Genomic DNA, 57,671 nt, shown 5'->3' on the forward strand with positions numbered 1-57,671 from the left:
CCTCCCCTCAAGGGGGAGGGGAGGCAGTGCCAACCCTTTGATCCTGCTACCGAGCCAGAAACTTATCTCTGCACCTTCGCACCGCCCTCACCCGCCACGAGACCGCCAGGTCGCGACGAACGGTCTGTGGCAGAGCAGGCGGGAGGGGCTGGAGTCGGAGCGGAAGCAACCCACGTGTCGTTATTTGCACCGCGTTAGGGTTAAGCGACGTGGTTAAGGCTCGTTTAAGAACTTTGTCCGATATTGTGCGCGATTCAACTGCCATTTCGGCAATAACGAGGATCGTGACATGCGCAAGCTCATCGCCGCGATCGGGGTGGCAGGAGCCGCTTCGATCGCCGCACAGGCCCTGGCGGCTGATATTCCGGTGTACCCGCCGGTCGTTCCGGAACTTCCTCCGGTTGACTACGGTCTGGGTGGAAACTTCTACCTGCGCGGCAGTGGCGCGTGGAATGTGCTCTGGGCCAAGGACGTCGACAGCTGGGCCTGTCCTCCGGGCTGCGGCACCGACTTTGTGCCCGTCACCTTCGATACCGATGATGTCGGCTACGGCTACAGCGTCGGCGCGGGCTTCGGCTACGAAACCGGCACGGGCCTGCGGTTCGACGCCACGGTCGATTACCTCTCCAACGAGGGCGCCTCGATCGTGCGCAGCGGCGAGAGCGCGGCGGTGGATGGCGAATATTCGCTCAAGCTCCGCTCGACGGTGCTGCTCGCCAACGTCTACTACGATTTCAGCTTCTCGGACGCCTATGGCTACGGCCCCTCGGGCTACTCGGCCGCCGGCGGTCCCTTCGCCTATGTGGGCGCGGGCGCGGGTGTCGCCTTCAACGAGGTGCATGTCGACTCGCCGGCCACCAACCCGGTCAACAGCGGCGACAACACCAGCTTTGCGGCGGCCGGCATGGTCGGCGTCGGCTACGATTTCGGCGCCTTCACCGCCGATCTCGGCTACCGCGCCCTCTACATCGCCGAAGTCGCCAACGAGCAGCCGGTGCCGCACGACTTCTCGGTGTCCGACGCCTGGATCCACGAAGTGCGCGGCACGCTGCGCTATCGCTTCTGACGTCCCCGAACGTCGCGATCGAATTGCAACGGCGCCTGCGGGCGCCGTTCTCTTTTGGAGAAAGCCAGGTAAACTTGAGACAAAGCAGACGCGACGGCAGGCAGGCAGGGAGAGAAGGTTCATGAAGATTTTGGTGATCGGCGCGGCCGGCATGATCGGCAGGAAGCTCGTCAAGCGCATCCTGGCCGATGAGGCGGTCGGCGGCCGGCAGGTCACGGCTATGACGCTCGCCGATGTGGTCACGCCCTCGGCGCCGGCGAGCGCGATTCCCATCGATACGGTCGCCGCTGATCTCTCGCATGCGGGCGTCGCCGAAAGCCTCGTCGCCGGCCGGCCGGACCTGATCTTCCATCTCGCCGCCATCGTCTCGGGCGAGGCGGAAGCGGATTTCGACAAGGGCTACGCCATCAATCTCGACGGCACGCGCTATCTCTTCGAGGCGGTCCGCCAGGCGCACCTCGTCGACGGTTATACGCCGCGCCTCGTCTTCACCTCGTCCATCGCCGTGTTCGGCGCGCCGTTCCCCGCCGAGATCGGCGACGAGTTCCACCTGACACCCTTGACCAGCTACGGCACGCAGAAGGCCATCGGCGAGCTGCTGCTGGCCGACTATTCGCGGCGCGGTTTCCTCGATGGCGTCGGCATCCGCCTGCCGACCATCGCCATCCGGCCGGGCAAGCCCAACAAGGCGGCGTCCGGATTCTTCTCGGGGATCGTGCGCGAGCCGCTCGTCGGCGTCGAGGCGATGCTGCCCGTCGCCGATACGGTCCGGCACTGGTTCGCCAGTCCCCGCGCCGCCGTCGGGTTCCTGCTGCATGCGGCAACGATCGATACCGCGCCGCTGGGCGCGCGCCGCAGCCTTACTATGCCGGGGGTCGCCGCGACCGTTGCCGAGGAGATCGAGGCGCTGCGCCGCGCCGCCGGCGACCGGGCCGTCGCGCTCATCCGGCGCGAGCCCGACGAGACCATCGCACGCATCGTCGCCGGCTGGCCGCAGGCCTTCGCCGCCGACCGGGCCGTGGCTTTGGGCTTCACGGCGGACAAGGATTTCGACGAGATCGTCTCGATCCACATCGCCGACGAGCTGGGATAGCTGGGTTCACTCCGCCGGGACGGGATTGCACCATTTCCCCCACCCACGGGGTCATCCCCGCGAAAGCGGGGACCTCTGTTCAGGACCGGCAAGGCAAACGGAGGTTCCCGCTTTCGCGGGAATGACCCGGTCGAGGAGACGGCACTGTGCCAACCGGCTCATGGAGCTTTCCACCTTTCCCGCGTTATTCGGGCTTGTGCTCGAACTGGCGGCCCGAGATGTGGGAGAGCACCGTGTAGCTCAGGACCCCCAGGCCATAGTAGGACGAGGCCGAGGCCTCCTCGCGCGGCATGACGATCATCTGGTTGCTCGTGCAGGCAAAGAGGAACTCGCAGAAGTTCGGCATCACCGCCTCGAGATGGGCGAAGGCGTCGGCCGGGGTCTCGCCGGTGTCGGTGCGGTAGGTGACGAAGAGGAAGTCGGCATCGAGCTCGGGCAGGGTTTCCGGGCTCATGCGTTCGAACTGGCCTTCGGGAATGGCCTCGACGCGTTCGGGGAAGGTGAAGCCGGCGTCGCGCAGGAGCTTGCCGAGCGCGCCATAGGTGTGCCAGCTCAACACCTGCCCGTCGACGCCCTGGATGACGTTGACGGAGATGTCGACGGTATCGATGAGGCGCCTGATCTGCTCGACCTGGCCGGCATACCGGTCCTTCAGGACCGCCAGCCGGTCCTGCGTCCCGGTAATCTCGGCCAGCACGTCGTAGATCTCGAAATCGCCGCGCGCCTCGTCGTCGAGGACGATGACCGGGGCGATGGCCTCGAGCTGCTCGACGGGAGCCGTCTGCCAGGGCGTGGTGATGATGAGGTCGGGCTCGGCGGCGGCGACCGCCTCGATATCGACCGGCAGATTGCCGAGGAACTCGATGTCGGAATTGTCGAAGTCGACGCCGGTCAGCACCTTGCTGCCCCGGATGAAACCCTCGCCCTCGGGCGTGGTGCGCCCGTGGCTGGCGATGGGCATCACGCCGAGCTCGATGAGGGGCACCGTGATGGCAAGGTCCTGCAGCGAGGCGATCCGCTGCGCCTCGAGCGGGATCTCGACCGTGCGGCCGAGGTCGTCGGTGAAGGAGCGCGTCTCCTGCGCGGCGGCGGGCAGGGCGAAGAGGGCGGCGATGGCGAGCGCGTATGCGGTCTTCATGGGTGAAGTCCTTTCCGGAATATGGCCTATTGACCGGCCGGTGGTGTCGTCAGGGCGAGGAGCGTGTAGGTGAGCATTCCGAGCGCGCCATAGGAGGAGACGAACGTTTCGTCGCGCGGGATGGCGATGAGGCGCCCGTTCTGGCAGGCGGTGAGGAAGGCGCAATAGCCGGGAACGGTCGCCTCGAGCAGGTCGTAGGCGTCCTGCGGGGTTTCGCCCATCTCGGCGCGGTAGGTGACGAAGACGAGGTCGGCATCCATCGTCGGCAGCATTTCGGGGCTGTGGTCGGACATCTGCCCGTAAGCGACCTGTTCGACCGCCTCGGGCATGGCAAAGCCGGCATCGTCGAGCACGCGACCGAGGGCGGCGAAGTGCCGGTAGGAGCGGATCTGGCCTTCGACGGCGGCGATGACGTTGACGGAGGTCGAGCCGGTATCGACCAGGGTGCGCAGCTGACCGATCTGCTGCTCGTAGCGCGCCTCGAGCAGGGCCAGCCGGTCCTGCGTGCCGGTGATCTCGGCCAGGCGCTCGTAGAGCTCGAACTTGTCGCTCCTGTCGAAGTCGAGAAGGATCGTCGGGGCGATATGGGCGAAGAGCTCCGGATCCTGGTTGGTCGAGAGGATGATGAGGTCCGGCTCGATGGCGGCGACGGTTTCGGGATCGATCTCGGTGCCGGTGCCGAGGAAGGCGATGTCGGCGGTGTCGAAATCGACGCCGGTCATCATCTTGGACGAGCGCATGAAGGACGAGCCGTCCTCTGCCGCCCGCCCGTGGCTGCCGGCCGGCAGCACGCCGAGCTCGATCAGCGGCACGGAAAAGAAGAGGTCGTGCAGCGAGGCGATGCGCTGGGGTTCAGCAGGAATCTCGACGGTGCGGCCGTCGTCGTCGGTGAAGCTGCGCGTCTCCTGGGCGGCAACGGGCATCGTGGCGAGCGCCAGGGCGAAAAGAGCGGCGGTGGCGAACTTCATCATGGCGTCCTCCGAGGGGGTCACTCGTTCCGGGTCTCGATCTCCTGCGCGCTCATCAGCGCGAGAGGGTGGCGGTCACGGCCGAAAGGCTGAAGGCTTTCGTATCGGTTCAGGAATGGGCGTGGATCGAGGCCAGGCGCCAGCGCGGCGTCATTTCCGGGGCCTTCTCGGCAAGGCCTTCGCATTTGCCGTGGACGGGGATGGTTTCGGCAACGAGGTGCAATTCGAGTGGCGTGTCGCCGGCGGTCGCCGAGACCGTCAGCACGTCGCCGCCCGCCTCGCTCTGCGGCCACGCCGTCTCGCCAAGGCGCACGGCGGTCTGATCGAGACCGTGATCCTGCGCCCATTGCATGGCGGCGTGCTCGGCCACTTGCGCGGGCTGGGGCAGTCCGGTGCGGCCGCGATAGGCGGCGAGGTAAATGTCGCCGCGCGCGATGGTGGCGAGGAACTCTGCCGCTTGCTCGGGCGCGACCCGCCCATAACGCTGGCGCTGCGGCAGCACCACCAGCGAGGCGGCGAAGCGGCAGCCGCCGACGTGGGTCGCCTGCAGCACGTTGAACTTTTCCGGGTCCGCGGCGGCCATTAGCGCCTTGAAGGTCGCAAAGCCGTAGCGCGCGCAGCAGGCATCGCGGCGGCTGTCGGTGCAGCAGAGGATGACGGTGCGCTCGTCGCGCCGGCCCTCGAACATTTCGCCGGCGGTGAAACGCACGACGGCATCAGCCAGCGCGTCCTGGTCGGCAAAGTCGGCGGCAACGCCGTCGGCGAGGAGGCTCGGCAGCGTCTGCGTCTCGCCCACCCGGTCGACGAGGGCGACGTGGATGCCGGCCTTCATCGCCAGCCGCACGGCTTCGGCGAGGGCGGGTTCCATGCCGACGGACTCGAAGCGCGGCACGCGCCACTTGCCGCGCGGCCAGGCGAGGATCAGCACCCGCTCGGCGATGTTGCCGGTGCCCGGCAGCGGTTCGCCGCGCTCGAGGCAGAGATCGCGGCAGAAGACGTGGTGGGTCATGGGCGAACCTTGCGTGATGTCATTGCGGCCGCACCTGCGCCCGCGCCAGCAGCACGATGAAGATCGGCACGCCGATGAGCGCGGTGAGGAGTCCCGCAGGGATCTGGATGAGGGCGAAGGCCGCACGCCCGATGAGGTCGGCCGCGCCGACCAGCAGCGCGCCGATGAGGGCGGTGAGGACGAGGTGGAAGCCCATGCCGGCGTGGGCGAGGCGCCTTGCGGCATGCGGGGCGATGAGGCCGACAAAGCCTAAGGGTCCGACGACGCTCGTGGCGATGGCGGCAAGGCCGACCGCGACCGTGACGAGCGCCGGGCGCACGAGCTGCACCGGCGCGCCGAGCCCGATGGCGGCCGCTTCGCCCATGCGCATCGCCGCCATGGCGCGGCTCATGACGAGCAAGGCCGGCAGCAGCACCGCCGACCAGCCGGCGAGGGTCAGGACGTCGCCCCAGGTCGCCGCGTTGATCGAGCCGGCGAGCCAGGCGAGCGCCGAGAGCGCCCGGTCGATCTCGCCATAGGTCATCAGCGCCGAGGTGATCGAGGAGATGAACGCGGAAACGCCGAGCCCCATGAGGATGAAGCGGATGGCGTTGCTGCCCTCACGGGTGTGCGAGAGCCACTGGATGAGGACGGCAACGAGGATCGATCCGCCAAAGGCGAGCCACGGCCGGTAGATGGGGCCGAGCTGCGGAAAGAGCACCATCACCGCCACCACGGCGAGCGCTGCGCCCTGGCTGACGCCGACGAGCGAGGGGTCGGCCAGACCGTTGCGCGTCACCGTCTGCAGCGCCGCGCCCGAGAGCGCCATCATCGCGCCGACGAGCGCGGCGGCGAGGGTGCGCGGGAAGCGGAACTCCCAGACGACGTTGTCGATCGCCCGGCTGATGGTGATGCCGCGCAGGGTCTCGACGAGCTCGTTGAGCGAGACGCCGTAGCTGCCGGTCGCAAGGCTCACCGCCGAGAGGGCGAGGAGCGCGAGGACGAGGAGGCCGATGACGACGAGCGCCCGCACCGGCAGGCGCAGCGCAATGCGCTCGCGCGGCGAGCGCAGGATAACGTGGCGGGCGGGCGCAAGGCTCGTCATCGCGACCTGCGCCGTACCAGGTGGACGAAGAGCGGGGCGCCGACCATGGCGGTGATGATGCCGGTCGAGATCTCCTGTGGCGGGATGGCGATGCGCGCCACGATATCGACGGCGAGGAGGTACGCGGCGCCGGCAAGCGCGGAATAGGGCACGATCCAGCGATAATCGGCCCCGACGTAGAGCCGCACCACGTGCGGGATGACGAGGCCGATGAAGCCCAACGGTCCGGCGAGCGCCACCGACCCGGCGGTGAGGACGACGACGGCGACGAGGATCTGGAGCTTGAGCGAGGTGGTCCTGACGCCCAGGCCCTGCGCCACCTCGTCGCCCATGGCGAGGACCGTCACCTGCCGGGCGAGTGCCAGCGAGAGCAGCATGGCGATGGCGAGCCACGGGCCGGTATAGACGAGCACGGTGATGTCGCGGCCGGCGAGCGAGCCGGTGAGCCACACGCGCAGGTTCATGAACGTGTCTTCGCTGAGGAGATGCGCGATCGAGATGCAGGCGGCTAGGAACGCGCTGATGGCGGCGCCGGCGAGCGTCAGGCTCAGGGGCGTCGCGCCGCCCGGCACCCAGCGGGCGATGAAGTAGACGACGAGCGCGGCGGCGAGCGCCCCGGCCGCCGCGATCCACGGGATCAGCGCCATACTGGTCAATCCGAAGAGGGCGGTGGCCATGACGACGGCGAAGGATGCACCGGCGGTGAGGCCAAGCAGGCCCGGATCGGCGAGCGGGTTGCGCGTCACGCCCTGCATCAGCGCACCGGCGACCGAGAGGCACGCGCCGACGACGACGGCGATCACCGCGCGCGGCAGGCGCAGGTTCATGACGATGACGTGGTCGAACTCTGCTGGATCGAAAGCGGTCAGCGCATCGACGACGGTGCCGATCGGCAGGCTCTTGGCGCCGACGGCGATGTGGAGGAGGAAGAGGGCGCCGAGGACGGCGATGAGCAGCGGCACGCCGCTCCAGGCGCGCAGCGGCGGCGCACTCGGGGCCGGGCTCGCGGCGATGTCGTTCATGCCGGCAGCGCCGCGCGGGCGCGGGCGCCGAACGGCACGCAGACGAGCCGGCCCGTCACCGGATCGTCGAGCACATGCGCCTCGAGGTCGAACACCTCGCGCAGCCTTTCGGCGGTGAACACGGTTTTCGGCGCGCCGGCGCAGACGATCTGCCCATCGCGCATCATCACCAGATGGTCGGCGTAAGCGGCGGCAAGGCTCAGCTCATGCAGAACGACGACGAGGGTGCGGCCGGTCTTGTGGGCAAGGCTTGCCAATAGCTCCATCAGGTCGACCTGCACCTTGAGGTCGAGGAAGGTCGTCGGCTCGTCGAGCAGCAGCAGGTCCGTCTCCTGGGCCAAGACCATCGCGATCCAGCAGCGCTGGCGCTGTCCGCCCGAGAGCGTGTCGACCGGCCGCTCGGCGAGGTCGGCAACGCCTGCGACCTTCATGGCGTGGTTGACTGCCGCCTCGTCGGCGCGCGACCACTGGCGCAGCAGCGACTGGTGCGGATAGCGGCCCTGCGCGACGAGCTCGCGCACCGTTAGCCCCTCGGGCGCGACGGGCCCCTGCGGCAGCAGGCCGAGTTTCTCGGCAACGGCCCGCGTGTTGGTCTGATGGATATCCTTGCCGTCGAGCAGCACCGCGCCGGCCGTCGGCGCAAGGATGCGGGCGAGCGTCTTGAGGAAAGTGGACTTGCCGCTGCCGTTGGGGCCGACGAGGATGGTGACCTTGCCGGTCGGCACGGCAAGATCGACGCCCTTGAGGATGCCGACGCCCGCATAGCCGGCATCGACAGAAAGGGCCTCCAGCCGCGATGGCGCCGCTGCGACACTGTCTTTTCTGCCAACGCCCGCGTGCACGGTACGACCTCATATCTGACTGAGTTCGTCAGGTTTGGCGGTGGACTAGCAAAGCTGATAGGTCAGATCAAGATAAATGAAGGCGGGCCCTCGGTTCGGCAACGGGGCGCCGATGTGCTTTGCACGGTGCTTCCCATCCCCAGGATGTCACCCCGGCGAAGGCCGGGGCCCATCTTGAGCTGCTCCAACAGCCGCCAAGTGTGTGAGAGAGCGAAAAGGGGTGGTTGCTGATCTCTCCGCGCCCGTCGGCGCGATCAGGGCTGGATCCCGGCCTTCGCCGGGATGACACCCGGTGGGTGTTGGTGCATCGTGCCCACCGCCCACCGGGACGGTCCGCGCCGGTGGAACGATCGTCCCAACGGCTCAGCGCGTCGACGGCACCCCATAGATGCGCTCGACGTCGTCGAGTAGCAGGTTGGCCGCGATATAGCCGCCGGCGGTGTTCCAGATGGCGTCGTCGACCGCGTGGGCCTTGCCGGCCTTGACCACCTCGAGATTCTGCCAGAGCGGGTCGGCGGTCCACTCGGCGGCCTGCGCCTCGGCGGCGCCGTCGCCGGTCTCGTAGGTGAAGTAGAACAGGCGGTCGCCCTCGAAGTCAGGGATGCGCTCCTTGCCGACATCGTCGGCGAACTCCTGCTTGTCCTGCGCGGCCGGACGGGCAAAGCCCACCTGGTCGAGGATGAGGCCGGCGAAGGTGTCGAGATAGTAGATGCGGGTGAGGGCGGAGGCGAAGCGCACGAGCGAGATTTCTTCGTTCAACGCATCGCCCAGTTCCTGCCCAAGCTTTTCGGCGCGCGCGTCGAAAGCGTCGAGAGCGGCCTTACCCTCCTCGCCTTTGCCGGCGGCGTCGGTATAGAGCGCCATGTTGATCTTCCAGTCGCCGCGCAGGCGCTCGGCCATCACGGTCGGTGCGATGGCGGAAAGCTGTTCGTAGATCTTCTCCTGGCGGGTCTTGTTGCCGATGATGAGGTCCGGCTGCAGCGCCGCGATCGCTTCGAGGTTGACGGCGGATTCCTCGCCGACGACCGTCACGTCAGCCATGTCCTCGGCGATGTGGGCGTACCATGGGTCGCCGGTCCAGGAGCGCACGGCGCCGACCGGGGTGATGCCGACGGCGAGCAGCGCCTCGGTGCCCTCGTTGGTGAGGACGACGATCCGCTGGGGAGCGTCGGGCACGTCGGTCACGCCCATGGCGTGGGTGATCTCGCGGGCGAGGGTGGCGGAGGCCGACAGGAGCGCGGCGGTGACGGCCAGCGCTGCCAAACCGTGGCGGAAGGTAATCATTTCTTGCGTCCCAAACTTGACAACCATCTTCAGAAAATGGTTGTGGCAAACAGTCAGAATTTAAACTGACTGTCAATATCAAGTTGAGGGGCGCGCCCTGTCCGATCTGGCGGCCATGAAACCACGCACGGCGGCGCTTGCCTGGCCGGTCTCGGCGACCTATGCGGGGCTCGCCGTGGTGCTCGTCGTCGTGATGGCCATGAGCCTCACCCTCGGTTATCGCATCTATTCGCTGGATCAGGTCTACCGCGCGCTCTTCGCGTTCGACGGCACCGATACCTCGGTCATCATCGCCAACCTGCGCCTGCCGCGCGCGGTGGTCGCGCCGATGGTCGGGGCTGCGCTCGGCATCGCGGGCGTGCTCGTCCAGACCCTCTCGCGCAACCGCATCGCCTCGCCAGACACGCTCGGGCTCAATGCCGGCGCCTCGCTCTTCGTCGTCATGGCAAGCTCGGTCTTGGGCGTTTCCTCGCTGATGGGCCTCTCGTTTGCTGCGGCGCTGGGGGCACTCGGCGCCGCGCTCCTCGTCTTCGGCATCGCGGCGACCGCCGGCGGGCTCTCGCCGCTGCGCATCGTCCTCATCGGCGTCACCTTCGCCGGCCTCGGCCACTCCGTCGTCGAGGTGGTGCTGACCACCAACGAAGCGCAGATGCAGCAGCTCCTCTTCTGGCTCTCGGGCGCGTTCGTCGACCGGCCGCTGGCGCTCGCGGCCAACGGCGCGCCGTTCATGATCGTCGGCGGGCTGGTCGCGCTCGTCCTGTCGCGCGCGCTCGATGCCCTGCAGGCCGACGATTCCACCGCCGCGAGCCTCGGCGTGCCGCTCTTCATCGTGCGCGGCGCGGCGTTCCTTTCCGTCTCGCTGCTGACGGGCGCCTCCGTCGCCATGGCCGGGCCCGTCGGCTTCGTCGGCCTCGTCGTGCCGCATGCGGCGCGCTGGCTGGTGGGCCTACGGCACTCCCGCCAGATCGTCGCGGCGGCGCTGATCGGGGCGATCTACGCCACCGCCGCGGATGTCGCCGCCCGCTTCGTCATCTATCCCATCGAAGCGCCGGTCGGCGCGGTCACCGCCGTCGTCGGCGGCGCGATGCTGCTCATTCTCCTCAAGCGGAGAGCGGCATGACCAGCATAGGCGCCAGCGCACCCGTTTCGTCCTTTCCCCGCGCGCCGGTCGTGCTCGTCGCCATGCTCGGCCTCTTCGTGCTGCTTTCCCTCTGCGGCGTCGCCTTCGGGTCGACCTGGATCCCGCTCGAGGAGGTGGCCAAGGTCATCGCCGGGTTCGGCGAGAAGACGCAGAACCTCATCGTCCTGCAGCTGCGCCTGCCGCGCGTCGTCGCGGCGATCCTCTCGGGCGGGGCCATCGCCGTCGCCGGCTATCTGCTGCAGAAGGTCACCCGCAACGAGCTCGCCTCGCCCGGCGTCCTTGGCGTCGTCGACGGGGCGGCGCTCGGCGTCGTCATTTTCCTCGCCGCGCTCTCCAACGAGTCCAACGCCCTCGTCACCAGCATCGCCTTCCAGCCGCTGGCGGCCGCCGTCGGCGGGCTCTGCGCCATCGCTTTGGTCTTCGCGCTCGCCGGCAACCAGGCGACCTCGGCCGTGCGGCTGCTGCTCTTCGGCATCGCGGTGGCCGCCGTCGCCAAGGCGCTGACGATGGTGATGATGCTGATCGGCCCGATCTACCGGACGACGCAAGCGGCGCGCTGGATCGCCGGGGCGGTGAATGAAGTGAACTGGAGCGAGATCCAGGTGACCTTCGTCGCGCTCGTGCCGCTCCTCGCCATCACGCTGCTGATCGCCCGCCGCCTGCCGCCCGCCGACCTCGACGAGGTGTCGGCGCAAAGCGTCGGGCTCAACGTGCCGGTCGCCCGGCTGCTGATCTTCGCGCTCGCCGCCGCGCTGACGGCAGTCGGCGTCGCCTTCGTCGGCGGCGTCGGCTTCATCGGGCTGATGGCGCCGCATCTGGCGCGCATGCTGCTCGGGCGCGGCGTCCATGTGGGGCTCATCGGCAGCTTCCTCATCGGCGCGATGATGCTGGTGGCGGCCGATCTTCTGGTGCGCGTATTGTTCTCGCCGATCGAGGTGCCGGCCGGCACCGTCACCGCCATCCTCGGCGCGCCCTATTTCCTCTATCTCCTCATGCGGAAGCAAAGCTATGACGGATGACCGCACCCACCGCATCGCCGTCCGGGACCTGACGCTCGCCTACGGGCAGACGCGCGTGCTCGACGCGCTGACGCTGCCCATCGCGCCGGGCAAGATCACGGTGCTTGCCGGCCCCAATGGCTGCGGGAAGTCGACGCTCTTGCGCGCCATTCGCCGCCTGTTGAAGGGTACCGCCGGCCAGGTGCTGCTCGACGATGTCGACATCGCCAAGATGAGCGGCAAGGACCTGGCCCTGAAGATCGGGCTCCTGGCGCAGAACCCGTCGGCTCCCGGCGACATGAGCGTCGAGGAGCTGGTGCGCCTCGGGCGTTACCCGCACCAGACGATGATGCAGCCCTGGAGCCCCCGCGACGCCGAGGCCGTCGAGCGCGCCATGGCCGGCACCGGCGTCGCCGAACTGCGCACCCGTCCGATCAGCTCGCTTTCCGGCGGGCAGTTGCAGCGCGTCTGGATCGCGCTCGTCCTTGCGCAGGAGACCGATGTCATCTGCCTCGACGAGCCGGTCAACCACCTCGACATCGCCCACCAGCTCGAGTGCCTCGATCTCGTGGCGCGGCTGAACCGCGAGCACGGGCGCACCATCGTCCTCGTGCTGCACGACCTCAATCTCGCGGCGCGCTACGCCGACGAGCTCGTCTTCGTACGCGAAGGCCGCATCGCCGCGCGCGGCACGCCCACCGAGCTGATGTCGGCATCCCTCATCGGGGAGGTGTTCGGCGTCCACGCCACGATCATCACCGATCCCGTCCACGGCAGCCCGGTGTGCATCCCGGCGAGCCGGTCGTCGGCGCCGAAGGCGGCGGCGGAGAAGGTCGCTGAGGCAGTCTGAAGATCGTTGCGCCTGCAATACTCCGGCAACCACAGGGTCATTCCCGCGAAAGCGGGAACCTCCGTTTCCCAGTACCGAATATGCAAACAGAGGTCCCCGCTTTCGCGGGGATGACCCGGTGAGGATTGCACGTCGGGTGCGCTACGACGCCCTCACCCCAACCGCTCGATCAGCGCCATGGCGGCAGCCGGATTGCGCTCCTTGAAGCCCGAGATGACGTAGAGGAAAACTTCCGTCGGTCCGGCATTGGCGGGCTTCTCCTCGACGGCCGAAAGGTCCTTGGGCACCGCGCCCGTCGCCAGGGTCTTGGCCCGCTCTGCCCAGGCGTCGAGGTCGGCGGGGGAATATCCGAGCTCCTCATCCTCGCTGGTGCCCATGATGCGCAGGTAGGCAAAGGGCGCGGTGATGTCGGCGATCTGCACGTATTTGGCATCGGCCGCCGTGATGACGGCGGCGCCGTTTTGCCTGGCGAGCGCGATGAAGGCGGGATCGCGGAAGCTCTCGTGGCGCACCTCGAGCGCATGACGTATCTCGCGGCCCTCGATGCTCTTGGGCAGAAGCTTGAGGAACCCCTCGAAATCCTCGGGGTCGAACTTCTTGGTCGGGGCGAACTGCCAGTTGATCGGTCCGAGCTTGTCCTTCAATTCAAGAATGCCGCCCATCAGGAACCGCTCGACCGACTCGCGCCCCTCCGCCAGCACCCGCCGGTTGGTGGCAAAGCGCGGGCCTTTGAGCGCAAAGACGAAATCGTCGGGCGTCTCGTCATGCCATTTGGCAAAGCTCTCGGGCTTTTGCGCGCCATAGAAGGTGCCGTTGATCTCGATGGAGGTGAGCTTGCTCGCCGCGTATTCCAGCTCGCGCTTTTGCGTCAGCGTATCGGGATAGAAGGTGCCGCGCCAGGGCTCGTAGGTCCAGCCGCCGATGCCGATGCGGATTTGCGGCTTGCTCATGGTGTCCTCCCTCGCAACGATTGGTCGCGCCAAACTAGCCGCAAAGAGCCCGCTTGGCACCCCGGATTTCGCACTCGCTAACTTGTTTGACAAATTGCGAGGTGAATGCAATCGTTCGGCTCGGGAGGAGATATGCGCGGCGCTGGTGCGCGGGCATGCCTTCGCCTGTCCTGCCAGTTCTCCAGCACGGTGACGAGAATGCCCGAAAGCCAGGTCAGCGCCACGCTTCACCGGGGCTTCATGACGCCCGATCCCGAATATTCCCCGGTGCCGATCTGGTGGTGGAGCGGCGACAGGCTCGAGCTCGAGCGCATGATCTGGCAGGTGGACCAGCTGGTGGCGCAGGGCGTCCACAACGCCGTGGTGCTCAACCTCGCGCCGACCGGCCCGATGCACGGGGCGCTGAGCGACGAGCCACATTTCCTCACCGAAGAGTGGTGGGAGCTCTGGGACGCGCTCTGCCAGCACGCGCAGAACGTCGGCATGCGCTTCTGGTTCTACGACCAGATCGGCTTTTCCGGCGCCAACCTGCAGGGGCGGCTGGCCGTCGCCAACCCCTCCTATGTCGGCATGGACCTCAACCGCGTCGTCCTCGACGTCGAGGCGAGCGGCGGGATCGCGCTGCCGGAAGCAGGGGTGTTCGTCTCGGGCCAGGCATTGCCGCTGTCGGCGGACGGATGCGTCGCCGGTCCGCCGCAGGACCTTGCCCTCGAAGGCGGCCGCATCAACTGGCGGGGCGAGGGCCAAGCGCGGCTCATCCTCGCCTATGCCATCCGCAAGGGGTTCGACTATCACTCGCCCGAGGCCTGCCGGGCGCTGATGGATGTCGTCCATCACGCGTTCGAAGCGCGGTTGGGCAAGTATTTCGGCAGCGCCATCGTCGGCTCCTTCCAGGACGAGCTGCCCTCGGTGCCGACCTGGAGCGAGCGGTTCGCCGCCGAGTTCGAGAGGCGCTGCGGCTATGCGCTCAAGCCCAGGATCGCGGCGCTCTGGGAGGACTGGGGGCTCGAAAGCGCCCGCATCCGCATCGACTATCAGCGCGTGCGCGCCGAGCTTGCCGAGGAGGCGATCTTCAAGCCGGTCTTCGACTGGCACGAGCGCCATGGCCTGATCATCGGCTTCGACCAGCAGAGCCCGTCGCGCGCCGCCCAGCCGATCTCGACCGTCGACCAGTATGCCGACTATGCGCGCACCCACCGCTGGTATTCGGCTCCGGGCAGCGACCATTGGGGCGAGGCCAAGTTCCACTCCTCGCTCGCCCACAGCTATGGGCGCCCGCGCACCTGGATCGAGGCGTTCCACTCGTCCGGCTGGGGCGGGACGCTGGAAGAAACCTTCGACTGGCTGCAGCCCTGGCTGCTCGCCGGCGCCAATCTCTACGATCCGCACGCGGTCTACTATTCGACCAAGGGCGGGCAATGGGAGTGGGCCGCGCCCTCGACCTGCTGGCGCCAGCCCTATTGGCGGCACTACAGGCACTTCGCCGATGCGGTCTCGCGGCTCTGCTGGCTGGCGACCCGGGGCGAGCACCAGTGCGACATCGGCCTTCTCTTTCCGAGCGCCACCGTGCAGGCCGACCTCTTCCTCGACCGCTGCGGGTCGGCGGCGCGGGTGGCGCACGACGCCTACCAGGCGCTCGTCGGGCAGATGACGTGGTTCAATGCCCGCGCCGGCGCGTTGAAGCGCCTGCGGCGCGATTTCGACGTGCTCGACGACGACACGGTCGCCGGCGCCAGCATCGAAGAGGGCGCCATCCGTACGCGCGGCGAGCGCTACAAGGTGCTGCTCGTTCCCGCCATGTGGATGCTGGAAACGGCGACGGCCGAAAAGCTCGCTGCCTTTGCCGAGGCTGGCGGACTGCTTGTCTTCGTCGACCGGCTGCCGGACGCGGCGGACAGCGAAAGGGGGGAGGCGGCGATCGCGAGGCTCGCCGCGCTCGTTGAGAGCGGCAAGGCCAAGCTCGTCAAAGGCCAAGAGGGTCTCGAAGCCGTGCTCGGCGAGGTGCCGGTCGAGATCGAGACGACTTCGCCGACGCTGCTACGCCGCGACGGGGAGGTCAGCATGCTCTTCCTGACCGCTGCCGCCTCCGGCTCGGCCAGCGCCGAGGAGCGGCTCCCCTGGGCCGAGTGGGACTATGAGCACGGCAATTTCTCCTTCTCGCGCTACAGCGAGGAGCTGCGCGAAAAAGGCATCGGCTTCGACCTCGCCGCCCAGCGAGAACGCGCGACGGTGCGCATCGCCGGTCCGGTCGGCGCCATCGAGCAGTGGGACCCGGCGACGGGCGCGGTTCGGCCGGTGTCGGTGTGCCGGCACGAGGGGTTCGTCGAGGCCGATGTCGATTTCAGCCAGTCTCCGATGACGGTGCTGGTCTGGTCGCCGGCCGGGCAGGCGGCGGTGCCGGAGCCATCGAAAGAGAGCGGCCGGGAGCTGGTCCTCGGCGATACCTGGACCGCGCGCCTCGTGCCGACCATCGACAACCGCCATGGCGACTTCACTCTGCCGGCCAGTCCCGGCCCGTTGCCGGTGCAGCTCTGGCAGGCGGACTGGCGCGCCGACACGGCCGAGACGCCTTCCGACTGGTCCGACTGGCAGCGTGTCGCGCTGACCGATGGCGTGCGGGCCTGGTCCTACGGGCCGGCAAAGGCGGACGACCTGCCCGTGCCGCTCGCCGCCGGACACGAGGGGCCGCTCTCGGGTGCCGGCTGGCAACCGGTCAGCTATTCGCTCTCGCGCGGCATCGCCCACGATCCGCAGCACGACAAGACCCTCGGCCCCAAGGGGCGCGTGCTGGAGCCGCTGATCCGGCTGCCCAAGGTGGCGGCCGGCGAGACCGTGCAGGTGCGCACGTGCCTGCCGGTCGAGACGGCGGGGGCGCTCACCCTCGCCGTCGGCGGCAATGGCCGCAAGCAGGTGTGGTGGAACGGCAAGCCGCTGCCTTCGGACGAAGGCGGCTACCTCTACATGCGCCCGGTCGAGGCGAGGGCGGGGCTCAATCGTCTCGAACTGCGCGTTACCGCCGTCGAGGAGGGGGACATCGAGGCCTATTGGACGCTGACCACGGACGCCGAGGCTTTCGCCCGCCCCGAATGGCTGGCCCCGACCGACGGCTGGAAGGCCGGCACGACGCTCTCGATCGGCAAGAGTGTTTCCATCGTAGCGGGCGAAACCCTTGCCGTGCATTTCGGCTCGATCGGCGTCGCGCATCTGGTGGTCAACGGGCATGAGGTCGCGATGCAGGGGGCGTTCGATCCTTACGCGGAATGGCGCGGCGCGCGCGTCATGCGTTACGACCTGACCTCCCATCTCAAGCCCGGCGACAACCGCATAGAGGTGCGCTTCACCGACGATGGCCGGGAACTCGCCTTCTTTCTCGACGGCGTCATCCGCGCTGCCGATGGGGGCGAGCGCTACCTCGTTACCGACAGGAGCTGGTCGGCCGAGCGCGAAGGCCGGCCGGTAGAACTCGCCATGCGGATCAACGCCCGCCAGGACGCGCGCTTCTACTGGCTGCGCCCGCGCCCGCATCCGCTGCCGCGCACCGGCTGGATCGATCCGGAAGCGCCGCTTCGGGGCGTGCTTGATATCGTGCCGGAGCCCTATCCCGATCTGCCCAAGTCCGCGCAATGGTTCCGTCTGCCGCTGCCGCCGGGTGCGCGCAAGGTCACGTTGCCCGCGGAAGACGCTGAGCTTCGCGCCTTCCTCGACGGCGCCGAGCTCGCCGTCACGAAGGGGCTGGTCGAGCTTCCATCGGCCGTGCCGCCGGGCGCCGCGCTCCTCGTTCGCGTTTCCGTCAGCGACGGGCGCACGGGCGGCGCCGTCTGGGATGGGGCGGTCGAGTTCGACGTCGGGCAAGGCACCATTCCCCTCGGCGACTGGCGCGAGAACGGGCTCGAATTCTATTCGGGAGGCCTCGCCTACGAGCAGGTGGTGAGGATCGAGGATCCCGCCGCCTGGTCGGTGCTCGATCTCGGGCAGGTGCGCGGCACGGCGGAGGTCGAAGTCAACGGAGAGGCGGCGGGGGTGCGCGTCTGGTCGCCCTACCGCTTCGATATCGCGGGCAGGCTTCACTCAGGCGATAATCGCATCGTCATCCGCGTCTTCAACACGCTCGCCCCCTATCTCAAGGGCGCCTCGCCCACGCGAACCCTCTTTGCCGGGCAGGACATATCCGGGCTTTTCGGCCCGGTGAGGTTCAAATGACCGCCAAACCTGTGGGATCGCGGCAAAGGCGGGTGAAGCGCGCGCGGCATCTTGCTAACCTGTATGACAAGAAGCCGGCAGGCGGGGGAGCAAAATGACCACGCTCGAAAAACTGACGCCCATCGACCAGAAGCCTTCCGCCTCCGAGCGCGTGGCCGAGCGGCTCATTGGCCTCATCTCCTCGGGCAACATCGCACCGGGCGACAAGCTGCCGAGCGAGAACGAGCTTTCCAAGGCCCTGCAGGTGTCGCGCCCCGTGGTGCGCGAGGCGCTGCGGGGGCTCGCCATGATGGGCATCGTCGCCAGCCGCCAGGGCGGCGGCTGCTACGTTACCGACCTCACCCCGCAGCGCCTGATGGCGCCGCTCTCCTTTGCGCTCTCGCTCAAGGACTACACCATCGAGAGCCTCTTTCGCGCGCGGCAGGTGATCGATACCGGCATCGCGGCCGAAGCGGCGCGCTATGCCAGCGACGAGCAGATCGGCACGCCGCGCGAGCTGGCTGAGGCCGGCCACCGGTTGGTTGACGATCCCGTCGGCTTCCGCGTCATGGACGCGCAGTTCCATGAGCTGATCGCGGCGGCCGCCAACAACGACTTTCTCGAGAAAGTGTCGAACGCCCTCTATAGCCTCGCCATCGAGCAGCGGCGCAAGGCCTCGGCGCAGCCCGGCGTCCTCAAGGTCTCGGCCGCCGACCATGCCGCCATCGCCGAGGCCATCGCCGGCCATGATCCGCAGGCGGCGAGCGCGGCCATGGGCGTCCACGTCGAGAACATCCGCCGGACGACAATGGCCGTGATGGGTGAATCCTAGAGCGTTTCCAGGAAAAGTGGACACCACTTTTCCGGTTCGGAAACGTGACAAACAAAGAGTTAGAGGTCGTTCAGCGTTCAAAGAAACGCTGAACGACCTCTAGAGCGTTTCCCGTTCGGGGCTTCTCGGCCGCGAGCTGCCCCGCGCCACGAGCCGCGGCGTGGCGAGGAAGTGCTCGGCGGTCGTGCGTCCCTTGATGCGCTCGATCAGCAGCCGGGCGGCCTGCAGGCCCAGGACCTGGCCGGACTGGTCGACGCTCGTCAGGTCGTTCTGCAGCAGGTCGCAATAGCTGGTGTTGTCGTAGCCGACGACGGCGAGGTCCCGCGGGACGCAGAGGCCGAGCTCGCGCGCGACGCTCAGCACCTCGAGGGCGATGAAATCGGTCCAGCAGAAGATGGCCTGCGGGCGCTGGCGGCCCTGCAGCAGGCGGCGCGCCGCCGCCTGGCTGGCGCGGGGGCTGCCGCTGGCCCTGACGATGTCGATATGGGCGGAGAGCCCGTGCTCGACCATGGCGGCGCGATAGCCGATCTCGCGCCGGCTGGTGACCACCAGGTTCATCGGGTCCTCCATCGCCAGGCTGAGGAAGGCGATATCGGTGTAGCCGGCGGCGACGAGGTGGCCGACCACCAGCCGCGCGCCGAGCTCGTCGTCGTCGTTGACGGTATCGAAGAGCGTCGCGTCCGGCTCATGGTGGCCGATGAGCACGGTCGGGGTGCGCAGCGCCGTGACGGTCACATCGGCCGCGCTCATGCGCGGCGCCACCAGGATCAGGCCGTCCATGGGCCGGTCGGTCATGGCGTCGACCAGCGCTAGCTCAATGCTCCATGCCGACTGGCTGATGCCGACGAGGCTCTGGTACCGCGTGCGCTCCAGGGCCGCGTGCACGCCGTCCATGATGTCGGAGAAGAACGGATTGCGGATGTCGGGCAGCAGCACGCCGATGGTGTCTGCCTGGCCGCGCATGGCGCGGGCGGCCGCGCGCGGGCGGTAGCCGAGCCTGGCGATGGAGGCCTCGACGCGCGAGCGCAGGTCCTCGCTCACCCCATAGGCGTTGCGCAGCACCTTGGAGACGGCGGCGACCGAAACCCCGGCGTCGGCGGCGACCGTGCGGATGGTGATGCGCGCGTTCTTTTGAGAAATGGTCATGGCGGTTCCGGCTGCTGCCCGGCGAGCATCCACGCCCGCCGCAATGGCGGCAAGCCCTTTGCGTGGCCAAATCTTCGCTGCGCCCGCAATTCCCGCCGAGTCCGATCATCGTCTGATGGATTGTACCCGTTGCTGCGCAAGCATGATTGTTTTTCAGCCGCGACCGTGATTGATGTAGAACGGTTTACGAACCCCTCTCTGCCTCGGATCCGCGTCCGGCCCTCATAAACCCCTTGCAAGTTCGCTGCTTGTCAGACAGGATGAAGGGAGAGACTGGACAGCAGTCCGCGCAGAGAATGCCAAGTGGAGGAAGTGCATGTCTGACGCTCACGTCGCGTCGGCGCCGGTCGCCGCGCACAGCCGCAATCCAGTCGCCTGGACCGCCGAGATGGTCCGCCCGTCCGCCGACGCCGGGGAGGGGACCCAGGCCTCGTTCCTGCGCAAGGAGTTCGATCTTGCCGAAATTGCCGGCAACGAGCGGCTGCTGATCAGCGCCCAGGGACTCTACCGCGCCTTCGTAAACGGGGAGCGGGTCGGGGACGATGTGCTGACCCCCGGATGGACCTGCTACGACGTCCGCCTCTCCTACCAGACCTACGACGTCGCGCACCTGCTGCGCCCCGGTCGCAACGTCATCGACATCTGGCTGGGCGACGGCTGGTACCGCTCGCGCATGATGTGGCCGTCGAGCAGCATTCCCAATTGCTGGGGCGACCGGATCGCAGCCATCGCCGAGATCCGCGGCGCCGGCCCGCAGCCGATCGTTGCGACCGACGCCTCGTGGAAGAGCGGGCTTCTGCCCGTCCTCAAGTCCGGCATCTATTTCGGCGAGATCTACGATGCCCGCCAGGAAGGCCTGCCGGCGGACGCCGGCAGCGAAGTGCTGCCGTTCGATAAGAGCACGCTCGTCGCTCACGAAACGAGCGCGGTCCGCGAACTCGAGGCCCTGCCGGTTGTCGCCTCCTTCGAGGAAGACGGCGCGACCGTTTATGATTTCGGGCAGAACAGCGCCGGCTACGTCGCCTTCACCGTCGAGGGCGCCCCCGGCGCGCGCGTAGTCGTCGACCATGCCGAGATCCTCGACAAGAACGGCCGGTTCGACCGCGCGAGCCTGCGCGCCGCCGAGGCGCGGATCGAATATGTGCTGAAGGGCGGCGGGCCGGAAAGCTACCGGCCGTACTTCACCTTCCAGGGCTTCCGCTATGCCAAGGTCGCCATCGAGGGGCAGGCGCGGATCACCTCGATCGTTTCGGTTCCGGTCTCGTCGGCGGCGCGGCCGACCGCGGCCTTCACCAGCGGCCACCCGCTGGTCAACCGGCTGGTCGAGAACACGCTCTGGTCGCTGCGCGCCAACTTCATCGAGGTGCCGACCGATTGCCCGCAGCGCGACGAGCGGCTCGGCTGGACCGGCGACGCGCAGGTCTTCGCGCCCACCGCCTGCTACCTCAACGACAGCGGCACGTTCCTGCGCAAATGGCTGCGCGACGTGATGGTCGACCAGCGCGAGGACGGCGCCATCGCCCACGTGACGCCCGATCCGACGCGCCTCCACCCCGATATTCTGCCGGGCTTTTACGGCTCGACCGGCTGGGGCGACGTCATCTGCGTCATTCCGCACGTGCTCTACGAGCACTATGGCGACGCTTCGGTGCTGGCCGAGACGCTGCCGGCGATGGTCAAGTGGGTCGATTTCGTCTGGAGCATCTCGGACGGGCCGGTCGTCAAGCCGCCCCGGCCCTGGGGCGCGCGCGGCTTCACCTTCGGCGACTGGCTGCAGCCGAGCGGTCCGACGGTCAAGCCCCTGCCCACCATCGGCGACGACGCGGCGGCGACGATCTATCTCTACATCTCCTCGGTCCTGACCGCGAAAGCCGCAGCGATCGTCGGCGAGACGGCGACGGCCGAGCGCATGCGCGAGCGTGCCGAGGCGGTCAAGGCCGCGTTCGCGCGCGAATTCGTCACGGCCTCGGGCCGGCTCGCCTATGACGACCAGACGTCCTACGCGCTCGCCATCGTCCACGACCTCATTCCGCCCGAGCACGCCGAGGCGGCCAAGGGCTACTTCAAGGCGGCGATCGCCCGGTCGGACGGACGCATCGGTACCGGCTTCATCGGCACGCCGGCGCTGCTGCCCGCCCTCGTCAAGATCGGCGAACGCGAGCTTGCCGGCCGGGTGTTCCTGCAGGAGGAGGTGCCCGGCTGGCTCTACCAGGTCAAGAAAGGCGCCACCACCATCTGGGAGCGCTGGGACGCGATCATGCCCGACGGGTCGACGCACCCGGAGGGGATGAACTCCTACAACCACTATGCCTATGGCGCCGTCTGCCAGTGGCTGTTCGAAGCGGTCGCCGGCTTCCGGCCCGATCCCGAGCAGCCGGGCTTCAAGCGCATCGTCTTCGAGCCGACCATCATCGCGCCGCTTTCGCCGGTCCTGGCCCATCACGACAGCCCCGCCGGACGGATCGAGGCCGGCTGGACCCTCGAAGGGGACAAGGTCGACTATCGCGTCAGCGTGCCGGACGGCGCCGAAGGGCTGCTGGTGCTGGCGCCGGATTATCGCGAGGTCGTCGTCGACGGGACGCCCTTGGCAGCCGCCGCGACCGGCAAGACCACGAGCCGCCTTGGGCCGGGACCGCACGAGATCAGTTTCCGCATCGGCTCTTAGAACATTGCCCCGACCGACGCAGCAATGGAGGGCTGCGCCGGTCGGGAGGCCGGACACCGAAATCCCAGCGTTTTGAGGAGGAGAACGCAATGAGCCTATCCGCAAGACTGACGGCTGCCACGGCCGGTGCCGTGCTGCTCGCGGCAATGCCGGCGAGCGCGCAGACGACGATCAGCGCCTATGTCAACCAGTACTATGCGCCCGAGACCAATCCGGAGCTCTCGGCGGTGACCGAGGAGCTGGTGGTCGAGTACGAGGCCGAGCATCCCGACGTCGATATCCAGCTCATCGCGCACATCGCCGACGTCAACGCCTACCAGGCGTGGCTGACGACGCGCTTCACCGCCGGGGACGAGCCGGACATCGCCTGGCAGCAGTTCTACCAGCGCAATTCCGAGCGGGGCGACAACTGGCTGGCGCTCAACGACTACCTCGAGGCGCCCAACCCGTATGCGGTGGCGGGCGAGCCCGGCAGTGAGCGCTGGATCGACAGCTTCTTCGAGAATGTCCTCGCCCAGATCCGCGCCGGCGACGGCAGCTGGTACCAGGTCAACACCAACTGGGTGGAGACGGGCTTCTACGTCAACGAGGACATGCTCTCGGCCAACGGCGTCGACATCTCCAGCTGGCAGGACTGGGGCGACATGATCGACACCTGCAGGCAGCTGCGCGAGCAGGGCATCCAGCCGATCGGCGTCTTCATGACGCCCGAATGGAGCACCTATCAGTGGCTCGACGACATCATCGTCACCGGCGCCTTCGCCGACGTGATGCAGAGCTGGTACCTGGAAAAGTACGACAACGAATTCCTGCCCTGGCGCCAGCTCAACCCGGAGGAATTCGCCAAGGCGGTCAAGGAGGGCAAGTTCTCGGTCGAGGATCCGCGCTTCGACACCTACCTGCAGCTGACCAAGGACATGGCCGACAACTGCCTCGTCGAAGGGTTCGCCGGCATTCCCGAATACGACACGCTCTTCAACATGTTCTACAACCAGCAGGTGGCGATGGTCTGGCTCGGCTCCTGGTCGGCGCCGAGCCTTGAGGACGTGCCGTTCTCGGTGGGCTCGGGCTACATGCCGCCCTTCAGCAAGCAGGACAGCCCCTACGCCATCCACGACACGTCCTATCGTGTGGGCGGCCCCTCCAGTTCGGGCCAGTTCGGGCTGACGGCGCGCACCGCCGAGCGCGGCACGGCCGAAATCGCCATCGACTTCCTGCGGTTCTTCACCGCCCCGCAGAACTACGCCCGCGTCGCCGCGGCCGACAGCGGCTATATTCCGGTCATCGAGGGCGTCGAGCCGCCGGCGGTCGCCACCGCCTTCCAGGAGATCGCCCAGCTGCCCGAGCGCGGCCTCACCGACCCCATCGGGCGCCTCAACCAGCAGTTCGGCACCGAGCACAACCGGCTGATGCAGAGCTTCATGCTGGGCGAGATCGACGCCGCCCAGCTCAAGAACCAGTACCAGCGCGCCCTCGACCGGGCCGTCGAGGACATGTGCTTCGAGAACGAAGCCGAATGGACCTGGTGCGCCGAGTAGCGGTTCAGCCGCGGAGCTGGCGGCTCCATCGCCTCCCTCCCCCTTGAGGGGAGGGATCGAGGGTGGGGGTGGCTGAGTGAGCCACCGATGCTTCCCCCACCCCAACTCCTCGAGGGGAGGGGGCCGCACCGGTACATGTTGAGAGAGGGTGGAAAGGAGAGCGCATGAGCTCGATGAGCGGCAGCGTCGAAACCAGCCGGAGGAGGACCCGCGAGCGCCGGTCGGCGGGGTATTACGTCAACAAGTACCTGCCGTGGATCCTGCTGGCTCCGGTCCTCGTCCACCTCGTCATCTTCCGCTACATCCCCACCTTCTCGGCGTTCTTCTATTCGCTGACCGACTGGGACGGCATCCGCATCCGCCGGTTCCTGGGGCTGCGCAATTTCGAGGACCTGTTTGCCGACTACGTGTTCCTCGACGGGCTGAGGAACATGGCGATCTACACGTCCCTGCGGGTCGTGCTGCTCATCGCCTTCGCGTTCCTGGCCGCCGAGTTCGTCATCAGCTTCAGGAGCGCGGCGGTCCGCACCTTCTGGAAGATCGTCTTCGTCGTGCCGATGGTGGTGCCGATCTCGGTCACGTACCTGCTCTGGGGCTTCATCTTCGCGCCGCAGAACGGCATGCTCAATTCCCTCCTGCAGGCCATCGGGCTCGCCGAGATGGCGCGGCCTTGGCTCGGGAGCTCTGCGACCGCGCTTTATTCCATTGCCTTCGTCCAGTTCCCGTTCATCTCGGGGCTGGCGTTCCTCGTTTTCGTCTCGGCGCTCGAGGGCATCCCGCGCGACGTGATGGATGCCTGCGAGATCGAAGGATGCGGGCGCATCCGGCGGGTGTTTGCCGTCGACATCCCGATGCTGCGCGGTTCGCTGATCTTCATCGCGGTGCTGCTGGTGCTCTCGGGCATCCAGGCGGTCGAGCCGCAGCTGATCCTGACCAAGGGCGGGCCGGGTACCGCGACCGAGACCCCGGGCTGGTACGTCTACCGCGCCGCCTTCCAGTACGGCGATTTCGGGCTGGCGGCGGCGGCCGGCGTCGTCATGGTCTTCGTCGGCCTCGTCTTCTCCTACTACACCGTCCGCGCCCGCTACAAAGGAGCCTACGATGTCGGTCAGTGAGGCAGGCGCGGCGCGGCGGGGGCGGTTCCCCTGGGGGCTGGTGGTGCCGACGGCGGGGCTTTCGTTCTTCGCCCTCGTCACCTGGTACCCGTTCGTCTTCATGCTGGCGACCTCGCTCAAGACCCGCCAGCAGTTCTTCGAGAGCTATTGGTGGTTCACCTTTCCCTTCGACTGGATGAACTATGTGGAGGTGTGGCCGCGCGTCTCGCGCGCCATCCTCAACTCGCTGGTCTATTCGGGGCTCGCGCTGGCGCTCACGCTCTTCTTCTCGCTTCTGGGCGGCTACGCATTCGGGCGGTTCAATTTCCGCGGCAAGGATATCCTCTTCCTCGCCATCCTGATGCTCTTGATGGTGCCGGGTATCCTGACCATCGTGCCGCTCTTCGTGCAGATGCGCCAGTTCGGCTTCATGAACACCTGGGCGGCGCTGGTCCTGCCCTGGACCGGGTTCGAGATGGTCTTCGGCATCTATCTCATGCGCCTCTTCTTCGAGCGGCTGCCGCGCGAGCTCTTCCATGCGGCGCGCGTCGAAGGGGCGAGCGAGTGGAAGGTCCTGCTGTTCGTCGCCATTCCGCTGGCGCTGCCGGGCCTCGGGTCGGTCGCCATCCTCGACCTGCTCTTCACCTGGAACGACCTGATCTGGCCGATCGTGACGATGTCGGACCAGAACAACCTGCCGGTCGGGCCGACGGCCCTGCTGTTCCGCGGCAACGAGAATGTCGACTACGGGGCGATCTTTGCCGCGTACGTCACCATCTCGGCGCCGCTCATCATCGTGTTCAGCCTCTTCACCCGGCAGTTCCTGCGCGGCATCGAAGGCATCTGAGGGAGAGATCATGGCCGAAGTCGTTCTCACGAACGTGCGCAAGAGCTTCGGACCCATCGAGGTCCTGAAGGGCATTGACCTGACCATCGAGGACGGGGACTTCGCCGTCATCCTCGGGCCTTCGGGTTGCGGCAAGACCACGCTCCTGCGTTCCATCGCCGGGCTCGAAGGCATCACCGCCGGCTCCATCCGCATCGGCGAGCGCGTCGTCGACGACGTGCCGGCGGCCGAGCGCGAGATCGGTATGGTGTTCCAGACCTACGCGCTCTTTCCGCATCTCAACGTCTACAAGAACATCGCCTTCGGCATGCGCATGCGCGGCGAGCCGAAGACGAGGATCGAGAGCAAGGTGCAGGAGGCGGCGGCGAAGCTGCGCCTCTCCGACTATCTCGGACGCTTGCCGCGCGAGCTTTCCGGCGGGCAGCGCCAGCGCGTCGCGATCGGGCGCGCCCTGGTGCGCGAGCCGCAGGTCTTCCTCTTCGACGAGCCGCTTTCCAATCTCGATGCGGAGCTGCGCGTCGACATGCGCCTCGAGCTCGCCAACCTCCACCAGAGCCTGAAGGCGACCATGGTCTACGTCACCCACGACCAGGTCGAGGCGATGACGCTGGGCAGCCGGATCGTGGTGCTCGACCGCGGCGTGCTGCAGCAGGCCGGCTCGCCGCTCGAGGTCTACTATCATCCGGCCAACAAGTTCGTTGCCGGCTTCGTCGGCTCGCCGCGCATGCGCTTCATTCCGGCGACCGTCATCGTCGCCGACAGCGCGCAGGTGAAGCTCCATGCGCAGGGGATCAGCCCCGAGGCGGTCGTCATTCCCGCCGACGGCTCCGGCCTCTCGGCGGGCGAGGCCATCGAGATCGGCATCCGCGCCGAGGACCTGACGACCGCCGCCGGCGACAGTCAGGCGCTACGCCTGGCCGGCACGGCCCGGCAGGTGGAGAACATGGGCCATTCGTCCTTCTGGTACGGAACGCTGGAGGGGACCGAGACGGAGATCATCGCCCGGCTCGACAAGCACCTCTTCCTGCGTCCGGGCGAGCGCACGCAGTTCGCCGTCGACCCAGCCAACGTCTATCTCTTCGACACCTCCGGGCGGGCGCTCCAGCGGCACGGCTTCAAGAACGAGAACCTCGACTCCCAGGCGCGCCGCGCCTGAGGCGATGACGGGATGAAATAGTTTTCACGAGTATAAGGCAGAAAGTGTCGAAGTTTCCGCTTTGCAAAGCGGATTTGCAGGTGTAGCGATGCAAGAAATTTCATCGCAAAGACGCCTGCAGCATGAACCTCGTCGCCAAGCGCCTCGATACCATCGACACGCTCCTTACCGCCCTCAAGGACCGCATCTTCACGCCGGCCGGCGTCTTCGTGCCGCTGCGCTATCGGCCGGCCCGCTACGAGGACCGGCAGGCGGTGCTGGCCGAGGACCGCGCCGGCTGGCGTGCGGTCGACCGCGACCTCGTCTGGGGCGAGCCGGACGGATACTACTGGTTCGCCGGCGAGGTGACCATACCGCCCGAGCTCGGGGGTCTCAGCGTGCACCTGCGGATCGACGCGCAGTTCGGCAACGTCATGGGCCGCTCCGACCCGCAATGCCTGGTGCGCATCGACGGCAGGATCGTCCAGGGCGCCGACGCCAACCACCGCACCGTGCCGCTCGGCAGCGCCGCGAGGGCAGGGGCTCGCCACGAGATCGTCATCGAGGCCGGCACCATCGAGGATCGCCGTCAGCTCGGCTTCGCCTGCGAACTGGTCGTCCACGACCCGCTGGCCGAGAAACTCTACTATGACCTGAAGGTCCCGGCCGACGTCGCCCGCCTGCTGCCCGCCGACGACAACCGACGCCATGCGATCCTCAAGCACGTGGAGGCGGCGCTCGCCGTCCTCGACCTTCGGCCGGGCAATGCCGAGCGCTTCCGTAAGAGCCTTCTCGCCGCCGAAAGCCATGCCGACGCCATCTACGCCCTCGCCGACACCGAGGCGATGCCCAGGATCGTCGCCACCGGCCACACCCATATCGACGTCGCCTGGCTCTGGCGGGTGCGCGAGACGCGCCAGAAGATGGCGCGTTCCATGGCGACGGCGCTGTCGCTGATGGAGGCCTATCCCGACTACCGCTTCATGTACAACCAGTGCGTGCTGCTCGATTATCTCGCCGAGGACTACCCCGAGCTCTTTGAGCGCATCGGAGAGAAGGTCGCCGAAGGCCAGTTCGAGATCGAGGGGGCGCTGTGGCTCGAGCCCGACGTCAACGTCTCCAACGGCGAGGCGCTGGTGCGTCATATCCTCTATGGCGTCGCCTATCACGAGGCGACGTTCGGGGTGCGTCCGCGCATCCTCTGGCTGCCGGATACGTTCGGCTATTCGGCGGCCCTGCCGCAATTGATGGAGCGCTCGGGTCTCGACACCTTCGTCACCCACAAGCTCAGCTGGAACGACACCAACCGCATGCCCTATGAGACCTTCCACTGGCAGGGAATCGACGGGACCAAGGTCGCGGCCTATTTCCTCACCACCCAGCCCTATGGGTCCGAGAGCATCGGCACCACCTATTGCCCGGACTTGAAGCCGACGCACGTCATGGGCGCCTGGAAGCGCTACGGGCAGCAGCCGATCAACGACGAACTGTTCCTCGTCTACGGGCACGGCGACGGCGGCGGCGGGCCGACGCGCGAGATGCTGGAGAACGTGCGGCGCATGGCGCGCGGCATTCCCGGTTGCCCCAAGGTCAGCCACGAGCCCATGCGCCCGTTCTTCGAGCGGCTGCTGGCCAGGATGGCGGCCGAGCCCGGCCGGTTCCCCACCTGGGTCGGTGAGCTCTACCTCGAATACCATCGCGGCACACTGACGTCCGTCGCCAAGAACAAGGCCAACAACCGCCGCGCGGAAGCGGCGCTGCGCGAGATCGAGGTTCTGGCCTCCATCGCCTCCGCGCGCGTCGGCCTTGCCTATCCGCGCGAGGAGATCGACGCGCTCTGGAAGATCGTGCTGCTCAACCAGTTCCACGACATCCTGCCGGGCTCCTCGATCGGCCCCGTCTATGACGACAGCGACCGGGACTATGCCGAGTTCTTCGCCCGCGCCGGGACGCTGCGCGCGGCGCTCGGCCGGGCGCTGGCGCCCGCCGGCAGGAGGGTGGTGTTCAACGTCCTCGGTCGCGCCCGCGGCGGCCTCGTCGAGGTGGCGGATGGCGGCCAGCCGATCGAGCATGCGGATGGACGCGCCGCGCGCGTCGCGCGGGTCTGCGATGTGCCGGCTTTCGGCGGTACTCGGCTTGCCGATGTAGCGGGTGAGGATCAGCTCTCGGTTTCCGAGCGGCGTCTTTCCAACGGCCGGATCGAAGTCGCGTTCGATGCGCAGGGCCGGATGACGTCCATCCTCGACCGAGCGACCGGCCGGCAGGTGCTGAAGGACGGCGCCCTCGGCAATCGCCTGCAGGCCTATCGCGACCGGCCGGCGCGCTACGACGCCTGGGACATCGACCGCTCGTTCGAGGACCAGGTCTGGGAGGTCGACGATCTCGTCTCCGCCCGCGTCACCGAGACCGGGCCGCACCGCGCCGCCATCCGCTTCGAGTGGACCTATGAGGGCTCACGCATCGTGCAGGTCGTTTCGCTGGAAGCGGCCGCCCGGCAGGTCGAGGTCGAGACCTTCATCGACTGGCGCGAGCACAACACGCTGCTGAAGGCCGCCTTCCCGCTGGCGCTCAATGCCGCCAAGGTCCGGGCCGAGATCCAGTTCGGCCATGTCGAGCGCGCGACGCACGCCAATACCAGCTGGGATGAAGCGCGCTACGAGTGCTCCATGCAGCGCTGGGTCGAGATGGGCGAACCCGGCTTCGGCATCGCGCTCCTCAACGACGCCAAATACGGGTACGACGCCCGTGGCACGACGTTGCGCCTGACGCTCCTGCGCTCGCCGACCTATCCCTGGCCGCAGGCCGACCAGGGCGAGCACCGGTTCCGCTATGCGCTGATGGTTCATGACGGCGATACCGGCGCGGTGGTCGCCGCGGCCGAGGACTTCAACCAGCCGTTGCTGGCGATCGAGAACGGCGCGGCGGGCGACGCTGCGGATATGGCCCCGTTTCTTTCTGTCGCGGGCGATGGAATCGTTGCGGAAACCCTGAAGCAGGCCGAGGACGGCGAGGGGCTGATCCTGCGCCTCTGGGAAGCGCGCGGCGCGCGCGCCATGGCCCGGCTCGGTCTGCCGGCCGGCTTTACCGGCGTCGCGGAGGTCGATCTTCTCGAGCGCGGGCCGCAGCCGCTCCCCGTCGATGGGGCGGCCGCGCACCTGTCGTTCGAGCCGTTCGAGGTCAAGACGATCAAGCTGCGGAGAGATTGAGATGGCGAGGGCACCGGCAGGTGAGAAGCGGGGAAGGAAGGTCGGCATCAAGGACATCTCGCGCGAGGCGCAGGTGTCGATCTCGACGGTTTCGCACGTGCTCAACGGCACCGCCTCGATCTCGCCGGCGGTCCGCGCGCGGGTGCTGGAGGTGGCGGGGCGGCTGGGATACCTCGCGCACCGGCAGGCCAAGGCGACGATCACCGCGCTCGATACCATCCTTCTCGCCGTCCCGCCCGACACCCTGCCGCAGAACAACATCAACTTCGTCTCGTGGACGGTGCTAAGCGCGCTCGGGCGCGAATGCGAGCGGCGCGGCATCAGGCTCCTGCCGTTCCCGCTCGAAGGGTCCGCCGCTTCGGCCAAGGCGATCGTCGAGGCGGCGCGGTCGGGCGGGGCGCAGGGCATCATCCTCCTCAACGTCGACCGGCGCGAGACCATCGACGGCATCGCCGCCGCCGGCATTCCCGCCGCGATCATCAACGGCGAGGACAGCTCCATGCGGCTCGACAGCGTGACGCCGGGCAACCGGTTCGCCGCGCGCCTCGCCACAGACTGGCTGATCCGGCAGGGTCACCGTAGGATCCTCCACATGACCTGGCGCGGCCGCGCCACCATCCGCCGCCGCGCCGACGGCTTTGCCGACGCCTTCGCCGAGAACGGCCTGCCGGTTGAGGATGCGGTCTTCTGCCATGCCGAAGGCTATGAGCCGCGCTTCGGCGAAAAGGCGATCGGCGAGTGGCTGAAGGCCAATTCGGGACTGGGAGACGTCACCGCCGTCTTCTGCGCCGCCGACAACCTGGCGCTCGGCGTCATGCGCGGCCTGCAGGTCGCCGGCTACCGCATCCCCGAGGATATCTCCGTGATGGGGTTCGACGGGGTGGCGCCCGGCGAGTTCACCTCGCCCGCCCTCACCACGGTCCACGTGCCCCTCGAGCAGATGGGGCCGGCGGCGCTCCAGCTCATAGAACAACGTGTGACCAGCGGCATCCCCGACCGCGCCTCGCACCGGCTCGAACTCGGCTGCCGCCTCGTCATCCGCAACAGCGTCGCTCCGGGGCCGGCCGCGCGTTAGGGCGCCATCCCGTCAGGTGGAAAGGCAAATCCCCCAGATATCGTCCCGGCGCAGGCCGGGACCCATCCCGAGATGTCCCACCAGCCGCAAGGTGCATGGCAGAGCCACCGGCTCATCATCTCATCCCGCGCGAGCAGGGATCAACGTTCGTCCGGGCCAGGCTGCATGAAACAAGGGTTTCCGCTTGCGTGGGAATGACCCGGTGGCGGCATCGTCTCCCGTCAGCGTGCTTATCGAGCTCGCCCACAAACCGCTGAGTTCATTCCATTCTCTATCATTATGGCACATCTGTTCCATTTTGTCGATGTAACCAAACGGTGAAAAAACGAAATTGTGAAAGAATTTTCCGATTGAAATAGCCCATGTTTGGCGCAATGGTTCGCGCTACGATCGTCGCGTTCGGTTGGAAAAGTGGGAGTCAATCGCACATTCCGAGGGTCGTGACGCGTGAGATGTGGGAGGATTGATGAAAATACTTTCATTAAAATCTCCGACGACGTGGTCGGCATTTCTTCGGCTGAGGGGCCGGACTGTGGCTGCGTCTTTCGTTGAACCAGGGAGGCTCAAGTGAAGTTCACCACCCGTATTTCGACTGCCCTAGCGGCGGGTCTTGCTCTATCGACCTGCCTTGCCACCGCAGCTCTCGCATTCCAGGAAGCGCCGATGCTCGCCGAGCAGGTGGCCGCCGGCGCGCTGCCGCCGGTCGAGGAGCGCCTGCCGGCCAATCCGACCGTGGTCAACGCCATGGAAGTCGGGTCCTATGGCGGCACCTGGAATCGCGCCTACAACGGTCCGGGTGACCGCTGGGGGCCGACCAAGCTCATGGAAGAGCGCGTGCTCAAGTGGTCGCCGGGCGAGGACGGCGCGGCGCAGCTGGTGCCGGGCTACATCGAATCCTACGAGGTCAACGCGGATTCGACCGAGTTCACCTTCACCCTGCTCGAGGGCCTCAAATGGTCGGACGGCGAGCCCGTGACCACCGAGGATGTGCGCTTCTGGTACGAGGACATCTTCCTCAATCCGGAAATCGTCGCCACCATCGACCCGACCTTCGCGCCGGGCGGCGAGCCGCTGACGGTCGAGATCGCCGACGAGCGCACGTTCACGGTCAAGTTCGCGCAGCCCTACGTCTATTTCCTCCAGATCCTGGCCAAGGATTCGACCGGCGAGCCGAGCCTCGACCGGCCGAGCTTCATTTTCCCCAAGCACTATCTCAGCCAGTTCAACAACAAGTACGCCAGCGAGGACGAGCTGAAGGCGGCTGCGGCCAGGTTCAGCGTCGAGAGCTGGAAGAACCTCTGGGGCTCGCAGGGCGCCGCCACCTCCTGGTGGACCAATCCCGAGCTGCCGGTGATCACCGCCTGGAAGATCGAGACCCCGCCGCCGGCCGAGGTCGTCACCATGGTGCGCAACCCCTACTATTATGCCGTCGATCAGGAGGGGAACCAGCTGCCCTATATCGACCGCATCGAGCACCGCCTGTTCCAGGATCCCGAAACGCTCAACCTGATGGTCGCCCAGGGCCAGATCGACATGCAGGACCGCCATGTCGGGCTCAACAACTTCACCTTCTACCGCGAGAACGAGGCGCGCGGGAACTACCACGTCGTCCAGCAGATCGGCGCCACCACCTGGTCGCTGGTTCCCAACCTCAACGTCGAGGACGAGGTGCTGCGCGGCCTCTTCGAGACGCGGGAGTTCCGGCAGGCGCTGAGCATCGGCATCGACCGCGAGCTCGTCAACGAGCTTGCCTATTCGGGTCTCGCCGAGGCGCGCCAGGCCTCGCCCATCACCGGCTCGCCCTATTTCGACGAGGAGCTGGAGCAGCACTGGACGGAATACGATCCGGACCTGGCCAACGAGCTGCTCGACGGCGTCGGGCTCACCGAGACCGACAGCGCCGGCTATCGCCTGCGGCCGGACGGGCAGCGTCTCGCCATCGTCGTCGAGGCCAATGACCCAGTCCACTCCGACACGCTCGAGCTCCTGGCCGACAACTTCGCCGACATGGGCATCGAGATGTTGGTGCGCATCATCGACCGCACCCAGTGGGACAACAACCGCACCAACAACACCTTCCAGATGCAGTGGCTGCCGTTCGACCGGCTCTCGGTCGTGCCGGCGGACCCCCGCCGCATGATGGGCTGGGACGGTTTCGCCAACCAATACTTCGTCTGGTACAACACCGACGGGGAAAGCGGCATGGAGCCGCCCGCCGACCACGGCATCCGCGCGATCTTCGACCTCTGGGACGAAGCCTCGCAGGCGGCCTCCGTTGCCGAGGCCGACGAGGCGGTCAACCAGATCATCCGCAATGTGGTCGAGGCCGGCTGGGTGATCGGCGTCGTCGGCGAGGAGCCCACGCCCTTCATCGTCTCCAACAACTTCCACAATGTGCGTGCGGGCCTTGTCATGGACGACGTCCATCGCGGGGTGGGCCTTGCCGAGCCCCAGCAGATGTGGATCGCGCAGTAGGCTTGAGGGGCGGCCGTCACTGGCCGCCCTTCTGACCGGGGGAGGGTACCATGACAGCTTTCATCTTCCGGCGGGCGCTCCTTTCGATCCCCACCCTCATCTTCATCTCGTTCATTTCCTTCGTCATCATCCAGCTGCCGCCGGGCGATTTCGTCACCGCCTATGCCGCGCAGCTGCGCCAGTCGGGCGAATATCTTTCGGCCGCGCAGGAAGCGATGCTGCGCGAGCAGTTCGGGCTCAACGACCCGATGCTGGTCCAGTACTGGCGCTGGATCACCAACATTGTGTTCCGTGGCGATTTCGGCTTCTCGCTCGAGTGGAACGCGCCCGTCTCGACGCTGATCTGGGACCGGCTCGGCCTCACCCTCGCCATCTCGTCGCTGAGCCTCGTCTTCACCTGGCTCATCGCCATTCCGGTCGGCGTCTATTCGGCCACGCGCCAGTACTCCTTCTTCGATCACCTGTTCACGATCTTCGGGTTCCTGGGCAAGGGTACGCCCGATTTCCTCCTCGCGCTCGTCCTCATGTGGATCGGCTTTGCCTATCTCCACATCGACGTCGGCGGGCTGTTCTCCCCGCAGTACCAGAACGCGCCGTGGAGCCTCGACAAGGTTATCAATCTGCTAACGCATCTGTGGATCCCGCTGGTGGTGCTGGCGACCGGCGGGGCGGCCGGGCTCATCCGCGTCATGCGCGCCAACATGCTCGACGAACTGGGCAAGCCCTATGTCGAAACCGCCTATGCGCAGGGGCTCAGCGAACGGCAGGTCGTCTGGAACTACCCCGTGCGCGTCGCGCTCAACCCGTTCATCTCGACGGTCGGCTGGTCGTTGCCGGCGCTGTTTTCCGGCGATGTCATCACCGCCGTCGTCCTCAATCTGCCGACCACGGGACCGCTGCTGCTCAAGGCCTTGCAGACGCAGGACATGTACCTGGCCGGCAGCTTCATCCTCATCCTCAGCGTCTTCACCGTCATCGGCACGCTGGTGTCCGACATCCTCCTGGCGTGGTTCGATCCGCGCATCCGCTACGCGTGAGAAAGGCTGCGACATGACCGATCAGGCTCTTCCGGCGCCCGCCGCTGCCGACGCAGCCAAGGAAAACCTCTATACCGCGCGCCCATGGCAGCTCGTCTGGCGGCGCTTCCGCAAGCATGTGCTCGCGGTCGTCTCGCTCTGGTTTCTCATCATTCTCGCGCTGTCGGCGCTGTTTGCCGAGTTCGTCGCGCCCTATGACCCCTTCAAGTTCGAGCGGCTGCGCACCCTGGCGCCGCCGACCGCCATCCACATCTTCCATGAAGGCCGTTTCGTCGGCCCGTTCGTCTACGGCCTCGAGCGCGAGCGCGACGCTGATACGGCCCGGGTGACCTTCACCGAGGACCGCGAGACGGTGTTGCCCATCCAGTTCCTCTATCGCGGCCACAGCTACAGCTTCTTCGGGCTCTTCCAGAGCGACCTGCATCTCTTCGGCGTCGACGACCGGCGCGAGCAGGTCAATCTCCTCGGCACCGACAATCTCGGGCGCGACGTGTTCTCGCGGCTGATGCACGGGGCGCGGGTGACGCTCTCGGCCGGACTCGTCGGCGTCATCTTCGCCTTCGTCCTCGGCCTCGCATTGGGCTCGATCTCGGGCTATTTCGGCGGCTGGATCGACGGGGCGATCCAGCGCCTCATGGAGTTCATCCGCTCGATCCCGACGATCCCGTTGTGGATGGGGCTCGCGGCGGCGCTCCCCATCGCCTGGGACCCGATCATCGTCTACGTGATCATCACGCTGATCCTGGCGCTCATCGGCTGGACGCATCTGGCGCGGGTGGTGCGGGGCCAGTTCTTCGCCATACGCAACGAGGACTACGTGCTCGCCGCCCGGCTCGCTGGCGCCTCCGAATACCGCATCATCACCAGGCATATGCTGCCGGCGATGACCTCCTACATCATCGCGGCGCTCACCCTCGCCGTGCCCGAGATGATCCTCGGCGAAACGGCGCTCTCGTTCCTCGGGCTCGGCCTGCGCCCGCCCGTGGTCAGCTGGGGCGTGCTGCTGCAGGACGCGCAGAACCTCCGCTCCATCTCCCTCGCTCCGTGGCTGCTCTCGCCGGGCGTTGCGGTGGTGCTGACGGTGCTGGCCTTCAACTTCCTCGGCGATGGCCTGCGCGACGCGGCCGATCCCTATGGACAATAGGAGCGGGCGATGGACACCAAAGCACCAATGCCCGCCGAACGGCTCCTCGACCTCGAGGACGTGCACGTGCACTTCCCCATGCGCGAGGGGCTGGTCAAGGCCGTCAACGGCGTCACCTACCACGTCGACAAGGGCGAGGTGCTGGGCATCGTCGGGGAGAGCGGCTCGGGCAAGTCGATCACGGCGCGCGCCATCATGCGGCTGCTGCCGCGCAACGCTCAGGCGGCCGGCGGGCGGATACGCCTGCGTCCGCGCACCGGCGAGGAGTTCGAGCTTTCCGCGCTCGAGCGCAACAGCCGCGCCGTGCGGCAGGTGCGCGGGAACCATATCGGCATGATCTTCCAGGAGCCGATGACGGCGCTCTCGCCGGTCCACACCATCGGCGACCAGATCTGCCGCACCATCCAGCTCCATATGGGGCTCGACAAGCGCGCGGCGCGGGCGCGGGCCGCCGACCTCCTGGCCCGTGTGCGCATGCCCCGCCCGCAGCAGATGCTCGACAACTATCCGCACCAGCTCTCGGGCGGCATGCGCCAGCGCGCCATGATCGCGCTCGCCATCTCGTGCAATCCGAGCCTCCTGATCGCCGACGAGCCGACCACGGCGCTCGATGTCACCACCGAGGCGCAGATCCTCGACCTCTTGCGTGAGCTGCAGGCCGAATCCGGCATGGCGATCGTCTTCATCACCCACAATTTCGGCGTGGTGGCCGACATCGCCGATCGGGTGGCGGTGATGTATCTGGGGCGCATCGTCGAGACGGCGAGCGTCGACGACATCTTCTATGCGCCCAAGCATCCCTATACCCGTGCGCTGCTGAATTCGATCCCGCGGCTCGGCGTCGACCAAGGCCGGCGCCTGCCGACCATTCCCGGCATGGTGCCGGATCCGTTCAGCGTGCCGGCCGGGTGCGCCTTCAACCCGCGCTGCACCCATGCGGTCGCGGGCGTCTGCGACGTCGAGACCCCGCCGCAGCGCCAGTTCGCCAACGGGCAATCCGCCCGCTGTCATTTCGCCGACACCTTCGCCGAGGCCGCCCATGCTTGACCGAGCCAACATGCCGGCGATGGACGACGACACCCTCATCTCCGTGCGCAACCTCAAGAAGTACTTTCCCATCCATGCCGGGTGGCTGCGCCGGCAGATCGGGGAGGTCAGGGCCATCGACGACGTCTCGCTCGACATCAGGAAGGGCGAGACCTTCGGGCTCGTCGGCGAGAGCGGGTCGGGCAAGTCCACCGTCGCGCGCCTGATGCTGCGCGCCTATACGCTGACCGACGGCTCGATCCTCTTCCGGCGCGGCAGCGGCGAGGTCGTCGACATCTCGCGCCTCTCCGAGCGGCAGATGCGCGAGATGCGCCGCGAGATGCAGATGATCTTCCAGGATCCCTATTCCTCGCTCAACCCGCGCATGAACCTCTTGGAGCTCGTCGGCGAGCCGCTGGTCATCCACGGCGTCGGCAGCCGGGGCGAAATCCGCGACCGGGTGGCGGAACTGCTGCGGGTCGTCGGGCTGCGGCCCGAATTCATTCTGCGCTATCCGCATGCGTTCTCGGGCGGCCAGCGCCAGCGCATCGGCATTGCCCGCGCGCTCGCCCTCAATCCCTCGTTCATCGCCGCCGACGAGGCGGTCTCGGCGCTCGACGTGTCGGTCGCGGCACAGAACATCAACCTGCTGCAGGATCTGCAGGAGCAGTTTGGGCTGACCTACCTCTTCATCACCCATGACCTCGGCATGGTCGAGCACATCGCCAACCGTATCGGGGTCATGTATCTCGGGCGGCTGATGGAGATCGCCGACACCAAGGCGCTCTTCTCCAAGCCTCTCCACCCCTATACCGAAGCGCTGATGGGCTCCGTGCCGCAGCCGGACCCGCGCGGCAACCGCACGCGCAAGCGCATCAAGATCACCGGCGAGATCGCCAACCCGGCCAATCCGCCCACCGGCTGCACGTTCCACCCGCGCTGCCCCTACGCGCAGGAGCGCTGCCGTACCGAGGTGCCGGCGCTGCGTCCGGTGGCGGGCCGGCAGGTGCGCTGCCATTTCGCCGAGGATCTCAACCTTTCGGGTGTCGCCGCATGAACGAGAAGACGAACCTGTCGCCCGGCGCCGAAGCGCAGGCGCTCTTCGCCCTGCTGCCGGGCGGGAGCGTTACCGCCTGGGCGCTTTCGCCGATCGATGCGCGCTACTATCCGGGCGAGCCGTCGCTGGCCGAGGATCGGGTCGACTACCACTTCATCAACGGCTTCGTCGACGTCGGCACGCTCCCCTGCCGCATCGCACTCTTTAAGGAGCTGGCGCAGCGCGTGCTCGTCCTCCAGACGGATTGGCCCGTGGAAAGCCTCAACCTGCCGGGCGCCAACCGGCGGGTCGAGTTCACCCGGTTCTGCCACCGCCCGACGCGCCTCTCGCGCTGGTGCCGCACGGTGCTGGTGCCGCCGGCCGATGGTGAATACCGCTTCGAGATCGCGACCTGCGGCGGCGTCCAGGTCTGGGTCGATGGCGTCCTTCAGGCGCGCTTCGAGCCCTATACCCGCAATGTCGAGCAGCGCCGCGAGATCGGCCTGCCGCTGAAGGCTAACGGCAGCGAGGTCGTGGTGCTGACCGAGGAGATGGCCGAGCGCGACACCAACTGGTTCTTCGAGCTCTGCCTGATCTCACCCACCCCCATGCATGCACGCCTGCCCGGCGCCGTGCCGGTCGCGGCGAGCGCCGTGCTCGAGGCGCTGGCGCAAAGCGTGCGGCCGACCGGCGAGTTCGTCGCGCGCGACGAACCCCTGTGCCTCGTCTTCGATGCACCGGTGCCCGAGACGGTCGGCGTCCATGTCGAAATCCGGCGCGCGTCGCACGCGCGCGCCGTCATCTTCGCGCGTGACCTCACCCTCGAAGCCGGCATGTCGAGACTCGACATCTGCAAGGGCGGCGAGCTCTTGCAGGGCGTCCACGACCTGCACCTCACCTTCACCGCCGGCGGGGTGAGCGCCCGGCGCAGCATCGGCTGCGCCATCCTCCACGATCCGCTGCCACGTTCGCTCGGCGCAACGCTCGAGGAACGCAAGCGCGTCGCGCTCGAGCATCTCGCCATCCACGGCGAGAGCCGCATGGGCACGGCCTTGGTGCTGCTGGCGACCGGCCGCGAGGACGATCCGCGCCTGCGCCTGATCCTGGAGGAGACGCTCCTCAGCATCGAGGAGCGCCGCGACTGCTCGGACTTCGTCATGGTGCCGCTGCTCTGGGCCTACGGCGCCTGGTGCGGGCGCTTGCCTGCCGATCTTGCTGCGCGCACATACCGCGCCGTGCTCGACTACCGCTACTGGGTCGACGAGCCGGGCAACGACGTGATGTGGTTCTGGAGCGAGAACCATGTGCTGTGCTTCCACGTTTCGCAGCTCCTCGCCGGCCGGCTCTTCCCCGAGGAGACCTTCACCGCCTCCGGGCGCACCGGCGCCGAGCAGGCGCGGATCGCCGAGGAAAGGCTCGGCCGCTGGTTCGACGCCGTCGAGCGCGACGGGCTCGCCGAGTGGAACTCGGCCGCCTACTACCCGGTCGATTTCATCGGCCTCCTCGCCCTTGCCGAGCTCGCCCCGGAGCCGATCCTGGGGCGGGCTCGGGCACTGACCGACCGGCTCTTCACCATGATCGCGCTGCACACCCTCGGCGGCGTCGCGGCGGGCAGCATGGGCCGCGCCTACGACAAGGAGCTTCGCGCCGGCCCGCTGACCGAGCTCGCGCCCTTTGTCGCCGTCGCCTTCGGCGAAGGCTGGCTCAACGCGGGCGTCGCCTCGCTGCCCGAACTGCTGCTTGGCCGCTACGCGCCGCCCGAGGGGCTCGCCGACTATGTCAGCCCGCCCGAGGGCGCCGCGATCGGTGCGCACTATGTGCAAGGGCATGGGGCGGCAGGGCGGCTCGCGCTCTACAAGACCCGCCACGTGCAGCTCTCGACGACCGTCGACGGCAGGCCGGGCGCCAAGGGGCACCAGCAGCACCTCATCGACGTGCGTTTTGCCGCGCATCCGTTCGCGCGCGCCTGGGTCAACCATCCGGGCGAGGACGATCCCTGGGGTCACCAGCGTCCGTCCTACTGGGCCGGCAACGGGGTCATGCCGCGCGTCGGCCAGTTCGAGAACGCCGCGCTGATGCTGTTCGACGTCGGGGAGAGGGCGCGGATCGATTTCACTCACGCCTATGTCTCAGCCGAAGGCTTCGCGCACCGGCAGCTCCACGGCAACTGGCTCATCGTGCAGTCTGGCGAAGGCCTTGCTGCCTTCGGGGCGACCGGGCCGATCGCGCCCGTCAGGAACGGCCCCGGCGCCGGCCGCGAATTCCGCGTCTGCGGCCGCCGCACCGGCTGGGTGGTTGTCGTCGCTGAGGGTAGTGGAGCGCAGGCGTTTGCCAAATTCCATGCTGTGCTTGACCGGACAACGCTGACGCTCGACGAGATGGCGATGACGCTGCGGCTCACCCGCCCCGATGCGCCGGAACTTTGCCTCAGCTGGCATGACGGCCTCAGCGTCGAAGGCAAGCGCTGGGCCTTCCCCAATCCCACCGTCGCGCCGGCCGTGACGCGGCTGGCGGCAAGCCGGTTCGGCTAGAGACCCAAGTCGATCACCGCGATCCGCAGGAGCCGCGCCATGGAGGCGGCGGCGCCTTCGCTGTCGCGCTGGCGGATGCGCTCGATCACTTCGCCGTGGTTGGGCAGCGACGCGCCGGGCTCGCGGGCGCGCTCGACCGTCATGCGGAACGAATAGGCGAGCGCCGCGCCGATGGTGTTGGAGAGCTGCTGGAAGACGATGTTGCCGCTGGCGCGCAGCAGCGCAGTATGGAAATCGATGTCGGCGCGGTTGAACGCGTTGAAGTCCTGGCGCGCCTTGGCCTCGCTCATCCGCTTATAGGCGTCTTCGAGCGGTACGAGCTCGGCGGCCGAGGCGCGCAGCGCCGCCAGCCGCGCCGCGGCCGGCTCGATCGCCTGGCGCGCCTCGATGAGGCTCAGCACCAGTTCCGGGCTCGGGGCGATCTCCATCGACCAGGCGAGGAGGTCCTGGTCGAGCAAGTTCCAGTCTTCGCGGTTGCGCACCACCGTGCCGGTGCGCGGGCGGGTGCTGACGAGGCCCATGTTGCCGAGGACCTTGACCGCCTCGCGCAAGGCGCTGCGGCTGATCTTCAGCTCCTCGCAAAGGTCGGCCTCGGGCGGCAGCAGGGCGCCGGGCTTCAAGTCCTCGCGCAGGATCCGCTGGGCCAGCGTCTTGACCACGTGCTTGTGCACGCGTGGCTTGATCAGCGTCCTTGCGTCCGGATCGATGGTCACATGCGCGCCTTTCCGCGATGGCTCGTTCCATCTGGTAGCAACGGTCCGGACATCCGGCAATCGGGCCTATTCATGGTAGAGCACCGAGCGGCCCCCATCGATGACGATGTTGGCGGCGTTGATGAAGGGGGCCTCGTCGCTGGCGAGGAACACGGCGGTCATCGCCACCTCCAGCGGCCGGCCGATGCGCTTCGGGGGATGGAGGTCATAGGTGCGCTGACGCTCGGCCTCCGGGTCGGGGAACTCGTTCCAATAATCGAGAGCAAGCTGGGTTTCGATGTAGCCGGGCGAGATGGCGTTCACCCGCACATTGTCTGCCGCATACTCGATGCCGAGCGATCGGGTGAGCCCGAGCAGCCCGTGCTTGGCGACGGGGTAGGGGAAGGTGCCGGGGATGATGGTGAAGGCGTGCGAGGAGGCGATGTTGACGATGGCGCCATCCTGCTGCGCCCGCATCGTGGGCAGCACCGCCCGGCACATGCGCCAGACGCCTTCCAGGTCGACCGACATGCAGCGCGCCCATTCGGCGTCGCTCGTTTCCAGCGGGTCGTGGAAGACGTTGATGCCGGCATTGTTGATGAGGATATCGATGCGCCCGTAGGCGGCGAGTATCGCGTCGCGCATAGCATCGACGGAGCCCTGATCGGTCACGTCGGTCGCAATGAATCGCGCCCGCTCGCCGATCTCGTTCGCCGCCGCCGTTCCCGTAGTCACATCGCGCTCGGCGATGACGACGCTCGCGCCCTCGCGTGCGAATGCCTCGGCGATGGCCTTGCCGATGCCGCGTCCGGCCCCGCTGACGATGGCGATCTTGTCCTTGAGGCGCATGGGATCACCAGTCGACGATGGTGCCGTCCTCCAGCACCGCGTTTTGGGTGTGGAGAACTTCCTGGGCATAGGGGTAGCGCGCGCATGCCGCCTCGTCGACGGTGATGCCGAGGCCCGGCGCCTCCGGCACCTGCCAGAAGCCGTCGATCCGGCGGATCGGGCCATCCACCACCTCGTAGTACCAGGGCACGGCGCCCACCATCTCCTCCTGGATGACGTGGTTGGGCGTCGAGACGGCAAAATGCAGCGCCGCGACGCCGGCGATCGGTCCCAGCGGATTGTGCGGGGCAACGCCGATGCCCAGCACCTCGGCACGGGCGGCAATCTTCTTGGCTTCGAGCAGCCCGCCGCAATGGCAGATGTCGGGCTGGACGATGTCGATGGCGCCCGTTGCAAAGAGCGCGTCGAACTCGCCGCGGTCGATCAGCCGCTCGCCGGTCGCCAGCGGCACCGAGGTGCGGCGCGAAAGGCTCGTAAGGCTGGCGAAATCGCCCGGCTGCACCGGCTCCTCGACGAACATCGGCCGGCCGGGCGCCAGCGCCTCGATATAGGCGAGCGCGGCGCCCGCCGATGCGGGGCGGCCGTGAAAGTCGACCATGATCTCGACCGCGTCGCCCACCGCCTCGCGCAGGCCCTCCATCATGCGCGCGACCTTGTCGACGGCCGGGAGCGGGGCATGGAAGTGGGTATAGGGCACGAACACGGCCTTGAACGCCTTGTAGCCCTCCCCCACCACCTCGCGCGCCCGCTCGATCAGCGGCTCGACGTCGTTGGTCTCGTAGACGGCGCGCATGTCGCCCATGCCGAGGTGGGTATAGACCGCCACCTTGTCGCGCACCTTGCCGCCGAGCAGCCGCCAGACGGGCACATTCAAGTGCTTGCCGAAAATGTCCCAGAGCGCGACCTCGATCCCGGAGACCGCGCTCATGCCGACGGCGCCCAGCCGCCAGAAGGACTGCTTGGTCATGGCGCGCACAGCCTGCTCGATGTCGCGCGGATCGCGCCCGATGAGGAGTGGAGCGAGGTCCTCGATGGCGCCGACGACGGCCCGGGTCTTCCATTCGAGCGTCGCCTCGCCCCAGCCGAAGAGCCCCGGCTCGTCGGTCTCGACCTTGACGAACACCCAGTTGCGCATTTCCGCGTTGACGACCCGCGTCGAGACAGAGGTGATTTTCACGCCAGTACCCAAAGATCAGATGTTTCAGGTGTAACGATGCATGGTCGAGCGGTCAAGTCGCCGAAAGCGACCTTGACACTGCAATTAAACATCTGATTATTTGATCGCAATGGAACGAGAGGTGGCGCGCATGGCGCAGGGCCGCGGCGGTAGGAGCATGTTGAAGATCCGGCGGAACGGCGCGTTCTACGCGTCGATCGCGCCGTTCTTCCTCATTTTCCTGGTGTTCTCGGTCTTCCCGGTCGCCTTCTCGTTCTATCTCGGCTTCAACCGGTGGGACGGGTTCTCCGATCCGCAGTTCGTCGGGTTCGCCAACTACGCGCAGGCCCTGCGCGATCCGATCTTCCAGAAGGCGATCGGCAACACGGTCTATCTCTGGTTCTGGTCGACGCTCATTACCGTCGGGCTCGCGCTCGGGCTCGCGGTGCTGGTCAACGAGTACGTCGTTTCCGGCAAGACCTATTTCCGCATGGTGTTCCTGTTGCCGCTGCTCGTCGCGCCGGCGATCGCGGCGATCATCCTGCGCGTCTTCTTCACCTCGAATGGCGGGCTGGTGAACCTCCTTTCCGGCGCCGTCACCGGCACGCCCAGCTATTTCGACTGGCTGGGCTCGGAAGCCTGGATCAAGCCGCTCGTGGTGCTGCTCGTCGTCTGGCGCTGGACGGGCTGGCACATGATCATCTTCCTTGCGGGCCTCCAGGCCATACCGCGCGATATCTACGAGGCGGCGCGCATGGATGGCGTCGGGCGCTGGCCGATCTTCTCGCGCATCACCGTGCCGCTGCTCCTGCCCTCGCTCGCCTTCTCGATCATCACCGCCACCCTCGGCGGCCTGCAGATGTTCGACGAGCCTTATGTCCTGACGCAAGGCACAGGCGGCACCAACAACGCGGCGACGACGCTGGGCATGTACCTCTATGCAACGGCGTTCACCCAGTTCAATTTCGGGCTGGGCTCGGCCGTCTCCTGGTACATCTTTGCCGCCGTCGTGGTCTTCACCGTCGTCTACCAGGTGATCGTGCGGCGCTCACAGGCGGGGGCGGCGGCATGAGGAAGCTCCTCGCCAACCGCGAACGGCGCTTCAACCTCCTCGTGACGGTCGTGCTGGCGCTCGTCTCGCTGCTCTTCATCGTGCCGCTCTACTGGACGACGGTCTTTGCCACCCGCACCTTGTCCGAGGTGTTCCAGTTCCCGCCGCCGCTCTGGTACGGGGGCAACATCGTCCAGAACTACTTCAATATCGCCAACGTTTTCCCGCCGTTCCGGCCGATCTGGAACAGCCTCGTCGTCGCGGTGCCCAAGACCGCCGGGCTGGTGCTGGTCAGCGCGCTCGCCGGCTATGGCTTTGCCCGCTATACCCGCGCGCCCGGCCACCGGTTCCTGCTGGTGATGACCTTCGCGACGCTGTTCTTCCCGCCCTCGCTCGCGCTCATCCCGTTCTTCCTGCAGATGAGCTGGTTCGGCTGGCTCAACACCTTCTGGCCGCTGATCGTGCCGGCGCTCGCTTCCGGGTTCGGGGTCGTCTGGATGTACACCTATATCGGCTCGACGATCCCGCGCGAGCTCTACGAAGCTGCCGAGATGGATGGGGCCAAGGGGCTCTCGACCTTCTTCTTCGTGGTGCTGCCGATCATCCGTCCGGGGCTCGCGGCGCTCGCCGTCTGGACCCTCATCAGCACATGGAACGATTTCCAGCTGCCGCTGGTGGTGCTCGCCGAAGGCTCGCAGTTCACCGTGCCGTTGGCGCTCACCATGCTCTCGACCACGCACTATTCGGACATGCCGGCGGTGATGCTCGCGACCCTTATGGGGCTGGTGCCGGTGTTCGTGCTCTTTGCGCTCCTCAGCCGGCAGTTCATCGCCGGGCTGACCTCGGGCGCCGTCAAATGAACCGGCAAGGATGCCCCGCGCCGGCAACACGCGCCGCAAGGAAGCGGCGGCAATGATAGCCAAGTGGAGGAATGCTCATGAAACTATGGACCAAGGGTCTCGCGGCCCTCGCATTGGGAGTTGCGCTCGCAACGCCCGCGCTCGCCCAGGAGGCGGCAACCGGGGCGGCGACGCCCAACACCGAGATCTCGGGCACGATCAGCGTCTGGACGTGGCCCAACAACGACCGCACGTTCGCCGCGCTCATGCCGACGTTCAACGCGGCCTATCCCAACATCACCGTCAACGTGCAGGGCTTTCCCAACGCCAACGACGCCTATCTCAACAACCTGCAGCGCGCGCTTTTGAGCGGCAGCGGACCGGACGTGGCGATGATTGAGATCGCGCAGCTGGCGCTCCTGCGCGAGCGCCCGCAATGGGTCGATCTCGCCCAGGCGCCCTACAACGCCGGCGAGTTCATCGAGGATTTTGCCCCCTTCACCGTCTCCAACGTGACGCTGCCGGACGGCAAGATCGTCGCGCTCCCGAAGCACACCGGGCCGGGCGGCATGTTCTACCGCCGCGATATCTTCGAGGAAGCGGGCCTGCCCACCGACCCGGCGGAAGTCGCCGAGCTCCTCTCTGACTGGGATGCGTTCATCGAAGAGGGCAAGAAACTGGTCGTGCCCAACGAGCGCTGGCTCATCGGCAATGGCGAGGAGATCCTGCGCGCCATGATCGCCCAGACCGGCATCAGCTATTTCGATGCCGAGGGCAATTTGCAGTTCGACCAGCCGGTGTTCCGCGAGGCGCTGGAGCGCGTGCGTGAGGCCGGCGAAGCCGGGCTCATCTCGCCCTTCACCGCCTGGTCGCCCGAATGGCAGGGCGCCTTCCAGCGCGGGCAGCTCGCCACCGTCCTCTACGGCAACTGGTTCGGCGGGCTCCTGAAGCGCGCCTATGCCACCGACCAGTCGGGCCAGTGGGCGGTCGCTGCGGCGCCGGGCACCGAGGGCAACCGCTCGTTCAACAGCGGCGGCGACTATATCGGCATTCTCGAGACCTCGCAGAACAAGGAAGCCGCCTGGGCGTTCGTCCACTGGCTCGTCACCAATGACGAGAGCCTGAAGCAGCAGTACCAGAACGACGACCTCTACCCGGCCTATATGCCAGCCCTCGAGCAGGACTGGATGAACTTCGCCGACCCTTACTACGGCGAGCAGAACGTCAACGAGATCTTCGCGCCGGTCCAGGCCGAGCTGATCCCGGTCGAGCTCGACGCGCGCGACACCGTCGCCATCGCCGCCATGCGCACCGCCATCAACAACGTCGCGCGCGGCGTCGCGACGGTCGACGAGGCGCTCGCCGCCGCCAAGGCCGAAGTCGAAGCCAGGATGTAGGCCAGGCACCATTCCTTCCGGCGGGCGCGTGGCGCGCCCGCCGTCCCACGTTCATCGGCAAGGTTCTGCGAAATGCTCTTTTCCACCCCGCTCGACGGCGAATGGTCCTTTGCGCTCGATCCGCAAGGTCGCGGTGAGGCCGAAGCCTGGTTCAAGGGCGAGCTCTCCGACACCATCCGTCTGCCCGGCAGCGTCGACGAGGCCAAGAAAACGCCGCTGACCACCGGCCGCACCATGGCGCATCTAAGCCGGCGCCACCCATATGTCGGCAAGGCCTGGTACGCGCGTGAGTTCGAGGTTGCGGCGGAGGCCGACGGGCTTTTCCACCACCTCGCGCTCGAGCGTCCGCATGGTGAGGTCAACGTCTGGGTCGATGGCCTGAAGATCGGCCGCGACGAGAGCCTTTCGACGCAGAACCGCTTCCTCATCGGTCCGCTCGCCGCCGGAAAGCACCGCGTGGTCCTGATGATCGACAACTCCCGCTTCGAGGCGGTCGGTGACGCCATCGCGCGCAACGGCATGCCCGATGTCGCGCATTCCAAGACCGAGCACACGCAGACCAACTGGAACGGCGTCGTCGGATACCTGCGCATCGAGGCGGCGCGCGCCTCCATTGCCCGGGTCGACGTCTTCGCGCCGGACCACAAGGCGCGGGTGCGGATCGAGCTCGACGCCTTCGATCCCGATAACCGCTGGCCGCTCTACTGGACCGAGCCGCATGAAGACCGGCTCAAGCTCCGCTTCGCGTTCGGCGACGGCACAGCGCCGCTGGAGCTCACGCACCCCGTCACCATCGACAGCGGCTATACGCCCGTCGAGATCGAGGTCGACCTGCCGGGCGAAGCTCGCCATTGGGACGAGTTCGCCCCCGTCGTCCATCGCCTCACCGTCGAGTGGCTGCGCGACGGCGTCCCGCAGGACCGGCGCGCCGTCGCCTTCGGCATCCGCAGTTTCCGCCGCGAGGGCAGGCGGCTGACGCTCAACGGGCGGCCGGTGTTCCTGCGCGGCACGCTTGATTGCTGCATCTTCCCGCTGACCGGCTACCCGCCCACCGACCACGCCGGCTGGCGCAAAGTCTTCGGCACGGCCAAGGCTTACGGCCTCAACCACATCCGCTACCATTCCTATTGCCCGCCGCGCGCCGCTTTCGAGGTCGCCGACGAGATGGGCATGCTCCTCCACGTCGAGACGCCGGTCTGGCCGGTGCTCGGTTCCGACCCCAATCTCGATCGCTATATCCGCGCCGAGGCCGAGCGGATCGTTGCCGACTACGGCAACCATCCGAGCTTCGTGATGCTGTGCGTCGGCAACGAACTCAACGGCTCGGGCCTCCACCCCTTCATCGAGCGCTTCGTCGACGAGTGGAAGGCGCGCGATGACCGGCGCGTCTATACGGGCGGCTCCGGCTGGCCGACGATGAAGCGCGCCGACTACATCTCCAAGCCGGAGCCGCGCAACCAGCGCTGGGGCGAGGGCCTCGACGGGCGCCTCAATGCGCGTCCGCTCGAAACCCTGACCGACTGGAGCGAGTGGCGCGACAGCGTGCCCATGCCCCTCGTCAGCCACGAGACCGGCCAGTGGTGCGTCTATCCCAACCTCGAGGAGATCGAGAAGTACACCGGCGTCCTCGAGGCGCGCAATTTCATCATGGTGCGCGACGACCTCGAGAAGAAGGGCCTGCTGCCGCTGGCGCGCGACTATATGCTCGCGAGCGGCGCGTTGCAGACCGCCCTCTACAAGGAGGAGATGGAAGCGGCGCTCCGCACCCGCGACTTCCCCGGCACGCAGCTCCTCGGCCTCCAAGATTTTCCGGGGCAGGGCACCGCCCTCGTCGGCGTCGTCGATTCCTTCTGGGACGAGAAGCCTTACGTCATGCCCGAGCAGTTCCGCGAGTTCTGCGCGCCGATCGTGCCGTTGGTGCGCGCGGAGAGGTTCGTCTGCGAGGCCGGCGAAACCTTCGCCGCCGACGTGCAGGTGGCCCAGTTCGGCCCGGCCGATCTCGATGGGCCGCGCATCGCCTGGTCGCTCAACGACGGCGGGACTGCCGTTGCCTCGGGCGTGCTCGAACCCGGCAAGCTCACGACCGGCCATCTCCACGACGTCGGCCGCATCGAGGTCGCGACGGACGGCCTCGTGGCTCCAGGTCGCTATGAGCTCGTGGTTGCCGTCGAGGGCACGGAGTACCGCAACCGCTGGGGCGTCTGGGTTATGCCCGCCGACAAGGCGGCCGCGCCCGTCACCATTGTCGATGCCCTCGACGATGCCATCCTCGCCCGCGTCGCCGCCGGCGAGACCATCGTCTTCAGCCCGGCGCCGGATGCGATGCAGCCCAACGCCGCGCTCGGCCACACCTCATCCTTCTGGAACACGCTCTGGACCGACGGACAGGAGCCGCACACGCTTGGCCTCCTCAACGAGACGGACCATCCGGTCTTTACGCAGTTCCCCATCGCCCGCCACAGCGACTGGCATCTTTGGGAGCTGACGTTCAAGCGTCGCGCCCTCGACATCGCCGGCATCGGCTTTGCCCCGATCATCCGGGTCATCGACGACTGGAACGAAAACCGCGACCTCGTGATGCTGGCCGAGGCACGGGTCGGCAAGGGCCGGCTCATTGTTTGCGCCATCGACCTCGAGAGCGATCTTTCGGGCCGTCCCGTCGCGCGCGCATTGCGCAAGGCGCTTGCCAACTATGCGGCGAATGGCCAAACCCGGGGACCGGTGGTCGAGGCCGAAGCGGTCTCGGCCTGGTGGGAAAGGATCAAGGCATGACGGCAATCGAGCTGCGCGGTGTGGAGAAATCGTTCGGCGCCAACAAGGTCATCCACGGCGTCGACCTTGCCATCGAGGACGACGAGTTCTGCGTCTTCGTCGGCCCTTCCGGGTGCGGCAAGTCCACGCTCTTGCGCATGATCGCCGGCCTTGAGGATGTCACCGCCGGCGAGATCGCTATCGACGGGCAGGTGGTCAACGACGTCGAGCCGTCCGCCCGGCGCCTCGCCATGGTCTTCCAGTCCTACGCGCTCTATCCGCATATGAGCGTACGCCAGAACATGAGCTTCGGGCTGCGCATGACCGGCACCAGCAAGGAGGAGGCGGACCGGCGCGTGCTCGACGCCGCCCGCATCCTGCAGCTCGACGAGCTCATGAACCGCAAGCCCGCCCAGCTTTCCGGCGGCCAGCGCCAGCGCGTCGCCATCGGGCGCGCCATCGTGCGCCAGCCGCGCGCCTTCCTCTTCGATGAACCGCTCTCGAACCTCGATGCGGAGCTGCGGGTGCAGATGCGCGTCGAGATCGCCAAACTCCACCGCGACCTCGGCGCGACGATGATCTACGTCACCCACGACCAGGTCGAAGCGATGACGCTCGCCGACAAGATCGTGGTGCTGCGCGCCGGCCGCATCGAGCAGGCCGGCAGCCCGACCGCGCTCTATGCCGATCCCGACAACACGTTCGTTGCCGGCTTCATCGGCAGCCCCAAGATGAACATGCTCTCCGGCACCGCCAATGCCGACGGCACCGTCGCGTTCGGCGGCATTTCCATAGCTACGGCTGTCGCCGGCAAGCTCGCCGGCCAGCCCGTCACCGTCGGCATCCGCCCGGAGCAGTTCGACGAGGCCGGCATCGGCGGCGCCGATCTATCCGTCTCGGTCGATGTCGTCGAGAACCTCGGCGGCACCTCTGTCGCCTACGCACGCATGAGCGATGGGCAATCCATCGTCATCGAGCAGCGCGGCGGCGACCGCGCCAAGCCCGGCGAGCGCATCACCGTCGGCTTCAAGCCGGCCGACGCGCTGATCTTCGATGAGGCGGGCAAGCGGGTGCGGTAGCTACAACGGCTTCACCGGGTTGAGCTTCCTCCACTCCTCATATTCGCCGCGCGCGTCGGCATGGAGCGGATAGTACCGCTGTAAAGGCGCGCCTTCCTTCAGTTTCATGCGGGAGAAATCCTCCCACTCATGGTGCTCGGCCGCCTTGGCGATGACTTCGGGCGCCAGCGCCACCGGCAGCACCACGGCGCCGTCGTCGTCGGCAACGATGATGTCGCCGGGCATCACCGTCACTCCGCCGCAGGCGATCGGCACGTTGACGGCGAACGGCATCAGGCCGGTCTGTGTATGGAAGTTCGGTGTCCAGCCGCGCACCCAGAGCGGCAGGTCGAGCTTTTTGAGGTTCGGGTAATCGCGCAGGCATCCGTCGATGATCATGCCGGCCCCGCCCCGGCCCTTGAAGTAGGTCGACATCATGTCGCCGAAGACGCCGGCGGTCATGTCGCCGCGCCCGTCGACCACCACGATATCGCCGGCCTGCACATGGTAGAGCACGTGCCGGTGGAGCTGCTTTTCCGGATCGGAATACTCGCCCTCGCCGTAAAGGTCCTCGCGCTTGGGCATGAACTGCAGCGTCAGCGCAGGACCGACGACGGACTTGCCCGGATTCCAGCTTACGGGCCCCATGATATGCGGGTTGCGGATGCCCATGTGGCCGAGCGTGCCGGCGACGGTTGCCGCGCCGATGCCTTTCAGCGCCTCGATGATTTCCCTCGGCGGCCGTACGATGTCGGGCGTATGCGTCATGGCTCAAATCTCCTTGAGAAAAACGTGCGCGGCTACCAATTGGTGATAGACCCGTCGATACGCCGCAGATGCGGGGCTTCCCAGAACTTGAAGCTCTGCTTCTTGACCAGCTCCTCGTCGACCTCGACGCCGAGGCCGGGGGTCTCCGGCACCTTGTAGACGGCGCCCTCGAGCCGGGGCTGGACGGGGAAGATCTCGGCATTGTCGAACCCGTGGTAGAGCTCGCCGGGCGAGGCGCGCGTCTCGAGCCAGGAGAAGTTGGCGACGGCCGCCGCGAAATGGATGGTCGCCGCCGTGCAGATCGGCCCCAGCGGGTTGTGCGGCATCATGTCGACGTAATGGGCCTCGCTCCAGCCGGCGACCTTCATGGCTTCGGTGAGGCCCCCGACATTGCACACGTCAATGCGGTTGAACTGGTGGATGTTGCGCTCGATGTAGGGCAGGAACTGCCATTTGCTGGCGAACTCCTCGCCGATGGCGAAGGGGACGTCCGTCATCTTGCGCAGCGCCTCGTAGGCCTCCGGCGTCTCGTCGCGGATCGGCTCCTCGAGGAAATCGAGCGTGCCCGAGGGCATTTTCTGGCAATAGCTCGCGGCCTCGGCGACCGACAGGCGATGGTGGTAGTCGACGCCGAGCACCACCTCGTCACCCAGCTCCTCGCGCGCCTTGACGCACCATTTGGCGGTCTCGGCGATGCTCTGGCGCGGCTCGTAGATGCCGCGGCTGCCATGGTCGGCGGGAAAGAGGCGGATGGCGGTCCAGCCGCCGGCCATCAGTTCCCTCGCCTGCTCGATCATCTCCGGCCCGCAGGGCCCGCGGGTGGTGGCGAAGGTCGGGATATGGTTGCGCTGCTTGCCGCCGAGAAGCTCATAGACCGGCACGCCGAGCGCCTTGCCCTTGATGTCGTGGAGCGCGATGTCGATGGCCGAGATCGCGGCGGTCAGCACGCGTCCGCCCTCGAAATACTGGCTGCGGTACATTTCCTGCCACAGCGCGCCGATCGCCATCGGGTCGCGTCCGATGAGGAATTCGCGGTAGTGCTTGATGGCGCCGACGACGGCCTTCTCGCGGCCGGACAGGCCGCTCTCGCCCCAGCCATGGATGCCCTCATCGGTCTCGATCTTGACGATGAGCTGGTTACGGGTGCCGACCCAGACGGGGTAAGGCAGGATAGCGGTGATTTTCATTTATTGGCCTGATGGACGAAGAAGGAAGGCCCCCTCACCCGGCCCTTCGGGCCGACCTCTCCCCCGAGGGAGAGGTGAAGGGGCATCGGGGCTGAGCCACCAACACCTCTCCCTTTGGGGGAGAGGTCGCCGCGCAGCGGCGGGTGAGGGGGCCTTTCTCGAGATAAAGGACCTGTCCAATCATGCCGCCTTCAGCGCGTTGGTGGTCTGGCCGTCGAAGAGGTGCAGGCGCTGCTGGTCGAACTCGACGAAGACCTCCTCGTCCGGCGCGATCGGGGCGGTCGGCTCGAGGCTGACATTGACCACGGCGCCGCTGACGAAGACCTGGGCGAAAGTGACGTCGCCGGTCGGCTCGACCGTATAAACCTTGCCGGGCACGCTTCCCGCCACCGGCGACTTGTGCAGCTTCAAGGTCGAGTGCCGCGCGCCCAGCACCACGGTGCCCTGGGAGGATGCCGTCGCTTTCCTGGCGTTCTGGGCCGAAAGCGGCAGCTCCCAGCCTTCCTCGGGGCTCTTCAGCGCCACGTCCGTGCCCTTGCCCACCACGTCGAGCGGGATGAGGCTCATGGCCGGGCTGCCGACGAAGCTGGCAACGAACGTGTTGACCGGGTTGGCGAAAACATTGGCGGGCGAGTCGTACTGCTGGAGGACGCCCCCATGCATCACCGCCATCTTGTCGGCCATGGTCACGGCCTCGAGCTGGTCGTGGGTGACGTAGATGACGGTAGCGTTGAGGTTGTGGTGGAAGCGCTTGATCTCGGAGCGCATGGCGACACGCAGCTTGGCGTCGAGGTTGGAGAGCGGCTCGTCCATCAGGAACACCGCCGGATCGCGCACCAGCGCGCGTCCCAGCGCCACGCGCTGCTGCTGCCCGCCCGAGAGTTCGCGCGGGCGGCGCTCCAGCAGGTGCGTGATGTCGAGGATCTTGGCCGCCTGCATCACCTTTGCTTCGATCTCGGCCTTCGGGAGCTTCCTCATCTGCAGGGGGAAGGCGAGATTCTTGAACACCGACTTGTTGGGGTAGAGCGCGTAGTTCTGGAACACCATGGCGATGTCCCGGTCCTTGGGGTCGAGGTCGTTGACGATGCGGTTGCCGATCGAGATGTCGCCGCCCGACATTGGGATGAGCCCGGCGACGAGGTTGAGCGTCGTCGTCTTGCCGCACCCGGACGGGCCGACGAGGGCGACGAATTCGCCGTGCTCGACGGTGAAGGAGACGTTGTTGACGGCATAGAGGCTGCCGTAGTTCTTCATGACGTCCTTGAGGACCACCTCGGCCATGGGACGAACTCCTAATGCTTGACCGCACCCTCGGTGAGGGCGCGCACGAAATATTTCTGCAGGACGAGGAACAGCACCACGACCGGCACGCTCATCATGAACGTCGCCGCCATCAGGCCCGGCCAGTCGGTGGCGAACTCGGTGAAGAACCGCTGGATGCCGACCGGCAGCGTCATCTGGTGGTCGCGCGACAGGAACGTGTAGGCGTAGACGTATTCGTTCCAGGCGCCGATGAACGAGAAGATCGAGGTGGCGATGATGCCCGGCGTCGAGAGCGGCATGACGATGAAGAGGAACGCCTGGAAGCGCGTCGCCCCGTCGATGCGCGCCGCCTGCTCCAGCTGGATGGGGATGTTGTCGTAAAAGCCCTTCAGGAGCCAGATCGAGAGCGGCAGGCCGAAGGTGAGGTAGGTCAGGATCAGCGAGCCGTGGGTGTTGACCAGCCCCATCCAGCGCATCAGCAGGAAGAGGGGCATGAGGAACACCACCGCCGGGAACATGTTGCGCACCAGGACCGCAAAGAACAGGAAGTTGCGGCCGGGAAAGCGGAAGCGCGAGAAGGCGTAGGCCGCCGGCACCGCCACCACGACCCCGAGGATGGTGGTCAAGAGCGAGACGTAGAAGCTGTTCCAGAAATAGCGCAGGAACTCCTGGCCGATGCGGTTGCGCGGATCGAGAAGCTTGAAATAGTTGTTGAGCGTCGGCTCGGTTGGCCACCATTGCGGCGGGTACTGCATGGCCGCGAACTGGGACTTGACCGAGGTCAGCACCATCCAGGCCATGGGCAGGACGGTAAAGAGCAGGAGGAACGTCAGGAAGAACCGGCCGGCCCAGCGCCACCAGTCGATGGGTTTCCGGACGACGGGGCGGATCGCGGTTTCGGAGATCGTCGCCATTGGTCAGCCTCCCGCCCGGTTCTCGTCGCCGCGCGTCAGCGCCTTCACGTAGAAGTAGCCGAGCGTCATCATCACGATGAAGAGGATCACCGCGTAGGCGGAGGCCACGCCCCATTGCTGGCGTCCGAACGCCAGCTGGTAGATGTGGGTGATCCAGATGTGGGAAGCGTCGGCCGGGCCGCCGCCGGTCATCACGAACGGGATGATGAAGGAGTTGAAGTTGGCCACCATCAGCAGCAGCACGGTCACCATCGAAACGCCTCGCAGGTGCGGGAATGTCACGTGCCAGAAGCGGTTCCAGGCGCTCGCGCCATCCACCTGGGCGGCGCGCAGCAGTTGCTCGGGCACGGTCTGCAGGCCCGCCATTAGCATCACCATGGCGAACGAGAATTCCTTCCAGATGTTGACGACGATCAGCGAGGCCAGCACCGTCTGGCGGTTGTCGAGGAAATTGATCGGCTCGCTGGTGAGGCCGAGCTGCACGGCGATCGCGCCGATGACGCCGAAATCGGAGTGGTAGAGCCATTTCCAGACGTAGGAGGCGGCGACGGCGCTGACGACGTAGGGAATGAGCAGCAGGGCGCGCATCACCCCGCGCCCGACGAACTCGCGGTGCAGCGAGAGCGCCGCGCCGAGGCCGAGGAGAAAGGCGACGAGCGTCGAGGCCACGGTCCAGATGATCGTGTTGATCGTCACCTCGTGGAAGACCGGCGAGCGCAGGACCGTCACGTAGTTGTCGAGCCCGGTCCAGATCTTGTCGCGCATCTGCAGGTTGGGCGGGGTCCTGAAGAAGCTCAGCTCGATGGTGTAGTAGATCGGGAAGGCGATCACCACGAGCATCACGATCAGCGCCGGCAGCACGTAGAGATAATCGGTACGGTGCGCGATGACGCGGCCGAGGATGCCGGATGCGCGGCTCGCCGCCTGGCTGGTCGATGGGCCTGCGGCCCGTCCCGTCGCGATGCTCACGGGGCCCGTCCTTTCTGCGAGAGTAAGGTGCCGGCGGCGGCTGGCGCCGCCGGCTTGAGCAGTGGCGGTCAGAGGCCGCCGCCGAGCAGGGATTCGACCTTGGCCGCGGCGTCGGCCGCCGCCTCCTCGACGCTCATGCGTTCCGTCAGCGCGTTCTGGAGCATGTCGGGAACGATGATGTTCATGATCTCGGTGGCCTCGGGGATGACCGGGAACGGGATGCCGCTGGGCAGCATGGAGGTGGTGACGTCGAGGAACTTGATGGTGTCGAGGCGTTCCTTCATCCACTGCGTCTTGAAGCCGGCGAGATTGCCGGGATTCGAGCCCGTCCAGGCGAGCTTGGTCGACCATTCCGGGCTGTTCCAGAAGCAGGCGAACGCCTTGGCGGCCTGCTCGTCGAACCCGCCCTCGACATAGTCGGGCTGGACGAAGTGCATGTTGGAGCCGCCGAACACCACGGCGCGGCGCTCCGGACCCTCGGGAATGAGGCCGTAGCGCATGTTCTCGACCACCGTGTCGGCGATCTCCTTGTCGGCGCCGGTGGCCAGGCCCGCCAGGTCCACCATCTTGGCGTATTCGGACGGGTGGGCGATCATCATGGCCAACTGGCCGGCGATGAACGGGGCCTGGTTCTCGTTCTGCGTGTTGGTGAGGGCGGAGGTCGGCACGGACTTGTCGCGCACGTACATATCATATGCGGCCTGCAGCGCCGCGACGGCTCCCTCGCTGTTGAGCTGGACGGTCTCGTAGGTCGGGTTCTCCTCGGCCTCGTCGAGCGCGCCGCCGCCATAGGCCCAGAGCTGGGGCATGAAGCGGAACGGGGTGTTGCCCGCATTCTGGCGCGCCACGAGCCCGTAGCCGGAGATGCCCAATTCATCGTGGATCTGCTTGGAGTAGGCGACGAGATCGTCCCAGGTCGCCGGAGGGCTTTCCGGGTCGAGCCCGGCCCGCTCGAAGATGTCGGCGTTCCAGATCAGGGCCATGGTCTCGTTGTTGGTGGGCACGCCATAGGTCGTGCCCTGCCAGGTCACGGACTTCATGGCGCCGGGCCAGAAGTCGGCGGTGGGGTAGCCGATGTCCTCGGGCGCCAGTTCCTGGAAATAGCCCTTGGAGGCGAACTCCACCCCGCCCAGGATCTGCAGGCGCACCACCATCGGCCCGGCATTGCCGAGGAGCGTGGTGCGCAGCCGGTCGAGCAGCTGGTTGTAGTCGATGTTCTGCGCGTCGGTTTCGATATTGGGATAGGTTTCGGCCCAGGCCGCCCAGAACTCCTCGTTGATCTGGTGCTCGATCTGGGGCGAGGCTTCCGTCGGGCCGGTCCACCAGTAGGTGAGGCGCCCCTCGTAATCGAGCGGCACGACGCTGGCGCAGTGGCCGGCGGTGTCGAACTCCTCGGTGCCGGCGATGGACCGGATGTATTCCGGCGACCACTGGCTGAGGTCGACGCTCTGGGCGTAGGCGGTGCTCGACAGCAGCGACGCGATGACCAGCGCCGCCACGGCGCGGCCTGCGGCCTGGCGACGAGTCGACCGTGCGGGCCGCGGAGCGCGGCCTTGCGAATTCGTCATCGATATTCCCTCCTCCAACGCCGGATGACCGCGCGACCCCCTCGATCGCACCTGGCCTGCCGCAGTCCGGGCTGCGCCTTTTCGGGTCGGGCTTGTTTCCCCGTTTCTCCGCAAAGGAGAGTTTCAGACTCAAACTTATCTGTCAATATTGCTTGGATCGTACATTATTTTCCAAGTTTAGCGTGCGAACCGGCTTGGCTTGCCCAAAAAAGGCGCATAAACAGGCGCTATGAGCGATGTCACCACCCTTGCCGGCCTTGCCGAGAGCAGCCTCGATGCGCCCGCTTCGATCTACGAGATGATCCGGGAGGACATCATCTCGGGCCGGCTCGAGCCCAGCGCGCGGTTGAAGGTCGCGGACCTCGCCGAACGCTACGGCACCTCGACCAATCCGGTGCGCGAGGCGCTCCAGCAGCTGCGCGGGGAGGGGTTCGTGTCGATGGAGCCCAACCGCGGCGCGCGGGTTGTCGCCATCGACGAGGATTTCGTGCGCGACATCATCGAGATCGAGATGCTGATCGAGCCAGCCCTGACCAAGTGGTTCGTCTCGATCGCGACCGATGCCGACATCGTCACGCTCGAGGAGGCGCAGGCCGACATCGAGGCGCTGAATTTTGCCGATGCCGCCCAGCACGGCCGGCTCGACACGCGCTTCCACCAGATCATCTACGACCGGCACTACAACCGGCACGCGGCCGAGCTCTGGTGGAAGCACCGCGAGATCCTGCGTGCCATCGCCCGCCGATACCCGACGTCGCTCACCCGCCGCGCCTCGGTCATCGCCGAGCACCGCGCACT

44 protein-coding genes (1 of these 44 running past the window's edge) are annotated in these 57,671 nt (G+C 67.1%); 26 read left to right on the forward strand and 18 right to left on the reverse strand.

The window, feature by feature from the left end:
• The first annotated feature begins 289 nt into the window (after window positions 1–289).
• Window positions 290–1,066 carry an outer membrane protein gene (locus tag VE25_RS09810; RefSeq protein ID WP_046108441.1) on the forward strand — a complete coding sequence of 259 codons (777 nt, stop codon included), beginning with the start codon at window positions 290–292 and terminating at the stop codon, window positions 1,064–1,066.
• Between the two features lie 121 nt (window positions 1,067–1,187).
• The gene (gene denD, locus VE25_RS09815; RefSeq protein ID WP_046108442.1) at window positions 1,188–2,159 is read left to right on the forward strand and encodes a D-erythronate dehydrogenase; all 972 of its coding nucleotides are present in this window, start codon (window positions 1,188–1,190) and stop codon (window positions 2,157–2,159) included.
• A 184-nt stretch (window positions 2,160–2,343) separates the two neighbouring features.
• On the opposite strand, the gene VE25_RS09820 is transcribed toward denD, so the two are convergent.
• The 7 genes from VE25_RS09820 to VE25_RS09850 all read right to left on the reverse strand — a co-directional run bounded on the left by VE25_RS09820 (window position 2,344) and on the right by VE25_RS09850 (window position 9,506).
• Entirely contained in the window at window positions 2,344–3,297 is a 954-nt protein-coding gene (locus tag VE25_RS09820) for an ABC transporter substrate-binding protein (protein ID WP_046108443.1), read from the reverse strand.
• A gap of 26 nt (window positions 3,298–3,323) precedes the next feature.
• The gene (locus VE25_RS09825) at window positions 3,324–4,268 is read right to left on the reverse strand and encodes an ABC transporter substrate-binding protein (protein WP_052731864.1); all 945 of its coding nucleotides are present in this window, start codon (window positions 4,266–4,268) and stop codon (window positions 3,324–3,326) included.
• 106 nt (window positions 4,269–4,374) lie between these two features.
• Window positions 4,375–5,274: a sucrase ferredoxin gene (locus VE25_RS09830; RefSeq protein WP_052731865.1), complete on the reverse strand. Its 900-nt coding sequence runs from the start codon at window positions 5,272–5,274 to the stop codon at window positions 4,375–4,377.
• 19 nt (window positions 5,275–5,293) lie between these two features.
• Window positions 5,294–6,358, reverse strand: a complete 1,065-nt coding sequence (locus tag VE25_RS09835; RefSeq protein WP_046108444.1) for a FecCD family ABC transporter permease — start codon at window positions 6,356–6,358, stop codon at window positions 5,294–5,296.
• Window positions 6,355–7,380, reverse strand: a complete 1,026-nt coding sequence (locus VE25_RS09840) for a FecCD family ABC transporter permease (RefSeq protein ID WP_046108445.1) — start codon at window positions 7,378–7,380, stop codon at window positions 6,355–6,357. The genes VE25_RS09835 and VE25_RS09840 overlap by 4 nt, the downstream gene beginning before the upstream one ends.
• Entirely contained in the window at window positions 7,377–8,222 is an 846-nt protein-coding gene (locus VE25_RS09845; RefSeq protein WP_280136839.1) for an ABC transporter ATP-binding protein, read from the reverse strand. The genes VE25_RS09840 and VE25_RS09845 overlap by 4 nt, the downstream gene beginning before the upstream one ends.
• 363 nt (window positions 8,223–8,585) lie before the next feature.
• Window positions 8,586–9,506 (reverse strand): ABC transporter substrate-binding protein, encoded by a 921-nt coding sequence (locus VE25_RS09850; protein WP_046108446.1) that lies wholly within the window; start codon window positions 9,504–9,506, stop codon window positions 8,586–8,588.
• 115 nt (window positions 9,507–9,621) lie between these two features.
• Here VE25_RS09850 and VE25_RS09855 point away from each other — a divergent pair, with 115 nt between their 5' ends.
• Genes VE25_RS09855 through VE25_RS09865 form a run of 3 tightly spaced genes read left to right on the forward strand, consistent with a single transcriptional unit; the run spans window position 9,622 to window position 12,495 of the window.
• A complete protein-coding gene (locus VE25_RS09855) occupies window positions 9,622–10,626 on the forward strand; it encodes a FecCD family ABC transporter permease (protein ID WP_046108447.1) in 1,005 nt (334 codons plus the stop codon).
• On the forward strand, window positions 10,623–11,666 hold the full coding sequence (locus VE25_RS09860; RefSeq protein ID WP_046108448.1) for a FecCD family ABC transporter permease: 1,044 nt from the start codon (window positions 10,623–10,625) through the stop codon (window positions 11,664–11,666). The genes VE25_RS09855 and VE25_RS09860 overlap by 4 nt, the downstream gene beginning before the upstream one ends.
• Window positions 11,656–12,495: an ABC transporter ATP-binding protein gene (locus VE25_RS09865; protein WP_046108449.1), complete on the forward strand. Its 840-nt coding sequence runs from the start codon at window positions 11,656–11,658 to the stop codon at window positions 12,493–12,495. The genes VE25_RS09860 and VE25_RS09865 overlap by 11 nt, the downstream gene beginning before the upstream one ends.
• Before the next feature lie 152 nt (window positions 12,496–12,647).
• Here VE25_RS09865 and VE25_RS09870 read toward each other — a convergent pair whose 3' ends face one another.
• Window positions 12,648–13,445 (reverse strand): DUF72 domain-containing protein, encoded by a 798-nt coding sequence (locus tag VE25_RS09870; protein WP_046108450.1) that lies wholly within the window; start codon window positions 13,443–13,445, stop codon window positions 12,648–12,650.
• Window positions 13,446–13,643: 198 nt separating this feature from the next.
• On the opposite strand from VE25_RS09870, the gene VE25_RS09875 reads away from it, so the two are divergent.
• Both VE25_RS09875 and VE25_RS09880 read left to right on the forward strand, forming a co-directional pair.
• A complete protein-coding gene (locus VE25_RS09875) occupies window positions 13,644–17,645 on the forward strand; it encodes a glycosylhydrolase-like jelly roll fold domain-containing protein (protein ID WP_046108451.1) in 4,002 nt (1,333 codons plus the stop codon).
• A gap of 94 nt (window positions 17,646–17,739) precedes the next feature.
• Entirely contained in the window at window positions 17,740–18,456 is a 717-nt protein-coding gene (locus VE25_RS09880) for a FadR/GntR family transcriptional regulator (protein ID WP_046108452.1), read from the forward strand.
• A gap of 99 nt (window positions 18,457–18,555) precedes the next feature.
• Here the strand turns inward: VE25_RS09880 and VE25_RS09885 are convergent, their stop codons facing one another.
• Complete coding sequence (locus VE25_RS09885) at window positions 18,556–19,602, reverse strand: LacI family DNA-binding transcriptional regulator (RefSeq protein WP_046108453.1); 1,047 nt, start codon at window positions 19,600–19,602, stop codon at window positions 18,556–18,558.
• 316 nt (window positions 19,603–19,918) lie between these two features.
• On the opposite strand from VE25_RS09885, the gene VE25_RS09890 reads away from it, so the two are divergent.
• From VE25_RS09890 to VE25_RS09950, 13 genes are all read left to right on the forward strand, one after another.
• Window positions 19,919–22,267, forward strand: coding sequence for an alpha-L-rhamnosidase (locus tag VE25_RS09890; protein ID WP_046108454.1), 2,349 nt, complete (start codon window positions 19,919–19,921; stop codon window positions 22,265–22,267).
• An 89-nt stretch (window positions 22,268–22,356) separates the two neighbouring features.
• Entirely contained in the window at window positions 22,357–23,805 is a 1,449-nt protein-coding gene (locus VE25_RS09895; protein WP_046108455.1) for an ABC transporter substrate-binding protein, read from the forward strand.
• 164 nt (window positions 23,806–23,969) lie between these two features.
• A complete protein-coding gene (locus tag VE25_RS09900) occupies window positions 23,970–24,920 on the forward strand; it encodes a carbohydrate ABC transporter permease (RefSeq protein ID WP_046108456.1) in 951 nt (316 codons plus the stop codon).
• Window positions 24,907–25,746, forward strand: coding sequence for a carbohydrate ABC transporter permease (locus tag VE25_RS09905; RefSeq protein ID WP_046108457.1), 840 nt, complete (start codon window positions 24,907–24,909; stop codon window positions 25,744–25,746). Before VE25_RS09900 ends, VE25_RS09905 begins: the two co-directional genes overlap by 14 nt.
• A 10-nt stretch (window positions 25,747–25,756) precedes the next feature.
• Entirely contained in the window at window positions 25,757–26,902 is a 1,146-nt protein-coding gene (locus VE25_RS09910) for an ABC transporter ATP-binding protein (protein WP_046108458.1), read from the forward strand.
• 122 nt (window positions 26,903–27,024) lie between these two features.
• The gene (locus tag VE25_RS09915; protein ID WP_046108459.1) at window positions 27,025–30,087 is read left to right on the forward strand and encodes an alpha-mannosidase; all 3,063 of its coding nucleotides are present in this window, start codon (window positions 27,025–27,027) and stop codon (window positions 30,085–30,087) included.
• Between the two features lies 1 nt (window position 30,088).
• Window positions 30,089–31,162: a LacI family DNA-binding transcriptional regulator gene (locus tag VE25_RS09920; RefSeq protein WP_046108460.1), complete on the forward strand. Its 1,074-nt coding sequence runs from the start codon at window positions 30,089–30,091 to the stop codon at window positions 31,160–31,162.
• Window positions 31,163–31,729: 567 nt separating this feature from the next.
• Window positions 31,730–33,637: an ABC transporter substrate-binding protein gene (locus tag VE25_RS09925; protein WP_244466900.1), complete on the forward strand. Its 1,908-nt coding sequence runs from the start codon at window positions 31,730–31,732 to the stop codon at window positions 33,635–33,637.
• A gap of 50 nt (window positions 33,638–33,687) precedes the next feature.
• Window positions 33,688–34,674, forward strand: a complete 987-nt coding sequence (locus VE25_RS09930) for an ABC transporter permease (RefSeq protein WP_046108461.1) — start codon at window positions 33,688–33,690, stop codon at window positions 34,672–34,674.
• A 13-nt stretch (window positions 34,675–34,687) separates the two neighbouring features.
• Window positions 34,688–35,818 carry an ABC transporter permease gene (locus VE25_RS09935; RefSeq protein WP_046108462.1) on the forward strand — a complete coding sequence of 377 codons (1,131 nt, stop codon included), beginning with the start codon at window positions 34,688–34,690 and terminating at the stop codon, window positions 35,816–35,818.
• Between the two features lie 9 nt (window positions 35,819–35,827).
• The gene (locus VE25_RS09940; RefSeq protein WP_201776073.1) at window positions 35,828–36,865 is read left to right on the forward strand and encodes an ABC transporter ATP-binding protein; all 1,038 of its coding nucleotides are present in this window, start codon (window positions 35,828–35,830) and stop codon (window positions 36,863–36,865) included.
• Window positions 36,858–37,901, forward strand: a complete 1,044-nt coding sequence (locus VE25_RS09945) for an ABC transporter ATP-binding protein (protein ID WP_046108463.1) — start codon at window positions 36,858–36,860, stop codon at window positions 37,899–37,901. The genes VE25_RS09940 and VE25_RS09945 overlap by 8 nt, the downstream gene beginning before the upstream one ends.
• On the forward strand, window positions 37,898–40,411 hold the full coding sequence (locus VE25_RS09950; protein WP_046108464.1) for a hypothetical protein: 2,514 nt from the start codon (window positions 37,898–37,900) through the stop codon (window positions 40,409–40,411). Before VE25_RS09945 ends, VE25_RS09950 begins: the two co-directional genes overlap by 4 nt.
• Here VE25_RS09950 and VE25_RS09955 read toward each other — a convergent pair.
• The 3 genes from VE25_RS09955 to dgoD all read right to left on the reverse strand — a co-directional run bounded on the left by VE25_RS09955 (window position 40,408) and on the right by dgoD (window position 43,129).
• Window positions 40,408–41,124 carry a FadR/GntR family transcriptional regulator gene (locus VE25_RS09955; protein WP_046108465.1) on the reverse strand — a complete coding sequence of 239 codons (717 nt, stop codon included), beginning with the start codon at window positions 41,122–41,124 and terminating at the stop codon, window positions 40,408–40,410. The genes VE25_RS09950 and VE25_RS09955 overlap by 4 nt on opposite strands.
• A gap of 66 nt (window positions 41,125–41,190) precedes the next feature.
• Window positions 41,191–41,952: an SDR family oxidoreductase gene (locus VE25_RS09960; protein ID WP_046108466.1), complete on the reverse strand. Its 762-nt coding sequence runs from the start codon at window positions 41,950–41,952 to the stop codon at window positions 41,191–41,193.
• 4 nt (window positions 41,953–41,956) lie between these two features.
• Window positions 41,957–43,129 (reverse strand): galactonate dehydratase, encoded by a 1,173-nt coding sequence (dgoD, locus tag VE25_RS09965; protein WP_046108467.1) that lies wholly within the window; start codon window positions 43,127–43,129, stop codon window positions 41,957–41,959.
• A gap of 157 nt (window positions 43,130–43,286) precedes the next feature.
• Between dgoD and VE25_RS09970 the strand changes: the two genes are divergently transcribed.
• The 5 genes from VE25_RS09970 to VE25_RS09995 all read left to right on the forward strand — a co-directional run bounded on the left by VE25_RS09970 (window position 43,287) and on the right by VE25_RS09995 (window position 50,225).
• Window positions 43,287–44,180, forward strand: coding sequence for a carbohydrate ABC transporter permease (locus tag VE25_RS09970; RefSeq protein ID WP_046108487.1), 894 nt, complete (start codon window positions 43,287–43,289; stop codon window positions 44,178–44,180).
• Window positions 44,177–45,019, forward strand: a complete 843-nt coding sequence (locus VE25_RS09975) for a carbohydrate ABC transporter permease (protein ID WP_046108468.1) — start codon at window positions 44,177–44,179, stop codon at window positions 45,017–45,019. The genes VE25_RS09970 and VE25_RS09975 overlap by 4 nt, the downstream gene beginning before the upstream one ends.
• A gap of 77 nt (window positions 45,020–45,096) precedes the next feature.
• Window positions 45,097–46,395: an ABC transporter substrate-binding protein gene (locus VE25_RS09985; RefSeq protein ID WP_160299975.1), complete on the forward strand. Its 1,299-nt coding sequence runs from the start codon at window positions 45,097–45,099 to the stop codon at window positions 46,393–46,395.
• Window positions 46,396–46,467: 72 nt separating this feature from the next.
• Window positions 46,468–49,167, forward strand: coding sequence for a DUF8487 domain-containing protein (locus VE25_RS09990; RefSeq protein WP_052731867.1), 2,700 nt, complete (start codon window positions 46,468–46,470; stop codon window positions 49,165–49,167).
• The gene (locus VE25_RS09995) at window positions 49,164–50,225 is read left to right on the forward strand and encodes an ABC transporter ATP-binding protein (RefSeq protein WP_046108470.1); all 1,062 of its coding nucleotides are present in this window, start codon (window positions 49,164–49,166) and stop codon (window positions 50,223–50,225) included. Before VE25_RS09990 ends, VE25_RS09995 begins: the two co-directional genes overlap by 4 nt.
• On the opposite strand, the gene VE25_RS10000 is transcribed toward VE25_RS09995, so the two are convergent.
• From VE25_RS10000 to VE25_RS10025, 6 genes are all read right to left on the reverse strand, one after another.
• The gene (locus VE25_RS10000; RefSeq protein ID WP_046108471.1) at window positions 50,226–50,972 is read right to left on the reverse strand and encodes a ribonuclease activity regulator RraA; all 747 of its coding nucleotides are present in this window, start codon (window positions 50,970–50,972) and stop codon (window positions 50,226–50,228) included.
• 32 nt (window positions 50,973–51,004) lie between these two features.
• A complete protein-coding gene (locus VE25_RS10005) occupies window positions 51,005–52,159 on the reverse strand; it encodes a mandelate racemase/muconate lactonizing enzyme family protein (RefSeq protein ID WP_046108472.1) in 1,155 nt (384 codons plus the stop codon).
• Window positions 52,160–52,339: 180 nt separating this feature from the next.
• Window positions 52,340–53,440, reverse strand: a complete 1,101-nt coding sequence (locus VE25_RS10010; RefSeq protein ID WP_046108473.1) for an ABC transporter ATP-binding protein — start codon at window positions 53,438–53,440, stop codon at window positions 52,340–52,342.
• Between the two features lie 11 nt (window positions 53,441–53,451).
• Window positions 53,452–54,336: a carbohydrate ABC transporter permease gene (locus VE25_RS10015; RefSeq protein ID WP_046108474.1), complete on the reverse strand. Its 885-nt coding sequence runs from the start codon at window positions 54,334–54,336 to the stop codon at window positions 53,452–53,454.
• Window positions 54,337–54,339: 3 nt separating this feature from the next.
• On the reverse strand, window positions 54,340–55,305 hold the full coding sequence (locus VE25_RS10020; RefSeq protein WP_046108475.1) for a carbohydrate ABC transporter permease: 966 nt from the start codon (window positions 55,303–55,305) through the stop codon (window positions 54,340–54,342).
• A 68-nt stretch (window positions 55,306–55,373) separates the two neighbouring features.
• Entirely contained in the window at window positions 55,374–56,873 is a 1,500-nt protein-coding gene (locus tag VE25_RS10025; protein ID WP_083988851.1) for an extracellular solute-binding protein, read from the reverse strand.
• Between the two features lie 229 nt (window positions 56,874–57,102).
• On the opposite strand from VE25_RS10025, the gene VE25_RS10030 reads away from it, so the two are divergent.
• Window positions 57,103–57,671, forward strand: partial view of a GntR family transcriptional regulator gene (locus tag VE25_RS10030; protein WP_046108476.1) — the 5' portion only. It continues 124 nt past the right edge of the window; 569 of the gene's 693 nt are visible here — the first part of the coding sequence; the start codon lies at window positions 57,103–57,105; its stop codon lies off the right edge, out of view.

Origin of the sequence: Devosia geojensis (assembly GCF_000969415.1) — a bacterium.
GTDB classification, from domain to species: Bacteria; Pseudomonadota; Alphaproteobacteria; order Rhizobiales; family Devosiaceae; genus Devosia; species Devosia geojensis.

Coding starts and splice junctions, on each gene's coding strand:
- denD (WP_046108442.1), top strand. CDS start 1,188: ATGAAGATTTTGGTGATCGGCGCGGCCGGCATGATCGGCAGGAAGCTC.
- VE25_RS09950 (WP_046108464.1), top strand. CDS start 37,898: ATGAACGAGAAGACGAACCTGTCGCCCGGCGCCGAAGCGCAGGCGCTC.
- VE25_RS10025 (WP_083988851.1), bottom strand. CDS start 56,873: ATGACGAATTCGCAAGGCCGCGCTCCGCGGCCCGCACGGTCGACTCGT.
- VE25_RS09920 (WP_046108460.1), top strand. CDS start 30,089: ATGGCGAGGGCACCGGCAGGTGAGAAGCGGGGAAGGAAGGTCGGCATC.
- VE25_RS09960 (WP_046108466.1), bottom strand. CDS start 41,952: ATGCGCCTCAAGGACAAGATCGCCATCGTCAGCGGGGCCGGACGCGGC.
- VE25_RS09905 (WP_046108457.1), top strand. CDS start 24,907: ATGTCGGTCAGTGAGGCAGGCGCGGCGCGGCGGGGGCGGTTCCCCTGG.
- VE25_RS09850 (WP_046108446.1), bottom strand. CDS start 9,506: ATGATTACCTTCCGCCACGGTTTGGCAGCGCTGGCCGTCACCGCCGCG.
- VE25_RS09995 (WP_046108470.1), top strand. CDS start 49,164: ATGACGGCAATCGAGCTGCGCGGTGTGGAGAAATCGTTCGGCGCCAAC.
- VE25_RS09855 (WP_046108447.1), top strand. CDS start 9,622: ATGAAACCACGCACGGCGGCGCTTGCCTGGCCGGTCTCGGCGACCTAT.
- VE25_RS09875 (WP_046108451.1), top strand. CDS start 13,644: ATGCCCGAAAGCCAGGTCAGCGCCACGCTTCACCGGGGCTTCATGACG.
- VE25_RS09990 (WP_052731867.1), top strand. CDS start 46,468: ATGCTCTTTTCCACCCCGCTCGACGGCGAATGGTCCTTTGCGCTCGAT.
- VE25_RS09840 (WP_046108445.1), bottom strand. CDS start 7,380: ATGAACGACATCGCCGCGAGCCCGGCCCCGAGTGCGCCGCCGCTGCGC.
- VE25_RS09900 (WP_046108456.1), top strand. CDS start 23,970: ATGAGCTCGATGAGCGGCAGCGTCGAAACCAGCCGGAGGAGGACCCGC.
- VE25_RS09885 (WP_046108453.1), bottom strand. CDS start 19,602: ATGACCATTTCTCAAAAGAACGCGCGCATCACCATCCGCACGGTCGCC.
- VE25_RS09945 (WP_046108463.1), top strand. CDS start 36,858: ATGCTTGACCGAGCCAACATGCCGGCGATGGACGACGACACCCTCATC.
- VE25_RS10000 (WP_046108471.1), bottom strand. CDS start 50,972: ATGACGCATACGCCCGACATCGTACGGCCGCCGAGGGAAATCATCGAG.
- VE25_RS09930 (WP_046108461.1), top strand. CDS start 33,688: ATGACAGCTTTCATCTTCCGGCGGGCGCTCCTTTCGATCCCCACCCTC.
- VE25_RS09880 (WP_046108452.1), top strand. CDS start 17,740: ATGACCACGCTCGAAAAACTGACGCCCATCGACCAGAAGCCTTCCGCC.
- VE25_RS09825 (WP_052731864.1), bottom strand. CDS start 4,268: ATGATGAAGTTCGCCACCGCCGCTCTTTTCGCCCTGGCGCTCGCCACG.
- VE25_RS09935 (WP_046108462.1), top strand. CDS start 34,688: ATGACCGATCAGGCTCTTCCGGCGCCCGCCGCTGCCGACGCAGCCAAG.
- VE25_RS09915 (WP_046108459.1), top strand. CDS start 27,025: ATGAACCTCGTCGCCAAGCGCCTCGATACCATCGACACGCTCCTTACC.
- VE25_RS09910 (WP_046108458.1), top strand. CDS start 25,757: ATGGCCGAAGTCGTTCTCACGAACGTGCGCAAGAGCTTCGGACCCATC.
- VE25_RS09940 (WP_201776073.1), top strand. CDS start 35,828: ATGGACACCAAAGCACCAATGCCCGCCGAACGGCTCCTCGACCTCGAG.
- VE25_RS09895 (WP_046108455.1), top strand. CDS start 22,357: ATGAGCCTATCCGCAAGACTGACGGCTGCCACGGCCGGTGCCGTGCTG.
- VE25_RS09820 (WP_046108443.1), bottom strand. CDS start 3,297: ATGAAGACCGCATACGCGCTCGCCATCGCCGCCCTCTTCGCCCTGCCC.
- VE25_RS09830 (WP_052731865.1), bottom strand. CDS start 5,274: ATGACCCACCACGTCTTCTGCCGCGATCTCTGCCTCGAGCGCGGCGAA.
- VE25_RS09970 (WP_046108487.1), top strand. CDS start 43,287: ATGTTGAAGATCCGGCGGAACGGCGCGTTCTACGCGTCGATCGCGCCG.
- VE25_RS09890 (WP_046108454.1), top strand. CDS start 19,919: ATGTCTGACGCTCACGTCGCGTCGGCGCCGGTCGCCGCGCACAGCCGC.
- VE25_RS09870 (WP_046108450.1), bottom strand. CDS start 13,445: ATGAGCAAGCCGCAAATCCGCATCGGCATCGGCGGCTGGACCTACGAG.
- VE25_RS09860 (WP_046108448.1), top strand. CDS start 10,623: ATGACCAGCATAGGCGCCAGCGCACCCGTTTCGTCCTTTCCCCGCGCG.
- VE25_RS10005 (WP_046108472.1), bottom strand. CDS start 52,159: ATGAAAATCACCGCTATCCTGCCTTACCCCGTCTGGGTCGGCACCCGT.
- VE25_RS09865 (WP_046108449.1), top strand. CDS start 11,656: ATGACGGATGACCGCACCCACCGCATCGCCGTCCGGGACCTGACGCTC.
- VE25_RS09975 (WP_046108468.1), top strand. CDS start 44,177: ATGAGGAAGCTCCTCGCCAACCGCGAACGGCGCTTCAACCTCCTCGTG.
- VE25_RS10015 (WP_046108474.1), bottom strand. CDS start 54,336: ATGGCGACGATCTCCGAAACCGCGATCCGCCCCGTCGTCCGGAAACCC.
- VE25_RS09985 (WP_160299975.1), top strand. CDS start 45,097: ATGAAACTATGGACCAAGGGTCTCGCGGCCCTCGCATTGGGAGTTGCG.
- VE25_RS10010 (WP_046108473.1), bottom strand. CDS start 53,440: ATGGCCGAGGTGGTCCTCAAGGACGTCATGAAGAACTACGGCAGCCTC.
- VE25_RS09810 (WP_046108441.1), top strand. CDS start 290: ATGCGCAAGCTCATCGCCGCGATCGGGGTGGCAGGAGCCGCTTCGATC.
- VE25_RS09835 (WP_046108444.1), bottom strand. CDS start 6,358: ATGACGAGCCTTGCGCCCGCCCGCCACGTTATCCTGCGCTCGCCGCGC.